At 43.0% G+C, this 57,671-nt stretch carries 47 protein-coding genes and 6 tRNA genes; 41 read left to right on the forward strand and 12 right to left on the reverse strand.

Translation table 11 applies throughout. From position 1 onward, the window contains the following. From rtxA to rtxH, 3 genes are all read right to left on the reverse strand, one after another. Positions 1 to 2,820, reverse strand: a 2,820-nt coding sequence (rtxA, locus tag SLS51_RS13830) for an MARTX multifunctional-autoprocessing repeats-in-toxin holotoxin RtxA (RefSeq protein WP_323839378.1), incomplete at its 3' end; no start/stop codon positions are given. Positions 2,821 to 3,011: 191 nt separating this feature from the next. Continuing rightward, the gene (rtxC, locus tag SLS51_RS13835; protein WP_323839329.1) at positions 3,012 to 3,473 is read right to left on the reverse strand and encodes an RTX toxin-activating lysine-acyltransferase RtxC; all 462 of its coding nucleotides are present in this window, start codon (positions 3,471 to 3,473) and stop codon (positions 3,012 to 3,014) included. A 21-nt stretch (positions 3,474 to 3,494) separates the two neighbouring features. Then, a complete protein-coding gene (rtxH, locus tag SLS51_RS13840) occupies positions 3,495 to 3,845 on the reverse strand; it encodes a protein RtxH (RefSeq protein ID WP_323839330.1) in 351 nt (116 codons plus the stop codon). Positions 3,846 to 4,167: 322 nt separating this feature from the next. Here rtxH and SLS51_RS13845 point away from each other — a divergent pair, with 322 nt between their 5' ends. From SLS51_RS13845 to fur, 7 genes are all read left to right on the forward strand, one after another. Further along, the gene (locus SLS51_RS13845) at positions 4,168 to 6,273 is read left to right on the forward strand and encodes a peptidase domain-containing ABC transporter (protein WP_323839331.1); all 2,106 of its coding nucleotides are present in this window, start codon (positions 4,168 to 4,170) and stop codon (positions 6,271 to 6,273) included. Continuing rightward, the gene (locus SLS51_RS13850) at positions 6,266 to 7,621 is read left to right on the forward strand and encodes an HlyD family type I secretion periplasmic adaptor subunit (protein ID WP_323839332.1); all 1,356 of its coding nucleotides are present in this window, start codon (positions 6,266 to 6,268) and stop codon (positions 7,619 to 7,621) included. Before SLS51_RS13845 ends, SLS51_RS13850 begins: the two co-directional genes overlap by 8 nt. 2 nt (positions 7,622 to 7,623) lie before the next feature. Continuing rightward, positions 7,624 to 9,774 (forward strand): type I secretion system permease/ATPase, encoded by a 2,151-nt coding sequence (locus SLS51_RS13855; RefSeq protein WP_323839333.1) that lies wholly within the window; start codon positions 7,624 to 7,626, stop codon positions 9,772 to 9,774. A gap of 187 nt (positions 9,775 to 9,961) precedes the next feature. Further along, positions 9,962 to 10,930: a GlxA family transcriptional regulator gene (locus SLS51_RS13860; protein WP_323839334.1), complete on the forward strand. Its 969-nt coding sequence runs from the start codon at positions 9,962 to 9,964 to the stop codon at positions 10,928 to 10,930. Between the two features lie 138 nt (positions 10,931 to 11,068). Then, positions 11,069 to 11,356: a LexA regulated protein gene (gene ybfE, locus SLS51_RS13865; RefSeq protein WP_011145652.1), complete on the forward strand. Its 288-nt coding sequence runs from the start codon at positions 11,069 to 11,071 to the stop codon at positions 11,354 to 11,356. A 174-nt stretch (positions 11,357 to 11,530) separates the two neighbouring features. After that, positions 11,531 to 12,061, forward strand: a complete 531-nt coding sequence (gene fldA, locus SLS51_RS13870) for a flavodoxin FldA (protein WP_323839335.1) — start codon at positions 11,531 to 11,533, stop codon at positions 12,059 to 12,061. Between the two features lie 365 nt (positions 12,062 to 12,426). Continuing rightward, positions 12,427 to 12,873: a ferric iron uptake transcriptional regulator gene (gene fur, locus SLS51_RS13875; RefSeq protein WP_011145650.1), complete on the forward strand. Its 447-nt coding sequence runs from the start codon at positions 12,427 to 12,429 to the stop codon at positions 12,871 to 12,873. Between the two features lie 68 nt (positions 12,874 to 12,941). Here fur and SLS51_RS13880 read toward each other — a convergent pair whose 3' ends face one another. The 5 genes from SLS51_RS13880 to SLS51_RS13900 form a co-directional block, all read right to left on the reverse strand. Beyond that, a complete protein-coding gene (locus tag SLS51_RS13880) occupies positions 12,942 to 15,617 on the reverse strand; it encodes a beta-N-acetylhexosaminidase (protein WP_323839336.1) in 2,676 nt (891 codons plus the stop codon). Positions 15,618 to 16,437: 820 nt separating this feature from the next. Beyond that, positions 16,438 to 16,887, reverse strand: a complete 450-nt coding sequence (locus SLS51_RS13885; RefSeq protein WP_112878097.1) for a cupin domain-containing protein — start codon at positions 16,885 to 16,887, stop codon at positions 16,438 to 16,440. A 491-nt stretch (positions 16,888 to 17,378) separates the two neighbouring features. Continuing rightward, entirely contained in the window at positions 17,379 to 19,046 is a 1,668-nt protein-coding gene (locus tag SLS51_RS13890; RefSeq protein ID WP_323839337.1) for an FAD-dependent oxidoreductase, read from the reverse strand. Positions 19,047 to 19,582: 536 nt separating this feature from the next. Then, the gene (locus tag SLS51_RS13895; protein ID WP_323839338.1) at positions 19,583 to 19,849 is read right to left on the reverse strand and encodes a hypothetical protein; all 267 of its coding nucleotides are present in this window, start codon (positions 19,847 to 19,849) and stop codon (positions 19,583 to 19,585) included. A 539-nt stretch (positions 19,850 to 20,388) separates the two neighbouring features. Then, positions 20,389 to 21,153: an iron-containing redox enzyme family protein gene (locus tag SLS51_RS13900; RefSeq protein WP_323839339.1), complete on the reverse strand. Its 765-nt coding sequence runs from the start codon at positions 21,151 to 21,153 to the stop codon at positions 20,389 to 20,391. 437 nt (positions 21,154 to 21,590) lie between these two features. Between SLS51_RS13900 and SLS51_RS13905 the strand changes: the two genes are divergently transcribed. Beyond that, positions 21,591 to 22,484, forward strand: coding sequence for a LysR family transcriptional regulator (locus SLS51_RS13905; RefSeq protein ID WP_323839340.1), 894 nt, complete (start codon positions 21,591 to 21,593; stop codon positions 22,482 to 22,484). A gap of 168 nt (positions 22,485 to 22,652) precedes the next feature. Here SLS51_RS13905 and glnS read toward each other — a convergent pair whose 3' ends face one another. Further along, a complete protein-coding gene (gene glnS, locus SLS51_RS13910) occupies positions 22,653 to 24,320 on the reverse strand; it encodes a glutamine--tRNA ligase (protein ID WP_323839341.1) in 1,668 nt (555 codons plus the stop codon). 1,394 nt (positions 24,321 to 25,714) lie between these two features. Between glnS and nagE the strand changes: the two genes are divergently transcribed. The 10 genes from nagE to SLS51_RS13960 all read left to right on the forward strand — a co-directional run bounded on the left by nagE (position 25,715) and on the right by SLS51_RS13960 (position 31,578). Next, positions 25,715 to 27,244 (forward strand): N-acetylglucosamine-specific PTS transporter subunit IIBC, encoded by a 1,530-nt coding sequence (nagE, locus tag SLS51_RS13915; protein WP_323839342.1) that lies wholly within the window; start codon positions 25,715 to 25,717, stop codon positions 27,242 to 27,244. 278 nt (positions 27,245 to 27,522) lie between these two features. After that, positions 27,523 to 28,335, forward strand: a complete 813-nt coding sequence (gene nagB, locus SLS51_RS13920; RefSeq protein ID WP_323839343.1) for a glucosamine-6-phosphate deaminase — start codon at positions 27,523 to 27,525, stop codon at positions 28,333 to 28,335. A gap of 84 nt (positions 28,336 to 28,419) precedes the next feature. After that, the gene (gene nagA, locus SLS51_RS13925; protein WP_323839344.1) at positions 28,420 to 29,580 is read left to right on the forward strand and encodes an N-acetylglucosamine-6-phosphate deacetylase; all 1,161 of its coding nucleotides are present in this window, start codon (positions 28,420 to 28,422) and stop codon (positions 29,578 to 29,580) included. Between the two features lie 15 nt (positions 29,581 to 29,595). After that, positions 29,596 to 30,819, forward strand: coding sequence for a DNA-binding transcriptional regulator NagC (nagC, locus tag SLS51_RS13930; RefSeq protein WP_323839345.1), 1,224 nt, complete (start codon positions 29,596 to 29,598; stop codon positions 30,817 to 30,819). A gap of 151 nt (positions 30,820 to 30,970) precedes the next feature. Beyond that, a tRNA-Met gene (locus tag SLS51_RS13935) sits at positions 30,971 to 31,047 on the forward strand. Positions 31,048 to 31,052: 5 nt separating this feature from the next. Further along, positions 31,053 to 31,137 (forward strand) — tRNA-Leu (locus SLS51_RS13940). Positions 31,138 to 31,165: 28 nt separating this feature from the next. Beyond that, a tRNA-Gln gene (locus SLS51_RS13945) sits at positions 31,166 to 31,240 on the forward strand. A 52-nt stretch (positions 31,241 to 31,292) separates the two neighbouring features. Beyond that, positions 31,293 to 31,367: transfer RNA gene (locus SLS51_RS13950), tRNA-Gln, on the forward strand. A gap of 54 nt (positions 31,368 to 31,421) precedes the next feature. Beyond that, positions 31,422 to 31,498, forward strand: a tRNA-Met gene (locus SLS51_RS13955). 5 nt (positions 31,499 to 31,503) lie between these two features. Next, positions 31,504 to 31,578, forward strand: a tRNA-Gln gene (locus SLS51_RS13960). Between the two features lie 345 nt (positions 31,579 to 31,923). Here the strand turns inward: SLS51_RS13960 and ubiF are convergent. Then, entirely contained in the window at positions 31,924 to 33,114 is a 1,191-nt protein-coding gene (gene ubiF, locus SLS51_RS13965; RefSeq protein ID WP_439126884.1) for a 3-demethoxyubiquinol 3-hydroxylase, read from the reverse strand. Between the two features lie 189 nt (positions 33,115 to 33,303). Here ubiF and miaB point away from each other — a divergent pair, with 189 nt between their 5' ends. The 23 genes from miaB to crcB all read left to right on the forward strand — a co-directional run bounded on the left by miaB (position 33,304) and on the right by crcB (position 56,595). Further along, on the forward strand, positions 33,304 to 34,734 hold the full coding sequence (gene miaB, locus SLS51_RS13970) for a tRNA (N6-isopentenyl adenosine(37)-C2)-methylthiotransferase MiaB (protein ID WP_323839380.1): 1,431 nt from the start codon (positions 33,304 to 33,306) through the stop codon (positions 34,732 to 34,734). 87 nt (positions 34,735 to 34,821) lie between these two features. Next, positions 34,822 to 35,799, forward strand: coding sequence for a PhoH family protein (locus SLS51_RS13975; protein WP_439126886.1), 978 nt, complete (start codon positions 34,822 to 34,824; stop codon positions 35,797 to 35,799). After that, positions 35,796 to 36,263, forward strand: coding sequence for an rRNA maturation RNase YbeY (ybeY, locus tag SLS51_RS13980; RefSeq protein WP_323839347.1), 468 nt, complete (start codon positions 35,796 to 35,798; stop codon positions 36,261 to 36,263). Before SLS51_RS13975 ends, ybeY begins: the two co-directional genes overlap by 4 nt. Positions 36,264 to 36,335: 72 nt before the next feature. Then, complete coding sequence (gene corC, locus SLS51_RS13985) at positions 36,336 to 37,217, forward strand: CNNM family magnesium/cobalt transport protein CorC (RefSeq protein ID WP_036776710.1); 882 nt, start codon at positions 36,336 to 36,338, stop codon at positions 37,215 to 37,217. Between the two features lie 7 nt (positions 37,218 to 37,224). Further along, positions 37,225 to 38,754, forward strand: a complete 1,530-nt coding sequence (gene lnt / locus SLS51_RS13990) for an apolipoprotein N-acyltransferase (protein ID WP_323839348.1) — start codon at positions 37,225 to 37,227, stop codon at positions 38,752 to 38,754. A gap of 545 nt (positions 38,755 to 39,299) precedes the next feature. Next, the gene (locus tag SLS51_RS13995) at positions 39,300 to 40,193 is read left to right on the forward strand and encodes an amino acid ABC transporter substrate-binding protein (protein ID WP_323839349.1); all 894 of its coding nucleotides are present in this window, start codon (positions 39,300 to 39,302) and stop codon (positions 40,191 to 40,193) included. A gap of 132 nt (positions 40,194 to 40,325) precedes the next feature. Continuing rightward, positions 40,326 to 41,066 (forward strand): amino acid ABC transporter permease, encoded by a 741-nt coding sequence (locus tag SLS51_RS14000; protein WP_323839350.1) that lies wholly within the window; start codon positions 40,326 to 40,328, stop codon positions 41,064 to 41,066. Further along, positions 41,067 to 41,741 carry a glutamate/aspartate ABC transporter permease GltK gene (gltK, locus tag SLS51_RS14005; RefSeq protein ID WP_323839351.1) on the forward strand — a complete coding sequence of 225 codons (675 nt, stop codon included), beginning with the start codon at positions 41,067 to 41,069 and terminating at the stop codon, positions 41,739 to 41,741. Next, on the forward strand, positions 41,741 to 42,466 hold the full coding sequence (locus tag SLS51_RS14010) for an amino acid ABC transporter ATP-binding protein (RefSeq protein ID WP_323839352.1): 726 nt from the start codon (positions 41,741 to 41,743) through the stop codon (positions 42,464 to 42,466). Before gltK ends, SLS51_RS14010 begins: the two co-directional genes overlap by 1 nt. A gap of 162 nt (positions 42,467 to 42,628) precedes the next feature. Then, complete coding sequence (leuS, locus tag SLS51_RS14015) at positions 42,629 to 45,211, forward strand: leucine--tRNA ligase (protein WP_323839353.1); 2,583 nt, start codon at positions 42,629 to 42,631, stop codon at positions 45,209 to 45,211. A 13-nt stretch (positions 45,212 to 45,224) separates the two neighbouring features. After that, the gene (gene lptE, locus SLS51_RS14020) at positions 45,225 to 45,773 is read left to right on the forward strand and encodes an LPS assembly lipoprotein LptE (protein ID WP_323839354.1); all 549 of its coding nucleotides are present in this window, start codon (positions 45,225 to 45,227) and stop codon (positions 45,771 to 45,773) included. Then, positions 45,770 to 46,810, forward strand: a complete 1,041-nt coding sequence (gene holA / locus SLS51_RS14025; protein WP_323839355.1) for a DNA polymerase III subunit delta — start codon at positions 45,770 to 45,772, stop codon at positions 46,808 to 46,810. Before lptE ends, holA begins: the two co-directional genes overlap by 4 nt. Then, entirely contained in the window at positions 46,794 to 47,471 is a 678-nt protein-coding gene (nadD, locus tag SLS51_RS14030; RefSeq protein ID WP_323839356.1) for a nicotinate-nucleotide adenylyltransferase, read from the forward strand. The genes holA and nadD overlap by 17 nt, the downstream gene beginning before the upstream one ends. A 98-nt stretch (positions 47,472 to 47,569) precedes the next feature. After that, the gene (gene rsfS / locus SLS51_RS14035) at positions 47,570 to 47,896 is read left to right on the forward strand and encodes a ribosome silencing factor (protein ID WP_191214694.1); all 327 of its coding nucleotides are present in this window, start codon (positions 47,570 to 47,572) and stop codon (positions 47,894 to 47,896) included. A 2-nt stretch (positions 47,897 to 47,898) separates the two neighbouring features. After that, positions 47,899 to 48,369: a 23S rRNA (pseudouridine(1915)-N(3))-methyltransferase RlmH gene (gene rlmH, locus SLS51_RS14040; RefSeq protein ID WP_323839357.1), complete on the forward strand. Its 471-nt coding sequence runs from the start codon at positions 47,899 to 47,901 to the stop codon at positions 48,367 to 48,369. 39 nt (positions 48,370 to 48,408) lie between these two features. Beyond that, a complete protein-coding gene (gene mrdA / locus SLS51_RS14045) occupies positions 48,409 to 50,304 on the forward strand; it encodes a peptidoglycan DD-transpeptidase MrdA (protein ID WP_323839358.1) in 1,896 nt (631 codons plus the stop codon). Positions 50,305 to 50,312: 8 nt separating this feature from the next. Then, a complete protein-coding gene (mrdB, locus tag SLS51_RS14050; RefSeq protein ID WP_323839359.1) occupies positions 50,313 to 51,425 on the forward strand; it encodes a peptidoglycan glycosyltransferase MrdB in 1,113 nt (370 codons plus the stop codon). 13 nt (positions 51,426 to 51,438) lie between these two features. Further along, positions 51,439 to 52,437, forward strand: a complete 999-nt coding sequence (rlpA, locus tag SLS51_RS14055) for an endolytic peptidoglycan transglycosylase RlpA (protein WP_323839360.1) — start codon at positions 51,439 to 51,441, stop codon at positions 52,435 to 52,437. A 162-nt stretch (positions 52,438 to 52,599) separates the two neighbouring features. Further along, positions 52,600 to 53,811, forward strand: a complete 1,212-nt coding sequence (gene dacA / locus SLS51_RS14060; RefSeq protein ID WP_323839361.1) for a D-alanyl-D-alanine carboxypeptidase DacA — start codon at positions 52,600 to 52,602, stop codon at positions 53,809 to 53,811. A gap of 157 nt (positions 53,812 to 53,968) precedes the next feature. Continuing rightward, the gene (ybeD, locus tag SLS51_RS14065; protein WP_323839362.1) at positions 53,969 to 54,232 is read left to right on the forward strand and encodes a DUF493 family protein YbeD; all 264 of its coding nucleotides are present in this window, start codon (positions 53,969 to 53,971) and stop codon (positions 54,230 to 54,232) included. A gap of 131 nt (positions 54,233 to 54,363) precedes the next feature. Continuing rightward, complete coding sequence (lipB, locus tag SLS51_RS14070) at positions 54,364 to 55,005, forward strand: lipoyl(octanoyl) transferase LipB (protein ID WP_323839363.1); 642 nt, start codon at positions 54,364 to 54,366, stop codon at positions 55,003 to 55,005. 110 nt (positions 55,006 to 55,115) lie between these two features. Next, positions 55,116 to 56,081 (forward strand): lipoyl synthase, encoded by a 966-nt coding sequence (gene lipA, locus SLS51_RS14075; protein WP_011145615.1) that lies wholly within the window; start codon positions 55,116 to 55,118, stop codon positions 56,079 to 56,081. Positions 56,082 to 56,220: 139 nt separating this feature from the next. Next, on the forward strand, positions 56,221 to 56,595 hold the full coding sequence (gene crcB, locus SLS51_RS14080; protein WP_323839381.1) for a fluoride efflux transporter CrcB: 375 nt from the start codon (positions 56,221 to 56,223) through the stop codon (positions 56,593 to 56,595). Between the two features lie 76 nt (positions 56,596 to 56,671). On the opposite strand, the gene cspE is transcribed toward crcB, so the two are convergent. Continuing rightward, positions 56,672 to 56,881 (reverse strand): transcription antiterminator/RNA stability regulator CspE, encoded by a 210-nt coding sequence (gene cspE, locus SLS51_RS14085; protein WP_041379980.1) that lies wholly within the window; start codon positions 56,879 to 56,881, stop codon positions 56,672 to 56,674. A 218-nt stretch (positions 56,882 to 57,099) separates the two neighbouring features. Then, the gene (locus SLS51_RS14090; RefSeq protein ID WP_011145612.1) at positions 57,100 to 57,561 is read right to left on the reverse strand and encodes a methylated-DNA--[protein]-cysteine S-methyltransferase; all 462 of its coding nucleotides are present in this window, start codon (positions 57,559 to 57,561) and stop codon (positions 57,100 to 57,102) included. Positions 57,562 to 57,671: the final 110 nt, after the last annotated feature.

A 57,671-nucleotide genomic window follows, 5' to 3' on the forward strand; every position in this document is an offset into this window, starting at 1 on the left:
GCCCTCCCCGATATGGGTAAAGAGATTCGCTTTGCCGATCATCGCCGCCAACGTCATGCCATCACCCACTTTCGTGGCGATATTGCCTTTTGCCAGCATCAGCGCAACACTTATGCCATCCCCAATATGCGTAAACACATTGCCCGCCGCGACCATCAATGCCAGTGCATCACCGTCACCCACTTTGGTAAAGACATTCACTGCACCGCCCATTAGCGCCCAGTCATCCCCTTTGCCGATATGGGTAAACAAGTTGCCGGCGCCAATCAGGGCCGCAATCGCTGTCCCCTCACCGACTTTGGTGAAGATATTACCTGCCGCAGCCATCACACCCAGTGTCAAACCATCGCCGACATGGGTCAACACGTTGCCCATGCCGAACATGATGCCGGTCGTGTCGCCCTTTCCGACTTTGGTCAAGATATTCGCACCACCCAGCATAACGCCCGTGGTCTTGTCGTCACCGATATGCGTAAAGACGTTCTTACCGCCGCCCATGACTGCCCACGCATGGCCTTTCCCTTTCTTGGTAAAAATGTTAGCGCCGCCCAACGCAATAACAGTGCTGTTGGCGGTTTCAATCTCCTCACTGAGATGGCTGATAATATTGGCACCGCCAAGCATACCGGCAACCAGACTGCCCGCCCCGAGTTTAGTGAGTGCGTTAGCCCCACCTAACAGTACAGAGAAGATGCTCCCTTTTCCCGCTTGAGTGATGACGTTAAAACCGCCCTGCCCGGACCAGTTCCCATCACCATTACCTATCTGAGTATGCGTGTTATATCCGCCCAGCATCCGCACCCGGCTGTTACCATTGCCTTTGTGGATTGAGATATTGCCATAAGCCAGAAGATGAGCCAGGTATTGCCCATCCCCGATCCGCACAAGAACATTTACCGCGCCACCGGCGTAAACATCCATTTTTCCGCTCCTGCCTTGGTGAACCAAGACATTGGCTAAACCGGCACCACGGAATGTCAGATCGCCCTTTTCACCTTTTTTTACAATGACGTTGGCAGCACCCGCACCATTAAAATGCGTATCACCGAACTTTGAGTCGTGCAAAATAACGTTCGCCGCCCCCGCCCCTGTGAAATTAATATCTCCCCGCGTGACATCAGATTTAATAACGTTTCCACCACCCGCACCGTTAAAATTAATGTCACTACTGCTTGCAGATAATTTCACAAGGTCTTGATGATGATACTCTTTGCTATGCACTAATCGATGGGAGGTACGGCGCACTGTATTGATGTCATATTGAAGCTGGCTTAACGTGTAACCGGGGTAGACAGAGGTATACCCGTTAGCATAGGAAAACTCTTCATTGGCTAAATCACCCGTATGATCGCCTGCTTTAGACCATGATGTTGCGATGTATTTGAGGTGCTTTGTTTCGGGATCATTGGCCAACTGAACTTCAACCACTTTGGTATAGGGTCCCAATACTTTGGCATACACATAAGTATTGGGTTTTCGGTTCGATTTGACTGCGGAAACATCGACTTTTCCATCATCAGAAAAGACGGCATACCCCTCCATTTTGGCATCGCCTAGCGAGATATCCTCCGCTTTAACCATCACGCCACCCGCATAGGTTACCCACTGATCTGACAACAAGTTTTCCCCGATAGCATGGATCGTAACGGGTTGCAGACGCTCAACGATTAAACCGGAGAGATGATAAGCGCCATCAACGTTTACCTCGATAAATCCATTGCCTGAAGAAATCTCTTTCGCAGCAAGATTTTCAAGGTGATTGCCCGCTTTATACCAGGAAGTGGCATAATAACCGAGTTTGCCCGTAATGGGATTATTTTGCAGCCGAACTTTGCTGATTTTAGTGTACATTTTGTCAGCAAAGGCAAAAAGATAGGTATTCGGTTCGGCAGTTGATTTCATCCCTGTGACTTGCTGGGACTCTTGGATCCCGCTTCCTCCCATCGTTGCCGTCGTCAATACGATCTCTTCGGCTTTAGCAAATTCCAGTACCTCACCATCGAAATCGCTATTCTCGTCTATTCTGGTGATTTCATTGTAAGCCCCCGCACCAGAGAAATTAATATTGCCATGCGCGACATCAGAATAGAGTGTGTTATACCCCCCCGCACCTTCAAAAGTAATATCACCACGGGTCTGTTCATACTCGTCTTTATTTTGACGTACACGCTCAATGCGATTCGATGCCCCCGCACCACGTAAGATAATATTACCTTCTTTACCCATACGTACGATGTGATTATCAGCACCGGCCCCGTTGAATGTAACGTTACCTCGTTCTACCCGCGAATTGATACTGTTTGCAGCGCCGGCGCCATTAAACGTCACATTTCCCTGTGAATCTTGATAACGGTTAAACCAGGTACGGTCAATGTCATTGCCTGCCCCTGCGCCGGCAAAATCTAAATTTCCCCGGTTAGTTTCATGCCATAACTGATTGTATCCACCGGCCCCTCTAAAACGAGTATCACCAGACAACCCTCTACGGACCAGTTGATTATAACCGGCCGCACCCGAATAATTTAAATTTCCCTTTTCACCCGTGTGATCAATAACAGCCACACCGGCAGCCCCCGCAAATGACAGCTCGCCATTTCCCGTTTTACGAATACCGGTATAACCTGACACTCCTTTTACCGCAAGGTCGCCATCTGTATGGTATACATCGACTTTAAATGAACCAACGGTAACATCATCATTTCCGCCATAAGCATAAACTTCACCACCAACCCCAATAGCAGTAATACTATTACCGTCATTATCGTCGTAATATCTTCCTGTAAAAAAGTACTCTGCACTTCTATTCGATGCTTTCCCCATCCAAAATCCCTTTAAATCATACAAGAGGGTATCTCCCCGCCCTCTGGCTACGCCAGCCGCTATGCGGTTACGGCGGGACATCCACTTAGCGTCAAAAAATTCGGAGTGTTTAACGTCGAATTTGCACACTCCGATAACTACGTATCCCCTCCCCTACCTGAAGGAAAGGGCCTGCGCTCAGTGCTATTTGATCAAACAAAAAACCACTGTACCTGACGAATACAGCGGTTATTTTGAACATCCAGCTTCCCGCGGACAGTACAAGCCTTCTGGCCTTTCCACGGCAAAAAGACACGGCGGCGCAAATCCCTGGCAACTTCACGCCCATGACCAAAAGGAGCAATCATTTCAGGAAAAAAGATATGTGGACCTGAGCGCCAGTCTGTGTGGATAAGCTCTCTTTCTCCGGAAAGAATCTCTTCCCGATTTTGTTCAGATAAAAAAGCCCAATTACAAAAAGCAATTGGGCGCCCTTGTCCATCTGCATAGTAGCAAAACTGATTCAGTTCAAACGCAGGCAAGATACGCTGTTGCCACTCGGACACCAGGTATCTTCGATGCAGAGGAGAATACTGGCTCAGCAGCATCACTCCTCCGATCATTGCCTGAATTTCTGCGGTATTCAGTTTAGCTGGTTGATGTATAATCGCCATACGCTAATCAACCATGAGATCTTATTTTATATTTTTAGATGGGCGTTTCTTAGAATTAGCAGGTTCTTCCACCATAGCTTCCGACACAGTTTGCTCTTCTGTAACTTGCGGAGCGGGTAAAAACCCTGCCGCGACCAGTTTGTCAAACTCAGCCGCCATGCGTGGATCTTCCAACATATTTTTAACCATAGAAACCATATACATGAATCCCGATGCAGGCATATGGATGACTTGCTTTAATTCAAGTTCATTATCATTTTCTGCCATTATTCCATTCGCCATCCGGTTTTGTTCCTGACCAACGAAATAAAGAGAAAAAACGCCTTTGTTATAATTGACGCTAGAGATAGTTTGTACGAATTTTTCAGACATATTTTTATTTACCAAAAATAAACAATTTATTAATGAAGTTATACAATGTTTACAACAAAGAATACATTTGATTCACGGATATCTTGAATTTTTATATCTATAAATACATTAAGAGTAAAAAAATCAGTGAAATAATATAGAGAAAAAACTCAAAATCAACATTTACACACAAAAAGTCCTTTTACCCCACATATATAGTCCCATTTACCCACATCGATAATGGCAATAAATATAAGATAATAAGCAACACTTAAATTCCACACAAAATTAATATAACCAATTGTTTTAATTCTTATTTTGTGAATTTTAAAGATATTTTTTCATGAATGAAATTGAGAAATTGACCATAGCATCATTAAAATTAATATTGATGATATATAATAGAAAAGAAAACATCACTGACATTGATAACTTAAAAAAATCTAATTGTTATTATTCATATATAAGTAATATAGAGGAAAAATTTAATTTATCGATTTCAAGTAAAAATTCCGTAAGCAAAAAGCACCATAATATACTTTTACCCGCAATCTTGTTTGATAATAATGGCTTACCCTTTGTTTTAGCCAAATCGAATAAAGAAAGCTCACTAATACAGAGGGTTGATAAAGAAAACCCTGAAATATGGTCCGAAGAAAGGCTGATAAAAGAGTGGAATGGAAAATGGATTAAAATAAAACAGAAACAAGCTAAATTTAACATCCGTTGGTTTATTCCAGAATTTCTGGCACAAAAGAAAAATCTATGTGAGATACTGTTATTTTCCTTTGTGTTACAGATTCTTGCGCTAATTTCTCCCTTAGTTATTCAGGTGGTAATGGATAAGGTCTTAATCCATCAAACGCTATCAACACTTGATGTATTAGTCTTTGGCTTAATCATCGCCGGCATCATCGAGGTGATTTTGCGTGGATTACGAGAATACCAATACGCTCACACCGCAAACCGCATTGATATCAAACTGGGATTAAAACTAGTCCGGCATCTGTTCGGGCTACCTTTACTCTTTTTTAAATCCCGCCAAGTGGGAGCTATTGTTACTCGGGTGCGTGAACTGGATACCGTTAGAGAGTTCCTGACCGGCTCAATGTTCACCTTATCTGTCGATGTTCTATTTATGTTTATTTTCATCTACGTGATGAGCCTGTTATCCGGCCTACTAACTTGGATTTTTCTCGCAACCTTCCCTTTTTATGCCATTTTGGCATGGTGGGTGACGCCTCGTATGGAAAAAGCCGTTGAACAACAATTCACCCATGCAGCAATAAATACCTCTTTTCTGACTGAAACGGTTTCTGGTGCTGAAACCCTGAAAAGTCTGGCGGTAGAGCCCAAATTCGTTCGCCGTTGGGATAGCCAGACTGAGAAGATGGTCGATACTAGTTATGCAGTACAGCAACTGGGTAATCGCTCAAACCATATTGTTATGCTACTGCAAAAAGTGACCAATGCGGCAATTCTCTGGTTAGGCGCATCAGAGGTTTTATCACTGCAAATGACCATCGGTCAGTTGATCGCCTTCAATATGATGGTAAATCACACAGCCCAACCATTAGCCAGATTAGTAGAACTATGGGGACAATTTATCAGAACGCGGGTAGCCGTCGATAAGTTAGGAGATATGTTAAACCTGCCAACCGAACAACAATCCGGCCAGAAGCAAATCACACTGCAAGGAGCAGTCTCATTTAACCATGTTGTTTTTCGCTATCAACCCGATATTCCACCAACGATTAAAGGATTGACGCTCGATATCAGAGCCGGAGAAACCATTGGTATTATCGGTGCCTCTGGTTCAGGAAAGAGTACATTGGCTCGTTTATTACTCCGCCTTTATACCCCAGAAATAGGCGCAATTACCTTAGATGGAATCCCATTACAAAATTTCAATATTGAAACACTCAGACAGCAAGTCGGTGTGGTTCTACAAGAAAATTTCTTATTTAACAAAACGGTATATGAAAATATTGCCCAGTCAAAACCTGACGCCAACCTGGAAGCCGTGATTAAAGCCGCTAAGCTGGCAGGTGCTCATGAATTTATTCTCAAGCTGCCGATGGGATATGACACAACTATCGCAGAAGGCGGACAATCTTTATCCGGCGGTCAACGTCAGCGGCTAGCTATTGCCCGAACTCTCCTGACTAACCCCAAAATTCTCATTCTTGATGAAGCAACCAGTGCGCTTGATGATGAATCACAATCACGCATTCAATCCAATATGGCAGAAATTGCCCAAGGCAGAACCGTTATCACAATCGCACACCGCCTTTCAACTGTACGTCATTGTGATCGCATCATTGTGCTTAATCAGGGGGAAATTATCGAACAAGGCTCTCATGAACAGCTACTTAACCACGGTAGACAGTACCGGAAGCTCTGGCAGTTACAACAAGAATTAAAACAGGAGGTACCTTGTCATGATTAAAGCTTTTAAGAATAAAATTAAAACCCGGTTGCGCCCTTGTCCGCAGCACTATGACTTTTTACCGACACATTTAGCATTGTCACAACGACCACCGTCACCTTTTGCCCGTTACACCGCAATAACGCTCAGTATCGGCATTATCATAGCCTTACTCTGGGCCTATCTGGGTAAGTTAGATGTTCAGGCAACCGCAACCGGTCGCCTGATTGTCTCTGGCCGTTCTCAGATAATTCAAGCATACGAACAGAGCCGGGTGACCGCTATCCATGTTCAGAATGGGCAGCGGGTAGAGAAAGACGCCCCACTTCTGACACTCAATACACTCGGTGTTAACCAAGATATCATCCGGTTATTAAAGCAGATCGAATATCAAACCCACGAAAAAATCCGTTATCAGGCTTTGACAGAAGAGCAGGAACCGACAGAACAGGAACTGTTTCAGGCTTTGCCGACATCTCAACAAGCACAAGTTGCTGAAAACTATTCCCGGGAGAAAAGAGAATACGAAGCTGTTGTAACAAATCTGAAAGCAGAGATGAACGTCAATCTCTCTTCTCAACAATCACGAAAAAGCGATATCAATGCACTCACTAAGCTCCGGCAAAATATCAGCCAGCGTTTAAAAGCACGTCAAACCTTAAGTCAAAAACAAGTGATCAGTAAAGTTGAATACCTTGAACAGGAAAAAGAGTTTCTGGAAACAGAACGCCTGATTGCCCAACAAAATGCGGAGCTTCATGTTCTGCAATCGCAATATATTAGCCTGGCAGAACGCTTAAACAGCCTGAAAACACAAAAAGAGCGCGAATGGTTTGATAAAAGAAAACAGGCCGAAGTTCAATTGGTCGTTTTAGAGCAAGAGCTGGCAAAAGCTCAGGTACGGGAGCAACTTGAAGTCATTCGCTCCCCCGTCACAGGAACAGTTCAACAACTCAGCGTCCATACATTAGGCGCGGTACTGCAACCGGCACAAAACTTGATGGTGATCGTTCCTGATGACAATGTGCAGTTGGCGGAAGTGCAAATTTTAAACAAAGATGCCGGATTTGTTTATTCTGGGCAACAAGTCACCATTAAGATCGATGCCTTCCCATATACGCGTTATGGCACTATCGACGGTGAACTGCTGAGCATATCCAGAGACTCAACCACCGATGAACAGTTAGGATTGGTCTTTCCTGCTCAAGTGAGCCTTAAACGTAATAGCATTGCCATAGACGATACCCAGGTTGAAATTACCCCAGGTATGTCAATCGTCGCTGAAATCAAAACCGACCAACGCCGTGTTATCGATTATCTCCTGAGTCCTATCAGAGAGTATCAATCTGAAGCATTGAGGGAGAAATAATCGTGAACCTATTACCTTTTTCTGCTACTGATTCCAGTAACTACACTCATAATCAGGCGCTGAATTGCATCGTCTATGTGGGGAAACAATTTCATAAGTCAGCTACTGTCGATCAACTTCAACACAGCCTGGGTTTTGACTCCTTATATCTGAGTGACTTACAGCTGCGTGAAGCCGCCAACGCTATTGGGCTACACAGTAAAATTGAGCGATTAACTGTCAACACAGGGCCAACATTACCCTTACCGGCATTGATCGAACTGGAACAACAGTGGTGGGTACTCATTAAAATCGAGAATGACAATATTACCATCCTCGATCCTGTGACTGAACAAACGCAATCGCTTTCCTTATCTACATCTACGGGTAATAAAGAGAATGCATATAAGATTCTTTTAATCGCAGATCAGGAATTAACTAAAAAACATGTCAAATTCGGCCTGAGCTGGTTTTATCCCTCCATTTTCCGCCAGAAAAGTCAGATAAGAGATCTGTTTTTGTTTGCCATAGTTCTCCAGTTATTTGCACTGGCCAGTCCGATCTTGTTTGAAAACATCATCGATAAGGTATTAGTAGGACGAAGTTTATCTAGCCTGCATGTATTAGGTATGGCTATGCTCGCTATCGCCCTTGCCGAACCCTTGTATAGCTTTATGCGCAACACCGTGTTTGGGCACATGGCAAGCCAGATAAATTCTGAGCTCTCTGGGCGACTGTATCGTCATCTGGCAGGATTGCCACTGCAATATTTTAAGCAACGGCAAACAGGGCAGATCATTGCCAGAGTCAGAGAAATGTCTCAAATCCGCCAGTTTCTGACAGGCTCTACCCTGATGCTGATGCTGGATTTAATTTTCGTCATCATGTTTATTGGCATCATGTTTTATTATGCCTGGATACTAACCTGGATTGTTATTGGCTCACTTTTTGTTTACTTCATATTCTGGGTAGTCGCCGGGCCGGTTATTCGCCGCAAAGTAGAAGCAGAATATGAAACCGATGCAAATGCAACAAGCTTTCTGACTGAAGCCGTCACAGGGATTGAAACCATCAAAACCACCGCGACTGAAAACCGTTTCTTACATCAGTGGCAACGTATTCTCAGCCAGCAGTTGACTAAAAGCTTCGCGGCACAAAAAAGCGGTTTAATCGCAGGACAGGGAATCGATTTTGTCCAGAAATTTACTGCCGCGATCCTCCTATGGTGGGGGGTGACAGAAGTCTTACGCGGTGAACTGACTCCGGGGCAACTTATCGCCTTCAATATGCTGGCCGGACACGTCACGCAACCTATCCTCCGGCTCGCACAGGTTTGGCAGGATTTTCAGCATACGTTAATCGCCTTGAAACGTGTGGGGGATATTCTTGATGAGCCAATGGAAAACAGTAAACAGGGATTGGCTTCTGTACCTGAGCTGGAAGGCCAAATTGAATTCAAAAATATTCGCTTCCGCTACCATGACGACACGCCGGAAGTTCTGGCTAACCTGTCGTTATTGATAAAATCGGGTCAATTTATTGGTATAACTGGACCGTCCGGTTCAGGTAAAAGTACTCTCACCCGTTTGCTACAAAGGTTATACGTACCTCAACATGGACAAGTTTTGATTGATGGCATGGATTTAGCGATTGCTGATCCCGTCTCTTTACGCCGCAATATGAGTGTTGTGCTCCAGGAAAGTATCCTGTTTTCTGGCAGCATCACCGATAACATTCGGCTGTGTAAGCCCAACGCAACAGATGCAGAAGTCTATCGTGCCGCTGAGTTAGCCGGGGCCATTGAATTTATTCAATCCCTTCCTCACGGTTTTGCGCATCCAGTTGGGGAGAAAGGAGTCAATCTTTCAGGTGGTCAAAGACAGAGAATCGCATTAGCAAGAGCGCTCTTGGTCAACCCAACCATCCTGATCCTTGATGAAGCTACCTCAGCATTGGACTATGAATCTGAAGCGGCAATCATGGCAAATATGGACGAAATATGCCGTAACCGAACAGTGATCAGTATTGCTCACAGGCTCAATACAATTCGCCACGCGGATAAAATCTGTGTGTTAGATCAGGGGCAAATTATCGAATTTGGCTCACATGACCAATTGCTCCAGCAAGGCGGCTTATACGCGCATCTGTGGCATCAACAAATTGGCGAAAACTAAATGGCAATTCAGCCAACTCTTAACAAAGACGGAATAAGTTTTGGCTGAAATTATTTTTTATTTTACTTGTTTGTTCAAAAAAAATAACTCAATGTAATTAAATTATTCAAATTGTTACAATAAGTTATTAAGATGTTAGATAATGAAATATCTTGATACATCTTAATTTTTAAGTTGGAGAATTCTTATGGACAGGAATCCAGTTTCTTTAAGCGTGTTAGTATTTTCAGGAGGATCTCTGACTTCTATCACTGGCCCAATAGAAATTTTAACCACTGCCGCTCGTTTAGCCGGAGCGCCGGAGCCAGAAATCAATATTGTCACACAGGATAATCAGGATGCTGTCGGGATGGGTGGTGTCCGGCTAAAACCCAATAAACTCATAGGAGAAATAAAACAAACAGATATTGTCCTGGTGGGTTCAATTGGGGCCCCTTATTGCGATTTCGATCTTTGTACTCAAGAAACCTTAGATTGGCTCCAGATGATGGAAGAAAAAAATGTTCCTATCGTCTCCGTTTGTACAGGTTCTTTTGTACTGGCTAAAGCTAATTTACTCAATAACCGAAAAGCCACCACACACTGGCTATTTACCAGCTTATTCAAGGACATGTTTCCGCAAGTACAGTTACATTCAGAAATAAAAGTCACCAGCGATAACAATATTTTTTGCACTTCCGGCACCTATGAATACAACGATGTCATGATGCATATTATTGAACAGATATATGGTCAAAATACCAGGGAAACCTGTAGTCAGTTCATATTTGGTAATATGGAAGGCCTTCCCTCTCATACTCTCGCAAGTTTTGTACCCTATCGCCAACATTCAGATACATTAATCCACAAACTACAAGACTGGATGCATTCTGCTCCATCAGACAGATTATCGGTTGGCAATTTGGCCGATAAAATTCATCTGTGTGAAAGACAGATGAAGCGGCGCTTTAAGACTGCAACCGGCCAGACACCTATTCAATATATCCAACAGATTCGCCTATCTCTGGCGAAATGCCGGTTAGAAAAATCGAATAAGACCATAGAAGAAATCAGCCATGAAGTTGGCTATGAAGATACTCGCTATTTCAGAGAGTTATTCAAGAAACTTAATGGGTTAACACCAATAGAGTACCGTAGAAAATACCAGCACCGCTAAAACGGAAGCTCAACCACAATCCTTTACAGATAAGCAATGACGCCGCTTTTATCTTTGTCAGGCAGTAGCGATACACTAGAAGCTGGGGTATCATGGCGTGCTATATTTTATGGTATACGCCCTTTACTAATTGAATTTATGGCAAAAGAACAAATGGATCGCACCACTCTGGATTTGTTCGCAAATGAACGCAGACCGGGGCGCCCAAAAACCAACCCACTTTCCAGGGATGAACAACTCAGAGTCAACAAGCGTAACCAACTTCGCCGTGATAAAGTGCGTGGTCTGCGTCGTGTGGAGCTGAAAATAAATGCTGATGCAGTAGATGCACTTAACTTTCTTGCACAACAACGCAATATCAGCCGCAGTGAACTTATTGAGCAAATTTTGCTGGCCCAGTTAGCAGAAAGTAACACCACGACTTGATAGCATTGAAGGCACGAAATCACACAAATTTGACAGAATTGTCCTGACTGTTTAGTCAGAATAGGATTTTGCTTTTTTATTTATACAATCAGAACCTTTTTTACTGATTTTTAACATTTTATACGTATATCTCATACAGAAATACACAAATAAAACAAGAGGTTATATTATCCTATGGCAATTATAGGTATATTTTTTGGCAGCGATACCGGCAACACAGAAAATATTGCCAAAAAGATCCAAAAAATTCTGGGTTCCGATATTGCAGAAGTTCATGATATTGCCAAGAGCAGCAAGGAAGATATCGAACAGTTCGATATTCTGCTGCTCGGCATCCCTACCTGGTACTACGGTGAAGCACAGTGCGACTGGGATGATTTCTTCCCTACTCTGGAAGAGATCGATTTTGAAGGGAAATTGGTCGCCCTTTTTGGTTGTGGTGATCAGGAAGATTACGCGGAATATTTCTGTGATGCTATGGGAACTATCCGTGACATTATTGAACCCCGCGGTGCCATTATTGTTGGTCATTGGCCAATCGAGGGCTATCACTTCGAAGAATCAAAAGGTCTGGCTGATGATAGCCATTTTATCGGGCTTGCTATTGATGAAGACCGCCAACCAGAATTAACAGAAGAGCGTGTTAATGCCTGGACTAAACAGATCTACGAAGAGCTGAGTTTGTCAGAAATTCTTGCAGGATAGCGGCCTATCCCAGTAAACGTAATTGGTGCAGGTCATTTCTTATCAATAGTGAACCCACGGTAGGTGAGAAGTGACTCGCTTCACTCACCCTGAGGGATCGCATTCAAAGGCTATTACTTTTGTCAAAACACGGCTTAGATCCGCTTTTTATTACGAAAAATGACAAAAAATAGCCTAAACATGATAAATAGTAAGGTTATTCCTGCGTTTTATAAACGATTATCCTGGCAAAATGTATAATGAAAGTTAAGGTTAACGTGGTTTTCATTTTCATTAGCCATGCCTATAATCATAATCTGATAACTCACTGGTACTTTTTGAAGTATCACTAAGTTCACTTTACTAAGTAACAGGACTGAATCCGCATGACCGACAACAATAAGGCATTAAAAGATGCTGGACTTAAAGTTACACTTCCTCGTCTGAAAATATTGGAAGTGTTACAGGAGCCTGAATACCACCATGTCAGTGCGGAAGATCTCTACAAAAAACTGATTGATAACGGTGAAGAGATTGGACTTGCTACTGTCTACCGCGTGTTGAATCAGTTTGATGATGCCGGTATTGTCACCCGTCATAACTTTGAGGGTGGCAAATCGGTTTTTGAACTCACTCAACAACACCACCACGACCATTTAATCTGTCTGGACTGTGGTAGAGTCATTGAATTCAGTGACAAATATATCGAAAGACGCCAGAAGAACATTGCTGAGCGTTATGGGATTAAGCTTTCAAACCACAGTCTTTATTTATATGGTCACTGCTCTGCCGGTAATTGCCGCGAAGATAGTAGTGCACATGACGAGAAGTAATTCACGCCTGAGTTTTTATCCACCTAGAGAGGGGAACCCGCCAGGGTTCCCCTCTTGCTACAACATTATCATGCCTTTACATTATCAATTCGACTGTAACGTTTACCGTCCGGGCTGACAGAACGGATCAACACATCACCTTTCACTCTTGGACGTTTATGGTTGTTATAAACTTCCCAGTTATGACCGCCATCCGTCGAATACTGGATTACCAACCCAGGCAAAGCAACATTAGCCCGCAAAATGCCACGTTTTACCTTAGCCCCCGGAACCGGTAGACGGTAAGCAATGCCCGCTTTATCCAGTTTACTAAGCTCACGTTGCCCCATCAGGTTAGCGAACCGAGCCCAGTCACGATTAAGCGCATCTATATCGACTTTATACGTTTCTCCACGCTTATATACCTGGCCCGGAATATAATCCAACTCCCAACCGGCCCGGTGCCATGCCCGTTCTGCTAGCGGCAACAAGCGCGGATAAATCATATATTCCATCTGCTCATCAGTCCGAACCGTTTCACTCCATCCTTGACCTGAAAGCCCATAGGCACCCGGCCACGGTTTATCACTTTTCGCACTGAATGCATTACCATCACGGTCAACGGAAGTTTCAGCATTTTGCGGTATGTTATTGGGCGCAAAACTAAAGATCTTAGCTTCATCGTTAAAGCGAGCCGCCCAATAATAGCCACGTTCTTGTGGATGAACTTCATATGGCATATCCAGATAAATATAATCCGGGCTAGATATCACCACGTCATAGCCCTTATTCGCCCAATCATTGACTGAATCAAAGCCGCCATCGTAGAGAGTGTCCCAGAAATTCACCCCAACGCGTTGGGTGGCAAAATCTTTAGCACTGCCAGCATGTTTTAAACCATCCTGCCATGCCTGCATCCTCTCAATACCATTAGCATTCACAATTTTGCTGACTTCAATTGCAAAATAACTGGCAATATGATCAATGTCTTTCACAACACCCTGTTCTATCAACTTCTGACAAATCTGAGACTTAGCCCACGGCTTATCTTCCGCACTTTTATCAATGATGCCCTTACCCGGTACGATAGGACCATTTTTATCCTGGAATCCGTCCCCCAAACGGATATTCTTCGCTTCATCTCCCCCAAAATGCCAAGTCTCCAATGGTGAACCTGCTGCTTTATGCATAGCAGCAATTTCACCTATAACTTTCTCAACAAACCGCTTTGAAGAATCCATACACGGGTTCAAATAACTGCGACGATCATAGAGCTGAACCGATGTTGCTCTGGTGGTATCCGTTGGATCGAGCAAACGATATTCATTCGCCCCTTTCACATTCCCCTGAGCGATTAATTTCTTATAGCGGGCTTCCATAGAAACAACGGCGGCACGAGCATGGGCTGGCATATCAATTTCAGGAATAACGTCGATATAACGGGCTTTGGCATATTTCAGAATATCAATGTAATCTTGACGGCTGAAATATCCGCTACCCATGTTGTTATTATCAGGGCCTGAACCCAGCTGTGGTAATAAACATTGAGTTTCACTTAAATCATGACACCGCTGGCTGCCAACTTCCGTCAACTCAGGTAATCCAGGAATTTCCAAACGCCAACCTTCATCATCAGACAGATGAATATGGAATTTATTCAGCTTGTAACTTGCCATTTGGTCAAGCAAACGCAAAACAGCCTGTTTACTGTGGAAATTACGCCCTACATCAAGGAGTGCCCCACGATATTCAAAGCGGGGCGCATCTTTTGCCGTCAAAGTAGCAATCTTCCTATCGCCATCAACAGGAATTAATGACAACAGAGATTGAAGACCATAAAACACCCCTGATTGGTCAAAAGCAACAATTTGTGCCCCATTCTGGGTAACATTCAGACGGTAAGCCCCTTTAACCTGCCAATCGCCAGGAAACTCTGAAGAGACAATCTGAGTCGCCACTGAATAACCACTATCCTCTAATTTAATGCCTTGATCAGTAAAACGTTTTCTGACAAGAATAACTGCCTCGTCATTTAAACCACCCAATTCCAGTCTCACCCCGCCAGATAAATCAGCATCCTCGGGAAAAATCTGAACCTCTTTTGGTGTCGGGATAATTTGCCCACGCAACTTCTCTGATCCAACCTTTTTGACCTGCAAATTTTTCATATAACGATTTTCAGGCGTCATCAAAATATTGTTATCTGTCTGTGTGCGTTTCCATTGATCATCGGTGAAAGCAGATAAGAATTGACTTAGATCTTCTGTATCCGTACTAACAAGCACCTTAGGCTTCGCATCACCCGACGTTGCATACCAGCGAGGTAGAAAATCAGTGCTGTAAATCTGCCAGTATTCTCCAATAAACGGCAGTTTTACCTGCTCATTAGCTTTAATACCGGTGAATTTTTCGGTTGGTTCCAGTCTATGTAAATCGCCCGTAATACGCGTGATTTTGAACTGTTCATTATCCACGCTCAGGACCTGGCGAATACTGTGGAAATAAATCGCCCAGTCAACAGAATCAATCGCCTGATTACCATTGGTTAAAGTAATATCCACTCGATTACATTTAGCCCAATCTGCCCCCAGTACCGCACAGTTAACGCCGTGATCTCCTGCCTGATTATCAACAACCTTATAATTAACTTTTAATTGACTCAGTGCATCAACCACTTGCTGCGCTGTTTGGGAAGCATATGCAGAACTCATAAGTCCAACAGTTGCAGTCAGTGCTGCTAATGTATGCAATTTAAATTTCTTCATTATTACCTCTTTCAAACACAAAAGTTATGTAAGGTAAGCCACTGCTCATAGGCACTAAGAGCAGCAACAACGAGCCATGAGAAGACAATAAACGGCATGATGACGTTAAATTTAATCGCTTTCTCGTTTTGGAAAAAAATGCCAATCTTTACGCCATATGTAACCATAAAATTACTGCAAAAAATGTAAATCGATTTATAAAATAAAAAACATTACATTAAGAAATAAAATTAAAATCATCTAATCAACATCTATAAAGATTATTTTTCGCATCACGAATTATCAATAGTAAAAAAAGGATTTTTTGTAAAACATGACAGAGAACACATTAAAAAGGAACGAGATAAAAGTTATATATCTCATTGATATAAAAATAGAAAATAATAAAAAAACGAAAGATTAACAATATAAAAAACATACTAGAAAATAGATCGATTAATACAAATACTTTCCAACTAAAATAGATATAAAATTATTTACCGATGATAATATTTAAAAAAATAAACTACCAATTGTGATTTGTTTTTCTATTATAGAAAATCATTAAATGATCAGAGTTTAACTGGATAATAAATTCAATAATTGAGATGCAATTAATATATATAAACCCTATGGATTTCAAGATGCATCGCGGCGGCAAGGGAGCGAATCCCTGGGAGCATAGCAAACTATGTGACCGGGGTGAGTGAGTGCAGCCAACAAAGAGGCAACTTGAAAGATGACGGGTATAAACCACCGGGATACTGCTAATAAACCTCTACCCCGGTGAAATCATTATCTGTTTTTAAATACAATCTATAAAACCTATACTTACTTAAATTCAAAGCTCTTCACGAACAGCAAGACCTAAGTTTTGCAACATTGGCGCATTCTCACATGCAATATAGAATACTTCATCAATAGCACCACTATTGACATGTTGATGCCATGCCCATACAGGAACATATATCGCATCACCGGCTTTCCATGAAATATGTTGTTCGCCAATGAGTGAATATCCCTCCCCATTAACGATATATATTATAGTTTCATAACTATGTCTGTGTTTACGGGTCGATTGCCCAGGTTGTAACCCTCCCAGAGTCATACTGAGAACTTTACTGGGTAAATTAACCATAGCCACTTTATGGCGCCTTTCATTTGAGAAATTCAAATCTTGACTCACTTCAGAGTTCAATACATTTTCATGAATCAATTGAGTCGGCTTATCTTCAATTAATTCTCCGGGAACTTTGCCAAAGTCTCCAGATGAGAAAAACGTTTTTTTCACTATAATTACCTCTAATATTGTAGTTTATTGTAAAATTTGTATTTTTTAACTATATTGAAATAATACTCAATATATTTTATCTTAGTTATCATTTCTGCCTATCTTCTCTAATTATCCTAGCAATACCATGTCATATGTCCGTGATTTCTGACAAACGCATAAGAAGTGCCATCAAAATTACCGATAAGTTTTTTTATAATATTAACTGCATCATTCTGCGTAATAATAGTGGTAGTTGAACTATATTATCGTTCTATACCCGTCATCTTTCAAGTTGCCTCTTTGTTGGCTGCACTCACTCACCCCGGTCACATAGTTTGCTATGCTCCCAGGGATTCGCTCCCTTGCCGTCGCGATGCATCTTGAAATCCATAGGGTATAGGTATTACCAGAAGGGCTGTACCTGCCATAAAAACATCCGCCTTAACCATCATATTGTGAGCCCTATTTCATTAGCGTTAATATCTTCATCCCAGAAAATCATCCCTTACTTACCTACCGACAATTTTATCCAATATTGAACCTATGTTGTCAGGAACTCTATCACCTCTCCAGGCAATATATTGGTCAGGACGCACCAAAAGGAGCCTGGTTTGATATAATTGCCAAGCATCATGACCGGGAAGATCAATAATCTTGACCGGAATTTTACGTTGAGATGCCTGAGCTAATAATTCAGATATATCGGGAAAATGAGATCCTACCCGAAGCAAACTAAACCCGGTGCCTAAAATATCGAACAGAGATACTCTGGTGCCAGAAATAGGTGTGAGCCATAAATGCGGCAATCTCCCTCCGGGTACACCACTTGGTTTATAATTAAGCCAATCATCATCCGGTACGGGATCGCTATTAATAATATGAGGAGAACTATCATATCGGGCACCAAGTTCCACACCGATAGAAGTAAATTGACAGCGAAAATGACTTAGCTCAGTATTAATTTTTTCACGCGCCAGATCACCTGCATAATCCGCATCTTCCAAATTTGCAGGCACATATAGTGATGCTGTCTGCCGGGTATAAGAACGTGCAGCGGCAGTATTCCTCCATGCAATTGGACGACGCTCGCTTTCATAAGAATCCATTAACGCATTACCTGCCCAACCATTTATAGACGCAACAATTTTCCAAGCTAAATTGCTAGCATCGTCGATCCCTGTATGCATGCCAAAACCACCGGTGGGAGCAAATAAGTGAATAGAATCTCCTGTTAAATATACCCTACCCTCAGAATATTTATCAGCAACGAGAGCAACACCGCCTTTCCATATCGTATTGCCAAGGACTAATACCTCAACATCTGAACCTATTCCTGCCTGCGCTATGCGAACAACTTCCAAATCGTCGATAACTTTTCCATCTTTACTCTGGGTCACAAATAAAAAATCATCTTCACCGTCCAGGCAGATAAATAACATCTTTTCCCTAGGGGAGACAATATTGTATATCCAAGATTTTTTTTCTCGTAATAATCCCTGGTGAATTCCAGGAACACGAATATAACTGGAAACCATTCCACCCGTTAGAAAACCTGCCTTAGCTTCAACGGTTCCTTCGTAAACGATACCAAGCTTAGATCGAACAAAGCTCTGTCCGCCATCACACCCAACCATATATGCTGCTTGCCAGACTTCATCAGCATACTTTCCATCAATATGCTCCGCATAAAGTTTTACTTCATCTTTATACTGGACAAAATCTTTAACGCGCCAGCCATATCTTATTATGATATTTGGACGACTCTTTGCATGTTGTAGTAGAAACCTTTCAACATACATTTGATTTGCACGTATTATTGGTTCTGGAACGGGATCTGTCGAAGCCGCATTTTCGCGCATAGACATTTTCTCCATTTCCGACGGTAACGTAATCCGTGCAAGCTCCCATCCATTAAACTTGGTAAAATATGATACATCCAAAGGGAACTCTTTTGGCACGCCTAATGACCGAATAGGCTGAGATATACCTACACGACGAAAATGCTCCATAATACGGGCACTATGGGTACTGCCTTTAGGCTGCCATCGGGTCTCTTCCTCCAAATTAAAGATAACGGAACGAACACCATATAAATCCAGGAATAAAGCCAACATTAGACCAACGGGTCCACCACCAACGATGGCAACGGGTGATACAGAAATATTTTCCGAAGTCAAAATATACTCTCCTTAATAATGATTAATGGCAATAAATATTTCAGGCCAAATATACCCGTTATCTTTCAAGTTGCCTCTTTGTTGGCGGCACTCTCTCACCCCAGTCACATAGTTCTCTATGCTCCCGGGGATTCGCTCCCTTGCCGTCGCGATACATCTTGAAATCCATAGGGTATATATTAATTAAAAAATTTATATATCTGTGAATTATCTCCTTTTCCTATCTCCTCATATAAAACAAAATAGTTATACCCGTTATCTTTCAAGTTGCTTCTTTGTTGGCTGCACTCGCTCACCCCGGTCACATAGTTTGCTATGCTCCCGGGGATTCACTCCCTTGCCGCCGCGATGCATCTTGAAATCCATAGGGTATATACCCGTCATCTTTCAAGAATAAATAAAAATTAGAATTCAAAAAAATAACATCAAAATTTTCACTATTTTTTAACATTTAAAATAAATCGCCATATTCAACAGAAACGAATTTATTCACTTTATATCACACTATACTAAACAAGGTATTCTTTATCGTTTCCTTAATATAATAAACAATAACCTGACAATCCCCTTCTCATGCTGTCATAACAACAATAACTCTGACTCTGTAGCTTAATTACAAAAAAGAGGTATCCTAAATTCTTAGTAAAAATACCGGTGGACTGAAAGTGAGTTGGTGGGAACACATCTTTGTGAATGTTAAATAACCACTCCATACGTTCAAACTCAGAGACATCGGGAGATTCAGCAAGAATCAATCTTTTTACAGCTGCAATAACCGTCTTTTCATAAAAACCTCCATTCACAATATTTTACCTTCGCCATAATCAACTCTAATTACTGGATTTATACCCGTCATCTCTCAAGTTGCTTCTTGAAATCCATAAGGTATATAATTAACAATTTTTAAAATCCCATCTGGAAATTCTTTATTTCTTTCATATTTATCAAGAATTTTAGAAGAAATATCCCTTACTTAGGTTTCAGAACTTTACCTATTGCCATCGGGGAAATTTGATCGAAACTATTCACAACAATGACATGTTCTATAATATAGTATTTCTTTTCGACCTTTTCCAATATTAGCTGAATAATTTATTGTCCAACAATATTTACATCTAAATTTAACTCTCCATTCAATAGAGTCAATAATTACTAATTTCGTTTTTTTATTTTTTACATTATACGAGTTCAATCCAATAATTATTACATTATATATAATTACAATTGTTTATATTGCTTATTTTGCCAAAAATATACCCACCAACACTCTATGCTGATATTTCATCACTAGAAACTATATCAAGTACCTTTACTGTACATGTCATTATGTGCGCAAAATATCTCAATCACACTCGGATAAAAGCGTCGTTACATCTGTATTTATCCTGATATTACTTTGATATAGTTCATTAAGCATCCCAATGCGAAAACGCACCATTTCTTCACCAACCGCAATAACATCCCCCCTTCGGTAAGGTCTCTCTTCAATCATTCGATCAATAATTTTTCTCATCGCAATTGCATGATCTTCATCCTCTTCAACATGGATTCTAAAGAAATGTAATGCATCATCAGGTGCCTTTATTAATTGCAAAGCATCTAAAATTGGGCCATAAACTAAAGGTACGATCGCCTCAGCACCTAAACACAGTGCCGCAAGCCCTCTTAGAGAATCATCACTGCGACAGTGGCGAAACATGGCATCAATCAGTTGTTGAGTACTATTAAGAATCGAATCACTTTTAGGAACAGCGTTAATAGCCGCCATCGCTTTTTTATATAACTCTGCATGAGATATCTTTGCTGCATCGGTTCCTGTTAGCTCTTCCAACAGATTATGAGAAAGCAGCATAAAATCTTTTTGATCTGCTAAACCTCCCATCAATGAACACAGATAACGAGTGAAATATTGTGAATAGTAATGGTGCTGGATCATAAACTTTCTTAATAAATTCTGGTCCACCTGGCCAGAGCGGCAAGCGACCAAAAATATATTCGAATTAAGCTCCTCCAATAACACTTTAGAGAAAACGTCTTCCCATAATGGAGATAAAAAATAACCGGTCTCTTCTTTAAGCTCGTTTTGAGTATTGATAGTGAGTTCCATAATAAACCCTTTTAGTAGCATTCAACCGATGAAATAGATGATATACAAGCTCTTCTCAAGCCAAAAATATTAGTTCTATGTTTATGCAACCCTATCAATCTCTTAACAGAGATTGCTGTAAAGCCGTAGGTAAGTTAATGACCCAACTCAGTTCTACTGTGCACTGTATTCAAAGGGATAAACGCGGCAACAAGACCAGCAGTCAGGACAAGTGAAACTTTATTTACACTCGATCCTATGTCTATTTTAGTTTTCATAGCCATTTCAATTTTCTTTCAGCCTTGAATCTGTGTGGCTTTCCGCTATATAGCAGCCAATAAAGATAAATTTTATTTCATACTACAGATTAGCTAATAGTGGATAAATAGACCTAAAATCACTTCTGAAGTGACTTTCTTGTCACCAATAGTGACCTAAAAAAATCCCAGGAGGCCCAAATGAATAATTTGAGTGGATTCATGATCTTCATCCATGTCGCCGAAGCTCGTAGTTTTGCAACCGCAGCCCGGCAACTCGGACTCTCTCCTTCGTCCGTTAGCAAAAGCATATCCCGATTAGAGGATAAATTAGGTGTCCGCCTGCTCCAACGTAGCACCCGTAGCGTCAGTTTGACGGCTGAAGGCACACTGTTCCTTGAGCGCTGCAAACGCATCCTCGACGAGATTTCCACTGCGGAAAATGAACTATTAAGCTCTATCTCTGCCCCTCAAGGCCGCCTGCGAGTGAGTTTGCCATTGCTCAGTAACCTGATGTTACCCGTATTATCTGCTTTTGCGACTTGTTACCCACAGATAGAGCTGGAACTGGATTTTAGTGATCGATTAGTTGATGTTATCGATGAAGGCTTCGACGCCGTGATTCGCACTGGAGAACTCAACGATTCACGACTGATGAACAAACGTATAGGCTCTAGCCATTTCGTCTATGTTGGTGCTCCAAGCTACTTTGCACAACATGGTAAGCCATCACACCCCGGAGAGTTACTACACCACGCCTGCTTGATGCATCGTTTTCCCACTACCGGCCTTCTAGAGAAATGGCCGCTGTGCTTAGGAAGATCCGAAATAGACATACATCTTCAGGCAAAAATAACCAGCAATCATGTCGAAACACTGCTACACATGGCGATTCAAGGCCACGGCATAGCCTGTTTGCCTGATTTTACCGTTAAACAAGCATTAGCTAGCGGTACATTGTTAACAATCTTGGATAAGTGGGCGGGTACTTCAAGCACCTTCCGTGTTCTCTGGCCATCTAACCGTTGGGTACTACCTAAAGTCAGAGCTTTTGTCGATTTCATGGCAGATAATTTATTCCCAAAGGAGAAATGAAAATGCCCATAAATGACATAATGAATCTCTTTGACTTTATTCTGTAATTCTGACACCCCGTTTATCCATGACTCAATCCTCTCTAGTAATGACAAATTTAGCCATAAAAAACTGCACCTCAATGCTGGATTAAGTGTCCAACTTGTGAGGTACAGTTCATTATCTCAATTAATCCTGAGAAATTTTTGCCCAAGTATCACGCAGGCCAACGGTACGGTTAAATACCAAATTTTCTGCACTGGAGTGACAACTATCAGCACAGAAATAACCTTCACGCTCAAACTGATAAGTTTGTTCTGATTTAGCATCAGATAAACTTGGCTCAACAAAACCCCGACGGATCACCAGTGACTCTGGGTTGATTGTCGCCAGAAAATCATCCTCCGCACCTGGATTCGGCACGCAGAACAGACGATCATACAGACGGAATTCAGCAGCAACCGCATGAACCGTACTGACCCAATGAATAACACCTTTCACTTTCCGACCATCCGCTGGATCTTTATTCAACGTTTGATCATCGTAGCTGCAATAGATTGTCGTGATATTATCGTCAGCATCTTTCTCAACGCGCTCTGCTTTAATGATATAAGCATTACGCAGACGAACTTCTTTACCCAATACCAAACGCTTATATTGACGGTTCGCTTCTTCACGGAAATCTGCTCGGTCAATATAGATCTCACGACTAAATGGCACTTCACGGCTACCCATCTCCGGCTTGTTCGGATGATTAGGCATACTCAAAATCTGCTCCCCTTCTGGCATGTTTTCGATCACTAATCTGACCGGATCAAGAACAGCCATTGCACGAGGCGCATTTTCGTTCAGATCATCACGGATACAAGATTCCAATGCCGCTATTTCCACATTATTATCCTGCTTGGTGACACCAATACGACAACAAAATTCACGAATAGACGCGGCAGTATAACCACGACGACGCAAGCCTGAGATCGTTGGCATACGTGGGTCATCCCAACCTTCAACAATCTTATCTGCCACCAGCAGATTCAACTTACGCTTAGACATAACCGTATATTCAAGGTTCAAGCGCGAGAATTCATATTGGCGTGGACGACAATCAATGGTGATGTTTTCCAGCACCCAGTCGTACAGGCGGCGGTTATCCTGGAACTCCAGCGTACACAGCGAATGTGTAATACCTTCAAGCGCATCAGAAATACAGTGAGTAAAATCGTACATTGGGTAGATGCACCATTTGTTACCACACTGATGATGTTCTGCAAATTTAATCCGGTACAAAACCGGATCACGCATCACAATAAAAGGGGATGCCATATCAATTTTAGCACGCAGACAAGCTTTACCTTCGTCAAATTCACCGGCACGCATTTTTTCGAACAACACCAAGTTTTCTTCAATAGTGCGGTCACGATATGGGCTATTTTTACCCGGCTCTTTTAACGTGCCGCGATATTCACGGATCTCTTCTGGACTCAATTCATCAACATAAGCCAGACCTTTGTTGATCAATTCAATAGCATACTGATACAGCGTATCGAAATAATTAGAAGAGTAGCGAATATCGCCGCTCCACTCAAAACCTAACCACTGAACATCATTTTTAATAGAATCGACGTATTCAACATCTTCCTTTACTGGGTTGGTATCATCAAAACGCAGATTACACTGCCCCTGATAGTCCTTTGCAACACCGAAGTTCAAACAGATAGATTTTGCATGACCAATATGCAGATAACCATTGGGTTCAGGCGGGAAACGAGTATGTACCGATGTATGTTTACCAGTTGCCAAATCTTCGTCAATTATCTGACGAATAAAGTTTGTCGGGCGGGCGTCTGCCTCACTCATTGTTTTATACCTCAATAATGCCAAAAACGCGTCACGTAACCGCCTATAATCCAACAAGCAGTGCCGAGAAACAACCATTTGTTCGTGTAAAATAGCGATTCAGTACAAAGTTGGAGCGAAAAAACACTCAACAGTAGCACATGTCCACAATACAGCTCGCTTTATTATACTTATCCGTGAAAACAAAGGAGCATTGAGGAAGTTATAATAATGAAATAACCAGTGAGACGGTTTTTAACCCATATTTCATTCAACCATAACAAATATTACTGAATAACAACCATCCCATTTTAAAGAGTAAATAATTGACACTATACCCGTCATCTTTCAAGCTGCCTCTTTGTTGGCTGCTCTCGCTCACCCCGGTCACATAGTTACCTATGCTCCCGGGGATTCACTCCCTTGCCGTCGCGATGCATCTTGAAATCCATAGGGTATATACCTATTAACAATGACTATTTGATAAAATCAAAATAAGTCTATAATTTAAATTTCTAAATTATCTATTGATTGATACTTTTACTCTGTAAATATAAACAAACAATTATATATATCAAATTTATTATTGAAACACTATTAATGATGCTCTAAATTAAAATTTTTATATACAAAAATCTAAAATAACAATGAGTTAATTTTAGAATCAATTCAATAATTCAGCCATTTCACTACCGGATTTTATCTAAATTACACCATTAGAGGCTACATTAAATGGCGTATGCACAATCGTACCCAATTTAAATTTAATTGAAGTATATTCTTATTTTCCTTAAAAGTATAAATTCACATATAATATAGATTCTCTTACTGAGAAGATAATATACCCGTTATCTTTCAAGTTACCTCTTTGTTGGCTGCACTCACTCACCCCGGTCACATCGTTATCTATACTCCCGGGGATTCGCTCCCTTGCCGTCGCAATGCATCTTGAAATCCAAGGGGTATATCAATATCCTAAAAAATCTATTTACCACTAATTAGCAGTTACAATATATAAGCTCTTTAATTTCAAAAGCATGTTTTGAAGATAGTATGGGAAAAGCCGAGCCTGGGAAGAAGTTTCAATAAGTTATATGACAAAAAACCGTTTCTGAGTGTCTATCATAACACTTCAACTATTCACCAAATCAATGGGGTACATACAAATGCCCATTTACAAAATTCCTGGCAACATCTTCCCGCGATTAACTCATTAAGTTAATTCAATTAAAAATTTAAACCCGTTTACTACAGATGACTCAATTTATGCAATTTTAAACAATATCGCTACAGTGATCACAATTACTCACTTATGTGTAGCTTTTTATTATTTTTCAACTAAAAATAAGTTGTATTGCTGTTGTTAATAGCGAGCTATTTTTTCAATAAAATTTCCTACAACTAAGGTAAGCATTATGGGTATATTCAATTACTTGCAACGATTGGGAAAAGCATTAATGCTTCCCATTGCCACGCTTCCCGTAGCAGCGCTTTTGCTACGTTTCGGCCAACCCGACGTATTTAATATTCCTTTCATCGCCAGCGCTGGCGGGGGTATTTTTGAAAACCTTCCGCTGCTATTTGCATTAGGTATCGCGATAGGCTTGGCAAAAGATAATGCTGGCGCTGCCGCGCTGGCAGGTGTCGTCGGTTTTTTAGTACTCACTAAAGCCACGTCAGTCATAGACTCGACTATCAATATGTCTTTTTTCGCAGGTATTATCGCAGGTATTGTTGCCGGTCATTGTTATAACCGTTTTTCAGATACACGCTTGCCAGAGTTTCTTGCTTTCTTCGCCGGTAAGCGATTAGTCCCTATCATGACCGGCATTATTTGTCTGTTCATTGCATGGATATGTGGCTATGTATGGCCATATGTCCAGCACGGTATTGATACTTTCAGCCTTTTAGTATCAAAGAGCGGCATGGCCGGATGGTTTACTTATGGTGTGCTTAACCGCTCTCTCATTCCATTTGGTTTGCACTATATCCTGCATTCTGTTTTCTGGTTTAGTCTGGGTGACTGTCTAAAAATTACTTATGACTTAGCCAGTTCTGTACATAATATCTGCCTGGCGCCGGATGTTGTCCGTTCTCTGACCATCGGCGCAGCGGTTCCAGGTATTGACGGCTCTACTATTACCCAAATAGCCACCGATATGAGCCGCGGCGACTTGAACCGTTTCTTCGCCGGTGATCCACATGCCGGAATCTATATGGCCTGGGCTTATCCTATCTTTATGGGCGGTTTGCCCGGCGCTGCATTGGCAATATATCTTGCAGCACCAAAGGAACGTCGTCCTCAGATTGGCGGAATGCTATTATCCGTCGCTTTGACAGCATTCTTAACCGGTATAACTGAACCAATAGAATTCTCATTCCTATTCCTGGCTCCAGCTTTATATGTTCTGCATGCAATATTGGCTGGTGTTAGCATGGTTATCGTCAATTCATTGGGTATTCTGCATGGCTTTGGATTCTCTGCCGGATTAATTGACCTTGTATTGAGCTGGGGTCTGGCAACCAAGCCTTGGTTGTTAATCCCATTAATCGCCTTGTTCTTTGTGCTGTATTTTGTTTGCTTCACCCTCATGATTCGTATTTTCAATTTACGTACGCCAGGCCGCGAAATTGGAGAAACAACTCAAGCGACTTCCGCCTCCCAAGACAACGAAACAATTCAACATTACATTACCGCTCTTGGTGGCGCACAAAATATTCATACCGTAGACGCCTGCATTACCCGTCTTCGCTTAACCGTTGAAGACAACACGCAATTGGATGAACACCGGTTAAAACAATTAGGTGCAAAAGGCGTCCTGAAAATAGGTAAACAGAGTGTTCAAGTGGTATTGGGACCCCAGGCAGAAAGTATTGCCGGGCAGATACGTACTCAACTCCCCTCAGATCGACCAGACAAAAGGTCGCCAAATAAAAGGTGGTAGTTAAAAAACACTTCGAACTTAAAAGGGAACTCATCTCTCGTTCCCTTTTATTTTTCTTGCAAAAATAAGATCACTTAATAAGTGACAAAAACAGTAAAATCCATCATTCCTCCTATTAATTTTCTGGCTATTTTTTGTATCTTATTTTAATATAAAAAATATCTTTGAAGTACAGTATATCTCTGCTCATAAAAATGATTTAGTATTCACGCGATAAAAAGATTAGTTAATCAACTAATTTATCCAACTACTATAATTTCTTGTTTTAAGAGGCAATTATGAGGCTGATCCCCCTAACGAATGCAAGTGACGTTGGTAAATGGTCCGCACACTATATCGTTAGCAAAATCAATGCATTTAATCCCACCGCCGAGCACCCTTTTATTTTAGGGTTGCCAACCGGCAGTACACCACTGGCAACTTATAAAGAATTAATTGCTCTGCATAAAGCAGGGAAAGTCAGCTTTAGACATGTCGTGACATTCAATATGGATGAATATGTCGGTATTGCCGAAAATCATCCACAAAGCTATCACCATTTCATGCACCAGAATTTCCTTGATCATATTGATATTAAAAAGGAAAATATCAATCTGCTCAATGGTAATGCCTCTGATGTCGAAACAGAATGTCAACGTTATGAAGACAAAATTAAATCTTACGGTAAAATTCATCTATTTATGGGGGGCGTCGGTAATGATGGTCATATTGCTTTCAATGAACCCGCATCATCCCTGACTTCCCGTACACGCATTAAAACACTTACCGTAGAAACCCGCACGGCTAACTCCCGCTTCTTCGATAATGATATTAATCAGGTGCCTAAATACGCCCTGACCGTAGGTGTAGGCACGTTAATGGATGCAGAAGAAATTATGATCCTTGCAACGGGTCTAAATAAGGCCCAAGCCATTCAGGCGGCAATTGAAGGCAATGTTAACCATATGTGGACAATAAGCTGTCTGCAAATGCATCCTAAATCCATCATTATTTGTGACGAACCAGCAACAATGGAATTGAAGGTAAAAACAGTCAAATACTTCCATCAACTGGAAGCAGATATTATCGGCGAATTCGCCAGCAAAAAATAAGAATCTACGCAGCCTGATGCCTCTCTCAGGCTGATTACCGTCATTATCTTCAATCATCATCTCCCGATCCCATAGGAGGCTAAGATGTATGCTTTAACCAACTGCACTATATATACCGGTCACAACAGACTAGATGAGCATGCCGTTATCATTGCAGACGGCTTAATTAAACGAATTTGCCTAACACAAGAGTTACCCGAACATATTGAAAAACGGGATCTAAATGGTGCAATTCTTTCCCCCGGCTTTATTGATCTGCAAGTAAATGGTTGTGGTGGTGTTCAGTTCAACGATCAGTTGGAAAACATTTCAGAAAAAACGCTGGATATCATGCAAAGAACCAATGAACGCTCTGGCTGTACCAGTTACTTACCAACTCTAATTACCAGCACAGACGAATTGATGATGGCCTCTGTTGAGGTAATGCGCACTTATCTTAAACATAATCAGCATCAGGCTTTAGGTTTGCATCTGGAAGGACCTTATCTCAACCCAGCAAAGAAAGGCACTCATAATCCAGAGCTTATCCGTAAGCCTACATCTGAAATGATAAATTTCCTATGCGATAACGCTGATGTCATCACTAAGTTGACCCTCGCACCGGAAATGGTTGAGCAAAAATATATTCAGCAGTTGGTAGAAGCCGGTATTGTTGTTTCTGCCGGTCATTCAAATGCCAGTTATGAAGAGGCCCGACAGGGATTCCAAAACGGAATTACTATCTCAACCCACCTTTATAATGCCATGCCAGCTATTTCGGGACGCCAACCCGGCTTGATTGGCGCTATCTTTGATACACCTGAAATCTATGCTGGAATCATTGCTGATGGTTTGCACGTTTCATGGCCAAATATTCGTAATACTAAGCGTTTGAAAAATGATAAATTAATTTTGGTAACGGATGCGACCGTCCCAGCAGGGCTTGATCCTGCCATCAGTAAAATGGAACATTTCACCTTTGCAGGTAAGGCCATATACTATCGCAACGGATTATGTGTTGATCAAAACGGCGTTCTAAGTGGCTCCTCTCTCACTATGATAAATGCCGTTAAAAATAGCGTTGAACATGTTGGTATTGCACTGGATGAAGCACTGAGGATGGCAACTCTTTACCCTGCCCGCGCAATTGGTGTTGATAAATATCTTGGCACTGTTGAAACCGGGAAAATCGCTAACCTCTGTGTTTTCAGTCACGACTTTAAAATCTGCAAGACCATCATTAACGGAAAAGAAACTGAACTTTGACGGACGAAATAACTGATGAATTATAACAACACACAAAATCAAATTGGTAATATTGACCTTGTAAAGCAACTGAACGGGGCCGTGGTATATCGGTTGATTGATCAACAAGGGCCAATTTCTCGCATTCAAATTGCTGAGCAAAGTCAACTTGCGCCAGCCAGTGTGACTAAAATTACTCGTCAGTTACTTGAACGTGGCTTGATTAAAGAAATCGATCAACAAGCCTCTACCGGAGGCCGCCGCGCCATTTCCATTGTTACAGAAAGTCGTCACTTCCATACTGTTGGTGTCCGCCTTGGCCGCCATGATGCTACTCTTGCTCTTTATGATATGAGTGGCAAGGCATTGGTTGAAGAACATTATCCACTGCCTGAAGCAACTCAGCAAAAAGTTGAAAACCAGCTTATCAACGCAATAGAAAATTTTATCCAGCAAAATCAACACAGAATCCGCGAACTCATCGCTATTTCAGTTATCCTGCCCGGTTTAGTTGACCCAGATACTGGCATCGTTCGTTATATGCCTCATATCAAAGTAACCAACTGGACTCTGGTCGATAACCTGAAAAAACATTTCAACATTAGCTGTTTTGTTGGTCATGATATCCGCAGCTTGGCATTGGCTGAACACTATTTCGGTGCCACCCGTGATTGTGAAGACTCAATACTGGTACGTATCCATCGGGGTACCGGTGCCGGGGTGATTATCAATAGCCAAATACTTCTCAATAATAGAGGAAACTTAGGTGAAATTGGTCATATTCAAATTGATCCACTCGGTGAACGTTGTCACTGTGGCAATTTTGGCTGTCTGGAAACTATCGCCGCTAACTCAGCAATAGAAGCGCGAGTTCAGCATCAATTAAAGCAAGGCTTTCCAAGCCAGCTAACATTGAATAACTGCAATATCAGAGCTATCTGCCAAGCCGCTAATCAAAATGACCCATTAGCATCTGAAGTCATAAAAAGTGTCGGCCATTTCCTCGGCAAAACTATTTCTATTGCGATTAATTTATTTAATCCACAGAAAGTTGTTCTGGCGGGAGAAATTACTGAAGCTCAGAAAGTACTCTTACCCGCTATTCAAAGTTGTATCAACTCTCAGGTCCTGAAAGAATTTCGTCAAGATCTGCCAATTGTTGTTTCTGAATTAGTCCACTGTTCTGCTATTGGCGCCTTTGCTCTGACTAAACGTGCTATGCTTAATGGTGTTCTGTTACAACACTTACTCGAAAGGTAATGTTATTTTTTGTTGATTTTGTCAGCAAAATGCTTATATGCCAAACAAACAAGCGACTTTAAACAGATTTCGAGAAAAAAGCAGTTGACGCATTTAGCTGATATACGCATAATGCGCCCCGCAACGCCGATGAAGGTAATGCAAAAAAGATGGCTACGTAGCTCAGCTGGTTAGAGCACAGCACTCATAATGCTGGGGTCACAGGTTCGATTCCCGTCGTAGCCACCATCTTTGCGGGAGTGGCGAAATTGGTAGACGCACCAGATTTAGGTTCTGGCGCCGCAAGGTGTGCGAGTTCAAGTCTCGCCTCCCGCACCATTCATTCATCGAGTTGTCGTTATTCAGATGGGGTATCGCCAAGCGGTAAGGCACCAGGTTTTGATCCTGGCATACCCAGGTTCGAATCCTGGTACCCCAGCCATAATTCTGATAACACAATTCTGACAACATGTTGTGCAGTGACCACTTTCAGTTGGGGTATCGCCAAGCGGTAAGGCACCAGGTTTTGATCCTGGCATACCCAGGTTCGAATCCTGGTACCCCAGCCATTGGCTGGATGTCGCTCACTGGTATTTTTTAATAGACTTTCTCACATCAAAAAAGGCTACGTAGCTCAGCTGGTTAGAGCACAGCACTCATAATGCTGGGGTCACAGGTTCGATTCCCGTCGTAGCCACCATTTATTGGGGTATCGCCAAGCGGTAAGGCACCGGATTCTGATTCCGGCATTCCCAGGTTCGAATCCTGGTACCCCAGCCATATTTATCAATGTGTTACGTAAAGTGACGTGTTGAAAAAACACACAGAAAGAATAGAAAAAGAATATACAGGTAGAATATCTTTTGGTGTAGAGCGCCACCGAGAGGTGTTTTTTGCTTTCCTGCTTGCTTGTTAATTGCTGCATATACCCTATGGATTTCAAGATGCATCGCGGCGGCAAGGGAACGAATCCCCGGGAGCATAGCAAACTATGTGACCGGGGTGAGCGAATGCAGCCAACAAAGAGGCAACTTGAAAGATGACGGGTATATAAAGAAAAGCAAATTATCCACGCCATAATATAAACTTACGACGTGCTTGTAATCTTCACTACCAGTCTATACGCTACAATCCCAACGCGTACTTAAGCACCGCTTTTTTCATTACGCTAGCCCGTTGAGCTGCCATCAGCGCCAGATTACGAGCAACTTTCAGCCCTGGTAATTCATTACTGAACACGGTGTAAAATAGATCCATTCCAGCTTGCATCATTAGGTTATCCGGCATTCTACGGCGCTGATAACGCATCAATACTTCCAATGAATCCCACTGTTCTGTTAATTCTCTCGCCTTCACCAAAACATCAAGCAGAGTATTCACATCCCGATAACCAAGATTTACTCCTTGCCCGGCCAGTGGATTAATGGTATGAGCTGCATCCCCCAACAATACTAATCCTTCACGCACATAACTGTTAGCATGATGACGAGCCAAAGGAAATGAACCGGCGGCAACGGGAGTCACTTGACCTAGCCGTACAGGAAATGCCTGGAAAATCTCCTGTTCAAGTTGAGCCATTGACATTGCCTGTAATTGTCGTATGCGTGCCGGTTTGTCGTACCACACCAGCGAAGCCCATTGATCAAACAGTGGAAGAAACGCTCTCGGACCAGAAGGAAAAAACTGCTGCCAAGTCATATCCTGCTGTGGCTGTTCTGTTTTTACTGTGATCAACATGCAAGACTGTCTGTACTGCCAGCCACGACTGCCAATTCCTGCCATTTGCCGAACCTGAGAACGAGCACCATCAGCCCCAACAATCAAACGAGCAGCCATCTCCGTTCCATCAACCAGAGTCACTAACCAGCCCACTTTCTGCCACTGCATTGATTGCAATACTGCCGGGCATAGCAAAGTCAAATTGGGATATTTTTCAAACTGCTGCCACAGAGCCAGTTGCAAAATACGGTTTTCAGCCATATAGCCCAACTCAGGCAGACCTAAACTTTGTGCATCAAACACCAAATTAGAATCATTCTGTTCCCAGGTCTCTAATGTACGATACGGCGCACTGCGCATCTGTAATACCGCATCCCATGCGCCAAGTTGTTTGAGCAAATCTACAGAAGCACAACTGATCGCTGATACACGTACATCAGGCTGACTCTGTGCATCATAAGATTGTGGTGGTTGATGATCCAATAAAGCAACTGTCCAACCTTCCTGTGCCAATCCCAATGCTGTTGCAGCGCCGATCATGCCAGCACCGACCACCACTACATCAAAAATCTGTTGTGAATTATTCATATCAACCATGCTATTAACCCATTGATTAGTACAGTGTACCGAATTTTTAATTCTCCGGTAGAGAATATCCTGTTTAACAGTCTGGTCACTGCTCCTGCAAATGACTACAATATCCGACAACTTTATGCCTAATACACAATTGCTTTTGCCGTGTAATAACATTTTTCAACGCGGTAGAAAGCTCGGATGCACAAGAAAATGTCGACGATAAAAAAACTGTATATTAAAACTTGGGGCTGTCAGATGAATGAATATGATTCATCTAAAATGGCCGACCTGCTGGAAAGTACTCACGGTTATCAGTTAACCGATGTCGCCGAAGAAGCAGACATTTTGCTATTGAATACCTGTTCAATCCGCGAAAAAGCACAGGAAAAGGTTTTCCATCAATTAGGCCGCTGGAAAAACCTAAAAGATACTAATCCAGATCTCATCATTGGAGTCGGTGGCTGTGTGGCCTCTCAGGAAGGAGATTTCATCCGTCAGCGTGCTCAATGTGTAGATATTATTTTCGGGCCGCAAACATTGCACCGTTTACCTGAAATGATCAACCAGGTGAAAGGCACCCGAAGCCCGGTTGTTGATATCAGCTTCCCGGAAATCGAGAAATTTGACCGCCTACCAGAGCCACGTGCTGAAGGCCCGTCTGCATTCGTTTCTATCATGGAAGGTTGCAACAAATACTGTACTTTCTGTGTCGTACCTTATACCCGCGGAGAAGAAGTTAGCCGCCCATGTGATGATGTTCTGTTTGAAATCGCGCAACTTGCCGCTCAAGGCGTACGTGAAGTCAACCTTCTCGGTCAGAATGTGAACGCCTATCGTGGCGCCACTTATGATGGTGATATCTGCTCTTTCGCTGAGTTAATTCGTTTGGTCGCGGCTATAGATGGTATTGATCGCATTCGCTTTACGACTAGCCACCCAATTGAATTTACAGACGATATTATTGCCGTTTACGAAGATACACCGGAATTGGTTAGCTTCCTGCATCTACCGGTGCAAAGTGGCTCGGACCGTATTCTCACGTTGATGAAACGCGCACATACAGCCCTTGAGTATAAAAGCATTATCCGCAAACTGCGTAAAGCACGTCCGAATATCTTGATAAGTTCTGACTTCATTGTCGGATTCCCAGGTGAAACCCAAGATGACTTTGAGAAAACCATGAAACTGATCGCTGATGTCAATTTCGACATGAGCTACAGCTTCATCTATTCTGCTCGTCCGGGAACACCGGCAGCCGATCTGCCTGATGACGTCAGTGAAGAAGAGAAAAAACAGCGCCTTTACCTGTTACAACAACGTATCAACCAACAAGCTATGAGCTACAGCCGTGCTCTGTTGGGCAGTGTACAACGTATTCTGGTTGAAGGAACTTCCCGTAAGAATGTGATGGAACTTTCTGGCCGTACCGAAAACAATCGGGTTGTCAACTTTGAAGGCCAGCCTGATATGATTGGCAAATTCGTTGATGTTGAAATTGTTGATGTCTACGCCAACTCACTACGCGGTAAAGTTATCCGTACCGAAGATCAAATGGATCTTCGTATACACGAATCACCTGAGTCCGTTATAGCCCGTACCCGTAAAGAAGACGAAATCGGGGTCGGCACTTATCAGCCCTAAATATAGAGATAATCAGTGACTCAACAAATTCATTCACAAATAGCAACTCAGGAAATCTTCCTCGAACCTGCCGACAATCAGCGCCTAATGAGCCTATGTGGCCCGTTTGATGATAATTTGAAGCAGCTTGAACGCCGGCTAGGTATTGAAATTAACCGTCGGGATAACCGTTTTAAACTGATGGGCAAACTGCTGTGCGTTAGCGCAGCCACCAATATCCTACGGCATTTATATGCGGAAACTTCCCCTGTCCGTGGCGTGATCCCTGATATCAAGCCAGAACAGATTCATCTGGCAATTACCGCGAGCCGGGTTCTGGAGCAAACCGCCGAGAGCATACCCGAATACGGTAAATCCGTTAATATTCGCACCAAACGCGGCATGGTGAAACCACGCACGCCCAATCAGGCACAATATATTGCCAATATTCTTAGCCACGACATTACGTTCGGAATTGGCCCTGCCGGCACAGGAAAAACTTACCTAGCCGTTGCTGCTGCGGTTGATGCACTAGAACGACAAGAGATTCGCCGTATCCTGCTAACCCGTCCGGCTGTCGAAGCAGGCGAAAAATTGGGTTTCCTACCGGGTGACCTGAGCCAAAAAGTGGATCCGTACTTGCGCCCACTCTACGACGCTTTGTTTGAAATGCTCGGTTTTGAAAAAGTTGAAAAGCTGATCGAACGTAACGTTATTGAAGTTGCCCCATTAGCTTATATGCGAGGACGAACCCTGAACGACGCTTTTATTATTCTGGATGAGAGCCAGAATACAACCATCGAACAGATGAAGATGTTCCTGACTCGTATCGGCTTCAACTCCAAAGCAGTTGTTACCGGTGACGTTACGCAGATTGACCTGCCTCGTGGGCAAAAATCCGGCCTACGCCATGCCATTGAAGTTCTATCAGGCGTTGGTGAGCTGAGTTTCAATTTTTTCCACAGTGATGATGTTGTCCGTCACCCGGTGGTTGCCAAAGTCGTCATTGCCTATGAAGAGTGGGAAGCAACCGAGCAAAAACGCAAACAGGCACTCAATGAACAACGCAAGCAGGAAGCACAATGAGTTCAGTAATACTTGATTTACAAATTGCCTGTGAACATTCACAAGGTCTTCCTGAAGAAACCCTATTCCAGCACTGGCTGGATGGGGTTTTACCTCAATTTCAATCTGAAAGTGAAGTCACTATCCGCATTGTTGATGAGTCAGAAAGCCACGATTTAAATCTGACCTACCGTGGGAAAGATAAGCCAACAAATGTGTTATCTTTCCCATTTGAAGCACCACCAGAGGTTGACTTACCCCTGCTTGGCGATTTAATTATCTGTCGTCAGGTCGTTGAAAAAGAAGCGGAGGAGCAACAAAAAACAGTAGAAGAACATTGGGCGCATATGGTGGTCCACGGCTGCCTACATCTGCTGGGCTATGACCATATCGAAGATGATGAAGCTGAAGAAATGGAATCTTTGGAAACAGAAATTATGCAAAAGTTAGGTTATGCTGACCCCTATCTTGCAGAAAAAAAGTAACCATTCGTACCATTTTTATGCTAAAAAATACCAACAATAACTTATTTAATGGGAAATTTTCATTAAAACGCCATGAGCGACGACCATCCTTCAAGTAACGACAACCCTGGCCCTAAGAAAGGGTTTTTCACTCTTCTTCTTAACCAACTTTTTCACGGTGAGCCAAAAAGCCGTGATGAACTGGTGGAACTGATCCGTGACTCTGAACAAAATGATCTGATTGATCCTGATACCCGCGATATGCTCGAAGGGGTAATGGATATTTCCGATCAGCGTGTTCGGGATATCATGATCCCCCGTTCTCAAATCGTTACCTTAAAACGTAATCAAACCCTAGACGAATGTCTGGATGTGATTATCGATTCGGCTCACTCTCGTTTCCCTGTGATCAGTGAAGACAAAGATCATATTGAAGGGATTTTAATGGCAAAAGACCTATTGCCATTTATGCGCACCGATGCCCCACCATTCAGCATAGATAAGGTTCTGCGTCAGGCTGTCGTTGTACCTGAAAGTAAACGGGTTGACCGCATGCTGAAAGAGTTCCGTTCTCAACGTTATCATATGGCCATCGTCATTGATGAGTTTGGTGGTGTATCGGGCCTAGTCACTATCGAAGATATTCTTGAATTGATCGTCGGTGAAATTGAAGACGAATACGATGAAGAAGAAGATGTCGATATTCGTGCCTTGAGCCGTCATACCTATACGGTACGAGCACTGACTCAGATTGAAGACTTTAATGAAGCCTTTAGCACCCAATTCAGTGATGAAGAAGTGGATACTATTGGCGGTCTGGTTATGCAGGCATTCGGTCATTTACCCGCCAGAGGAGAGTCCGTTGATATCAACGGCTATCTCTTTAAAGTTGCTATGGCCGACAGCCGAAGGATTATTCAAGTTTATGTTACGATACCGGACGATGCGCCAATACCTAACCTTGAAGAAGAATAAAATCTGAATGAACAAAGCTTCATTATTAAATTGCCAGCGGCTGCGCGCCTTACTGGCACTGTTTTTTGGAGCCAGTGGAACACTGGCTTTTTCACCCTTTGACTTCTGGCCCGCCGCGATTATCTCCCTGTTTGGACTACAACTTCTGACTTTAAACAGAACACCCCGACAAGCGGCATTTATTGCTTTTTGTTGGGGATTCGGTCTGTTCGGCAGTGGTACAAACTGGGTGTATGTCAGTATTGCTAATTTCGGTGGCATGCCAACCACGGTCAATATTCTGCTAGTCATATTACTTGCCGCCTATCTCTCGCTCTATCCTGCTTTATTCGCTGGCTTGCTCAACCGTTTCTTCGCAAAAACGAACGGGTTGAGGCTGGCTGTAGCAGCACCTGCATTATGGCAACTTACCGAATTCCTACGAGGCTGGATTCTAACCGGTTTCCCTTGGCTACAATTCGGCTACAGTCAATTAGATGGTCCAATGAAAGCTATTGCACCAATTTTGGGTGTTGAGGCCATCACTTTCCTGTTAATGGCTCTCAGCGGGTTATTCGTTCTGGCCGTCATACATCGGAAAATAGTCGCTGGTATTATCGCTATCGCCATTCTGCTATTACCGTGGCCAATGCGCCATTATCAGTGGTACAAACTACTGCCTGAAAAAACAGTTGATGTCGCGCTAGTTCAAGGAAATATCCCACAATCCCTGAAATGGGCCCCTAACATGCTCAACGAAACTATGGACATCTACATGGGCAACAGCCTGCCATACATCGGCAAAATACCGATAATCATCTGGCCGGAATCTGCCATTCCTTCATTGGAAAGTTATCAACGCCACTTTCTAACAAAATTGGATGAACTGTTACGCAATCAACATACCAGCCTTATTACCGGTATTGTCGATGAAAGAGCCGTTGGCGACAGTGATAAGATCTATAACAGCGTGATTGTCCTCGGCGATAAAAGACCTTATCAATATCCAGCAGCTATTCGCTACGATAAATATCATCTGGTACCATTCGGCGAATTTGTTCCGCTGGAATCCCTACTCCGGCCTCTGGCGCCATTCTTCAACTTACCCATGTCTTCATTCAGCCGTGGCAACTACATTCAACCACAGCTTTCTGTTGCAGGATATAACCTGACGGCTGCTATTTGTTATGAAATTATACTGGGTGAACAGGTTCGTGCGAATTTCAAACCAGATACTGAATTCTTACTCACTGTTTCCAATGATGCTTGGTTTGGTGGTTCAATCGGCCCTTGGCAACATTTCCAAATGGCGCGCATGCGTTCCCTTGAATTAGGACGCCCGTTACTACGTGGTACTAATAACGGCATTACAGCCGTTATCCGCCCGGACGGAGAAGTGCAAGCAGCACTCCCACAATTTACCCGTAATGTTTTGGCCGCTAAAGTGACACCCGCAACCGGGATAACACCCTATGCTCGCTGGGGTAACTGGCCGGTATGGATAATTACCGTATTGTTTGCCCTGTTTGCCTTAACATATAACCGCCGTAAAACTTGATCCAAATATCCATATAAGCAAAAGGGAGTGAAACTGCTCCCTTGAGATTGTCGATTGAACATTATTAATCGACCTTATCAACCTATGGAATCGTCTGGCAATTGGAATGAAATATACCCTGCCCAATTCTGCCATTGACCCATGCTAGCCCTCAATAACTGATACCACTCTATGTTATACAAATAACCTACTTAAACAACTTATTGGTATTAATTTTACCCTTCTTTATTATTTTGGCATGCTAATTGCTACTATCCCTATGAATGAAAAGGAAAATAGCTGTTTCACTAACCAAAAATGGGAACATGCACCAAAAAAATGATAATCACGTATCTTTATTGTGCAAGCTAAACAACATTGTTCATTTATAGTGCGAGACAGCTCCCGAAATAGAAACAATTCATTTTCATTATCTAACCCTTTTGTACTATTTTTTAACACTATATACACATACAACAGCAAATGATCCTAGATTAAAAACAAATCACAGAGAGACTTTTGCAAACACAACATCGCAAACGATAGCCACATTAAAGGAGTTATATATGCGTATGCGTAACCTAGTATTAACCATGATGTTACTTGGCATGGCGGGGGCTGTTCAAGCCGAAGAATTAACGGGAACACTGAAAAAGGTTAAAGATGATGGTGTGATCATTGTGGGACATCGTGAATCCTCCGTACCTTTTGCTTACTACGATAACCATCAAAAAGTCGTCGGCTACTCTCAGGATTATTCTAATCTGATTGTTGAAGCAGTGAAGAAGAAACTGGACATGCCAAATCTGCAAGTAAAATTGATACCCGTGACTTCGCAAAATCGCATCCCATTGCTACAAAATGGCACTTATGATTTCGAATGCGGTTCCACTTCCAATAACCTTGAACGTCAGAAACAAGTCACTTTCTCTAACAGCATCTTTATTATTACGACGCGTTTGCTGACTAAAAAAGGTTCCGGTATAAAAGATTTCCCAGATTTGGCGGGTAAAAATGTCGTTGTCTCAGCAGGTACGACTTCTGAAATCTTGCTGAATAAACTCAACGATGAGAAAAGCATGAAAATGCGCATCATCAGTGCAAAAGATCATGGTGACTCATTCCGTACTTTGGAATCTGGCCGGGCAATCGCCTTTATGGTGGATGATGCACTACTAGCAGGTGAACGCGCCAAAGCGAAAAAACCTGATCAGTGGGAAATTGTTGGTACACCTCAGTCTAGAGAAGCCTATGGTTGCATATCACGCAAAGACGATCCTCAATTCAAGAAGCTGATCGATGAGACCATTGTTCAGGCGCAAACCTCTGGAGTGGCAGAGAAATCATTTGAGCGCTGGTTCAAACACCCGATTCCACCCAAGAACCTGAATTTGAATTTCTCTTTGTCTGATGAAATGAAAGCACTATTTAAATCGCCAAATGATAAGGCGCTTGACTAGAAATATAATTAAAAAAATGACTATTTGATTGGCATCACAGGGTGCGAGGTGGTCGTTCCCTACCTCGCTTTTTTTCTCAGCCAATCAATCGTTTTCAGGGGATCAAGCTACACCCTAACAGGGAGTATTATTATGTCAATCAATTGGAATTGGGGCATCTTTTTGCAAGCTGCCCCTTTCGGCAATACGACTTATCTAGGCTGGTTGATAGCTGGATTTCAGGTGACGATTGCCTTGTCTATCTGCGCCTGGATTATCGCTTTCATTGTCGGCTCACTATTCGGCATCTTACGCACTGTTCCCAATAAAATATTATCTGGGATAGGTACCTGTTATGTTGAGCTCTTTCGTAACGTACCACTGATAGTTCAATTTTTTATCTGGTATCTGGTTGTACCTGAGCTACTACCAGAAAAAATCGGTATGTGGTTTAAAACTGAACTGGACCCTAATATCCAATTTTTTCTCTCATCCACTGCCTGTTTAGGTCTTTTCACTGCTGCTCGGATATGTGAGCAGGTTCGTGCCGCCATACAATCACTACCACGTGGTCAAAAAGCGGCAGGGCTGGCAATGGGGCTAACTCTGCCACAAACCTATCGCTATGTCCTATTACCCAATGCCTATCGAGTGATCATTCCCCCCATGACATCAGAAATAATGAATCTGGTGAAAAACTCTGCCATTGCCTCCACTATTGGTCTGGTAGATATGGCAGCACAAGCAGGTAAGTTACTTGATTACTCAGCACATGCTTATGAAACATTTACGGCGATTACACTAGCTTATATCGGAATCAATCTGGTGATTATGCTTGCCATGCACTTGCTTGAGAAAAAAGTGCGTTTACCGGGTAATATTGGAGGTCAATAAATGTACGAGTTTGACTGGAGTTCGATTATCCCCAGTATCCCGTTTCTGCTACAAGGCTTAGTCATTACAGCAAAAATCACGATTATTGCTGTTGTTGTCGGTATTCTCTGGGGAACCGTACTGGCCGTTATGCGGCTCTCTTCGGTAAAAGTACTGAGCTGGTTTGCCACTTTATATGTCAATCTGTTCCGTTCTGTACCACTAGTTATGGTACTGTTATGGTTCTACCTGATTGTGCCTAGCCTAGTGCAGAACGTTCTAGGGATTTCTCCGAAAACAGATATTCGTTTAATTTCAGCTATGGTTGCATTTGCCTTTTTCGAAGCTGCTTATTATTCAGAAATTATCCGGGCGGGAATTCAGAGTATCTCCCGCGGGCAATCTTCGGCAGCACTGGCATTGGGTATGACACCAATGCAAAGTATGAGACTGGTTATCCTGCCTCAGGCATTCCGTGCGATGACCCCGCTGTTACTGACACAGGGTATCGTACTGTTTCAAGACACCTCATTGGTGTATGTGCTCAGTCTAGCGGACTTTTTCCGTACTGCGGCAAATATCGGTGAGCGTGATGGCACTCAGGTCGAAATGATCCTATTTGCTGGTTTGATTTATTTTATTATTAGTATTGCCGCATCTATGCTGGTTAACTATTTGAAGAAAAGGACTGTTTGATGATCTCCCTGAAAAATGTATCCAAGTGGTATGACCAATTTCAGGTTCTCTCCGACTGCTCAACTGAAGTTAAAAAAGGTGAAGTCGTTGTGGTCTGTGGCCCATCTGGCTCAGGCAAATCCACCCTGATAAAAACGGTCAATGGCCTGGAATCCATCCAACAGGGTGAAATTCTGGTTAATGACATTAAAGTTAATGATAAAAACACCAATCTGGCACAACTACGCTCTAAAGTCGGCATGGTGTTCCAGCATTTTGAGCTGTTCCCCCATCTATCCATCATTGAGAATTTAACTCTAGCGCAGATTAAAGTGCTTAATCGTGATAAAAAAGCGGCGGAAGAAAAGGGGTTGAAATTACTTGAACGCGTTGGACTAGCCAGTCAAGCGAATAAATTCCCGTCTCAACTTTCCGGTGGTCAACAGCAACGTGTAGCAATCGCCCGTGCCCTTTGTATGGACCCGATTGCCATGCTATTTGACGAACCTACCTCTGCCCTCGACCCTGAAATGATCAATGAAGTGCTCGATGTCATGGTTAAACTGGCAGATGAAGGGATGACCATGATGGTTGTTACTCACGAAATGGGCTTCGCCCGTAAAGTAGCCAACCGAGTTATCTTTATGGATGAAGGCAAAATTGTTGAAGATAGCCAAAAAGAAGATTTCTTTGCGAATCCAAAATCAGATCGCGCCAAAGAATTTCTAGCTAAAATTCTTCACTAACCTCATTTCATCCCCGGTGGTGACTCCTGTCGCCATCGGATTTTCCCTCAGAACCTCTGTTTCTTATATATCAAATCAGATATGCTATGCCGACCTCATATTTTACCAACTAAATGATTGCTACAAACGTAGCTTTTTACTCACCATAGGATCATCGGTGCCATGCAAGAACAATACCGTCCAGAAGATATAGAGCCGCAAGTTCAGCTTCACTGGCAAGAGAAGCAAACTTTCAAAGTGACAGAAGACAACAGCAAAGAAAAATATTACTGCCTGTCCATGCTACCTTACCCTTCTGGTCGACTACACATGGGCCATGTACGTAACTACACTATTGGTGATGTTATCTCCCGCTATCAACGTATGCTCGGCAAAAATGTCCTGCAACCTATCGGTTGGGATGCATTTGGCCTGCCCGCAGAAGGTGCCGCAGTAAAAAACAATACCGCACCTGCTCCGTGGACCTACGCCAACATCGAATATATGAAAGGTCAATTGAAAACACTGGGCTTCGGTTACGACTGGGATCGTGAAGTCACAACCTGTACCCCGGAATATTACCGTTGGGAACAGTGGTTCTTCACCAAATTGTATGAAAAGGGCTTGGTTTATAAAAAAACCTCCGCAGTTAACTGGTGTCCCCACGATCTGACTGTTCTGGCTAATGAACAAGTGGTCGATGGCTGCTGCTGGCGCTGTGATAGCAAAGTTGAACGTAAAGAAATTCCACAATGGTTTATCAAAATCACTGATTATGCCGAAGAGTTGTTAAACGATCTGGAGACGCTGGAAGAGTGGCCGGAGCAGGTCAAAACCATGCAGCGCAATTGGATTGGCCGCTCCGAGGGAGTAGAGATTACTTTTGATGTGGCTGATCGTCAGGAGAAGCTGACTGTCTATACCACTCGTCCTGATACGTTTCTAGGCGCCACTTATGTTGCGGTTGCCGCAGGTCATCCTCTAGCAAAACAAGCAGCAGAAAATAACCTTGAACTGGTTGCTTTCATTGATGAGTGCCGTAATACCAAAGTTGCAGAAGCAGATATGGCAACAATGGAGAAAAAAGGCATGGCAACCGGTATGTTTGCTATTCATCCATTGACCAAAGAGAAAGTGGCAATCTGGGTTGCAAACTTCGTCCTGATGGAATACGGCACCGGTGCTGTCATGGCAGTTCCCGGCCACGATCAACGCGATTGGGAATTTGCGACAAAATATAACCTGCCAATAAAAGCCGTTATTCTGGATAGTGAAGGCAATGAACCGAACGTCCATGAAGCCCCTGTAACAGATAAGAATATCCTGTTTAATTCCGGTGAATTTAGCGGTCTGAATCACGAAGCTGGTTTCAATGCTATTGCTGATAAACTGGTGGAAATGGGCGTAGGTAAGCGCAAAGTTAACTATCGTCTACGTGACTGGGGCGTTTCTCGTCAACGTTACTGGGGCGCTCCTATTCCAATGGCAACGCTGGAAGATGGCACGGTTGTTCCGGTTCCTGCCGACCAACTGCCTGTTATTCTGCCAGAAGATGTCACAATGGATGGCATCACCAGCCCAATTAAAGCTGATCCTGAATGGGCGAAAACCACTATCAACGGCCAGCCGGCGCTGCGTGAAACAGATACCTTCGATACTTTTATGGAATCTTCATGGTACTACGCTCGCTACACCTGTCCAGATTATGACAAGGGCCTGCTCGATCCAGCAGCAGCTAACTATTGGCTGCCAGTTGATCAATATATCGGTGGTATCGAACATGCCATCATGCACCTGATGTATTTCCGTTTCTTCCACAAACTAATGCGTGATGCAGGTCTGGTCAATTCCAATGAACCCGCTAAGCGCCTGTTATGTCAGGGCATGGTTCTGGCCGATGCTTTTTATTACATCGGTAAAGATGGCGAAAAAATCTGGGTTTCCCCAGCTGATACTATTGTTGAGCGTGATGATAAAAGCCGTATCGTTAAAGCGACGGATAAAGAAGGCCATGAACTGGTTTATACCGGCATGAGCAAAATGTCTAAATCCAAAAACAACGGTATTGACCCACAATTGATGGTAGAAAAATATGGGGCTGATACCGTTCGCCTGTTTATGATGTTCGCGGCTCCACCAGAGCTAACGCTAGAATGGCAAGAATCCAGTGTTGAAGGGGCAAATCGCTTCCTGAAACGTGTATGGCGCCTAGTTTATGAACATAGCAGCAAAGGGGCAACTCAACCGCTAGACATCACAAACCTGACAATGGAACAAAAAGATCTATTCCGAGATTTGCACAAAACCATTGCTAAAGTCACAGATGATGTCGGTCGCCGCCAAGCATTCAATACTGCTATCGCTGCCGTAATGGAATTGATGAATAAACTGGCCCGTGCACCACAGGAAACTGAGCAGGATCGCGCTCTGCTGCAAGAGGCTCTGCTAGCAGTTGTCCGTATGTTGTCACCAATAACTCCCCATGCTTGCTTTATTATGTGGCAAGCTCTGGGAGGTGAAAGTGATATTGATACGGCTGATTGGCCACAAGCTGATGCACAGGCAATGGTTGACGATACCAAGTTAGTCGTCATTCAAGTTAACGGTAAAGTGCGTGGTCGTGTTACTGTGCCAGCAGAGGCGACTAAAGAATATGTTCATGATATGGCAGCAAAAGAGTATGGTGTGACGAAATACCTTGAAGGCGTCACTATTCGCAAAGTCATTTATGTACCAGGCAAACTGCTGAATCTGGTCGTCGGCTGATAAAGGAGGCAATGTGCGACATCGTATTTTAACGTTGTTGCTGGGGTTAGCGGTGCTGGTCACCGCTGGCTGCGGTTTTCATCTGCGCGGTACCACCCAGGTGCCACCAGAACTCAAAAAGCTGCAATTAACAAGCAGTGACCCATATGGGCCACTGGCCCGTTCCGTTCGCCAACAGCTTCGTCTGAATAACGTCACTATCCTTGAGGATGGTAGCGCTGATGTTCCTGTTTTGAAGTTAATTAGCTCTTCTGAAAATAAAGATACTGTCTCTGTTTTCCAAGACGGTAAGGCAGCTGAACGCCAATTGACACTGAATGTCGATGCTCAGGTTATTATGCCAGACGGTAGCATATACCCGCTGCGATCCAGGGTTGATCGCTCTTTTTTCGACAACCCATTAGAGGCCCTGGCGAAAGATGCTGAAAACGAGATAATCAATCAGGAAATGCGTGAACAAGCTGCTCGCCGGTTAGTTCGCCAGTTATTGACCGTTCACAACGCAGAAAAGCAGAAAGCCAGAGAAAAACAGGTAGGACAGCAAGCTGCACAAGCACAATGATCAAACTCTATCCCGAACAACTGATTTCGCAGCTCAATGAGGGGCTGCGAAACTGTTATCTGATATGGGGTAATGAACCCCTACTATTACAGGAAAGTCAGGATCATATTCGCAAGGCTGCTGAAAAACACGCCTTCACTGAACACTTCACCTATACGCTGGATAATCACACCGAGTGGGATGAGATATTCAATATTTGTCAGTCATTAAGTCTGTTTGCTAGCCGTCAAACACTCACTTTACTACTGCCGGAAAATGGCCCTAACACAACCATAGCCGAACAACTGGTGAAACTGGCAGGACTACTTCACCCAGATATACTGCTAATACTACGTGGTTTGAAATTGACCAAGGCTCAGGAGAACAGTCACTGGTTCAAAATACTAGGAAAAAACGGTGTTTATGTCAGTTGTCAGACACCCGAACAGAACCGTCTGCCGCAATGGGTTGCACAACGGGCCAAAGCCATGAAATTGGCGCTGGAAGAACAAGCCAATCAACTACTGTGTTATTGTTATGAAGGAAATTTACTGGCGTTAGCTCAGGCACTTGAGCGACTTTCCCTGCTATACCCAGACGGTAAACTGACCTTACATCGTGTCGAAAATGCGGTGAATGACGCGGCTCACTTTACACCTTATCACTGGGTAGACTCGCTATTATCAGGTAAAGCAAAACGCGCCTGGCATATTCTGAAACAGTTAAAACAGGAAGATTGCGAAGCTGTTATTCTATTACGTACCGTACAGCGTGAATTACTGCTGCTACTCACACTGAAACGCCAAAGTACCACAATCCCGATGAAAACACTGTTAGATCAACATCGGGTATGGCAAAACCGCCGTCCATTGCTGACAAGCGCACTGCAACGTCTCACTCAACATGATTTACAGCGAGCAATTCATTTACTTGTACAGATGGAACGCCAGATCAAACAGGATTACGGCCAGTCTATTTGGTCAGATTTAGAAACTCTTTCCATGCTGTTATGTGGAAAAACCTTACCTGAGAGCTTTCTTAATGCCTCATACCATTGATTCTACTTGCCCGAAACAACCCGCTATTAAAGCATTATTTGGTGGAACATTCGATCCCATCCATTACGGGCACTTGCAGCCAGTTGAAACCCTGGCATATCAAACTGGCCTGAAGCAAGTGATTTTACTGCCAAATCACGTCCCTCCACACCGCCCACAACCGGAAGCCACTGCACAACAGCGGCTTGAAATGGTACAACTGGCAGTACAGGATAGCCCACTGTTTACCGTCGATAAGCGTGAACTGGAGCGCACTATCCCCTCTTACACAATTGATACGCTAGAGTCATTCCGTCAGGAACTTGGTAACAAACAACCACTAGCATTTATAATCGGCCAAGATGCTTTGTTATCACTGCACACTTGGCATCGTTGGCAAGAACTACTGAGTTTCTGCCATTTGCTAGTTTGTGCTCGTCCTGGTTATCAAACTCAATTTTCCACAACTGAAATGCAACAATGGCTTACAAAACATCAAATCTACGATCCAAGCCAACTTGGCAGTAAACCTAACGGTTATATCTATCTGGCAGATACACCTCTGCTGTCGATCTCAGCAACAGACATCCGTCAACGCCACCAGCAAGGGTTAAGTTGTGACGATTTACTCCCCCTTTCAGTACAAAAATATATAGATTCACAGGGGTTATATCGCCAATAGCGGAATCTGCCTCGATTAGTCGCTTAGTTGACTTACCCTTAAGTGACCTGACATGCTATTATTCCGCACTATTTAATCAATTGTGATAAAAAATAAGGATGAGCCTTTTGCAAGGTAAAGAACTCCAACAGTTTGTTATTGATAAGCTGGAAAACTCCAAAGCACAAGATATTGTTTCCCTTGATGTCCAAGGGAAATCAAGTATTACCGATTGCATGATTGTCTGCACCGGAACTTCCAACCGCCATCTGATGTCTGTCGCAGATAATCTGGTTGATGACTGTCGTGCGAGCGGCCTGATCCCACTTGGCGTTGAAGGACAAGGCGTATCTGACTGGATTGTCGTAGACCTCGGTGAAGTTATCGTACATGTCATGCAAGAAGAGAGCCGCCGCATGTACGAACTCGAAAAGCTCTGGAGCTGAGTTTGAAGCTGCAATTAATCGCTGTAGGTACAAAAATGCCGGACTGGATACAGGCCGGCTTTACAGATTATTTGCGTCGTTTTCCCAAAGACATGCCATTTGATCTGATAGAAATTCCGGCTGGCAAACGGGGCAAAAATGCGGATATTAAACGCATTCTGGAAAAAGAAGGCGAACAGATGCTGGCCGCTGTCGGCAAAGGCAGCCGTATTGTCACCCTGGACATTCCGGGTTCCCGTTGGGAAACGCCTCAATTGGCGCAACAGCTTGAATATTGGAAACGGGATGGTAGAGATGTCAGTTTGTTGATAGGTGGGCCCGAAGGTCTTGCTCCGGCATGTAAAGCTGCCGCAGAACAAAGCTGGTCACTGTCACCGCTGACCTTACCCCATCCTCTGGTCCGAGTTTTGGTTGCGGAAAGCCTGTACCGGGCATGGAGTATTACGACCAATCATCCCTATCATCGGGAATAATTTGGTTATCAACGGATAAAAGCGAATTCTGGCAATGGGATGAAGAATAAACGTACCCCTTTTCGTGATTATACGGCTGAATCAGCCCTATTTGCTCGCCGCGCATTGGTGGCGTTTATTATCATCCTGGTACTGACTGGTATCCTGATGGCCAATCTTTACCATTTACAAATCACCCGCCATGAAGACTATCAAACCCGTTCAAACGAAAACCGTATTAAACTGGTTCCAATTGCGCCAAGTCGCGGTATCATCTATGACCGAAACGGCACGCCATTGGCACTTAATCGAACTATCTATCAGTTGGAAATCATACCTGAAAAGGTAGAGCACCTTGAGCAAACGCTGAATGATTTACGTAATGTTATCGATCTGACTGATGAAGATATTGCCAACTTTGAAAAAGAGCGTAAACGCTCGCGCCGCTTTACCTCTATTCCATTGAAAACTTCACTTGATAATATTCAAGTAGCACGCTTTGCCGTTAACCAATATCGTTTCCCTGGTTTTGAAATAAAAGGCTACCAACGCCGCTTCTACCCTTATGGTTCAGCACTGACACATATCATCGGCTATGTTGCTAAAATTAATGATAAAGATGTAGAACGATTGGATAAAGAAGGTATTTTACCTAATTACGCCGCTACCCATGATATCGGCAAACTGGGTATTGAACGCTATTATGAAACTGTTTTACACGGCAAAACGGGTTATGAAGAAGTCGAAGTGAATAACCGAGGCCGGGTGATACGCCAATTACATGAACAACCACCACAGGCCGGACAAGATATTTACCTAACTATCGATCTCGAATTGCAAATTTACATTGAGAAACTCCTGACAACCAGCCGTGCTGCGGTCGTTGTCAGTGATCCACGTAATGGGGAAATTCTGGCACTGGTATCTAACCCAAGCTATGATCCAAACCTATTCGTAAATGGTATCTCCAATAAAAACTACCAGGAGCTATTAAACAATCCTGATAGGCCGCTTATTAATCGTGCTACTCAAGGAATCTATCCTCCAGCTTCAACAGTGAAACCTTTTATTACCGTCGCAGCACTAAGCACAGGCGTTATCAATAAAAATACCACCATTTTTGATCCGGGTTGGTGGCAATTACCGGGTTCAGAAAAACGCTACCGTGACTGGAAACGTTGGGGGCACGGTAGTCTCAATGCACATAGAGCCATTGTAGAATCGGCAGATACTTTCTTCTATCAAGTGGCCTATGATATGGGAATTGATCGTCTATCTGAGTGGATGACCAAGTTTGGCTATGGCGAATATACTGGGATCGACCTAGCCGAAGAACGCACCGGTATCATGCCTACCCGCGAATGGAAACAAAGAAAATATAAAAAACCTTGGTATCAAGGAGATACCATTCCTGTGGGTATCGGCCAGGGATATTGGACAGCAACTCCCATTCAAATGGTAAAAGCGCTGACAACCTTAATTAACGACGGTAATGTAAAAACACCACATCTTCTGCTAAGCAAGAAGCTGAAAGGTGAGATGATCGCTTATCAACAAGTAGAAAATATTCAGATCGGTGATATCCATTCAGGATATTGGGAATTAGCAAAAAACGGTATGTACGGTGTTGCTAACCTACCAAACGGTACCGGCCACAAGAGTTTTATCGGCACGCCTTATAAAGCAGCAGCCAAATCGGGAACAGCACAGGTCTACAGTTATGAAACCTACAATGCCAGTAAAATTGCTGAGCATTTACGGGATCATAAGCTGATGATCGCTTTCGCTCCTTATGAAAATCCGACAGTAGCCCTTTCCATTATTTTAGAGAATGGTGGTGCAGGTCCAGCAGTGGGCACCCTTGTTCGCCAAATCCTCGACCATGTACTATTAGGGGATAACAACACAACATTGCCGAATACTGTCCCTATACCTCCCGGAACAGAAAGTGACTGATTAACACCATGACAGAAAACCAAAAAAGGGTTCCTCTCTGGACCAGATTACATATCGACCTACCGTTACTCCTGTGCATTTTGGCATTGCTGATATACAGCGCTTTTGTTATGTGGAGTGCCAGCGGTCAAGATATGGGTATGATGGAGCGCAAAATTGGCCAAATTGGTGCTGGACTGGTTGTCATGCTCATCATGGCGCAAATTCCACCAAGAGTTTATGAAAGCTGGGCGCCCCATCTCTATATTGTTTGTGTCATTTTACTGATTTTTGTCGATGCTTTCGGGCAAATCAGTAAAGGCGCCCAACGCTGGCTGGACTTAGGGATCATCCGCTTCCAACCTTCAGAGATTGCCAAGATAGCCGTACCCCTGATGATCGCACGCTTTATGAACCGCGACTTATGCCCCCCATCACTGAAAAATACCACCATCGCTCTGATGCTCATTTTTCTGCCTACTTTACTGGTTGCCGCTCAGCCAGACCTAGGGACTTCAATCCTGATCGCGGCTTCTGGTCTGTTTGTCTTGTTTCTTTCGGGCATGAGTTGGCGGTTGATCGGTATCGCAACTCTACTATTAGCCTGTTTTATCCCCATCTTGTGGTTCTTCCTAATGCATGGCTATCAGCGCGATCGCGTCATGATGCTACTTGATCCAGAAAGCGATCCACTAGGTAAGGGTTACCATATTATTCAATCAAAAATCGCGATTGGCTCCGGTGGTTTATCCGGTAAAGGCTGGCTATTAGGAACACAATCTCAATTGGAATTTCTGCCAGAACGTCACACAGATTTCATATTTGCCGTACTATCGGAAGAACTTGGTCTGATTGGCGTACTACTGTTATTAACATTATATATGTTATTAATTACGCGCGGGTTGGTTATCGCAACCAGAGCACAGAACACTTTTGGCCGGGTTATGGTTGGCGGCCTAATGTTAATTCTATTTGTTTATATCTTCGTCAATATTGGCATGGTGAGTGGTATCCTGCCTGTAGTCGGCGTTCCTTTGCCATTTGTCAGTTATGGCGGCTCTGCGTTAATCGTCTTAATGGCGGGTTTCGGCATTATCATGTCGATTCACACACACAGAAAATTGTTGTCCAAAAGTTTATAGAGAAGAGGTTTCAATGCGTCAACACTGGCTTATACTCGGCATGATTGCAGCCCTGCTATCTGGCTGTACTACTCCTGACAAACAAAAACCTACCCCGTTACCCGCGGTACCAACGCAGGATGTTCTGGGTGCAGAACCTCGTTATGAACCTTATCATCCTAGCGCCAATGATGATTATCAGATGAACGGACATACTTATCACATTGTGCAAGCCCCCTCTCAGTTTAGTGAGACAGGTTATGCTAGTTGGTACGGTGAAGAATCTAGCGGCAAAATGACCGCAATTGGTGAACGTTTTAATCCCTATGCGCTGACAGCCGCCCATCCTACCCTGCCAATTCCAAGTTATGTCCGTGTGACTAACTTAAGCAATGGCCGCATGATGATTGTTAGAGTCAATGACCGTGGTCCTTATACACCAGGGCGAATTATCGATCTATCGAGGGCTTCCGCTGAACGGTTAAACCTGACTCAAAGTACCAAAGTTAAGGTTGATTTTATTGAGGTTGCCCAAGACGGTTCTGTATCCGGTCCCGGTACCATTGGCAGCCAGATAGTTAAACAGAGTTATGCTCTACCGGGTAGACCAACGCTGACAGCCAATCCATTAGGAACACCAACAATGGAGAATATCCCTGATCAGACTAACAGCCAGCCCTTAACAAATCAGCCGATGAAACTGACGATACAACCGGAAGCGACTGAACAACTCCCCGCAATGAAGCTGCAACCACCGAAGCCTGTTACAAACAGTACTCCAATAGTCACAACGCCAACAGCCGCCTCAGCAAATGGTTTTATGGTTCAGGTTGGTGCTGTTAGCAGTGAGCAACGAGCAAAAGAGTGGCAACAAACACTGGCGCAACGCTTTAATGTTCAAGGACGCGTAACTCAATATAGTAACGTTTATCGTGTACAGTTAGGGCCATTCAACAATCGCCAGCAAGCTGCCGATTTGCAACAAAAACTGGCTGACCAGATACAGCAATCTTCTTTTATCGTCAGTCCCTAATCGTTCTCTTACTGATATCTCACTTTGATTCAGATATCAGTAAGAGGAGTAAAAAAAATGTAAACCTGAGTCTTGTCAAAATTTGGCAATGTCACTATTTTTTTCATTTGCTATGATGTGGCTCGATATCAACCTTTTCTCACGGATGTTGTCAAACTAACCATGAAATATACAACCACTTCTCGTTTTATAAAAAGCGCCACCTTGGGTATTGCGCTGGCAATAAGTGCTTCTGCCTTTGCCAATGGGAATGATGTCAACCTGAAAACGATGATCCCAGGTGTGCCTCAGATTGATGCGGAAGCTTATATCCTCATCGACTATAACTCAGGCAAAGTGCTGGCTGAGATGAATGCAGATGCACGCCGTGATCCTGCCAGTCTGACAAAAATGATGACCAGCTATGTTATTGGTCAAGCAATCAAATCAGGCAAAATCCACCCAAATGATATGGTCACTGTTGGCACTGACGCATGGGCAACCGGTAATCCGGTATTTAAAGGCTCTTCCCTGATGTTCCTCAAGCCAGGCGATCAGGTCTCGGTTTCTATGTTATCCCGCGGTATAAACTTGCAATCCGGTAACGATGCTTGTGTTGCAATGGCAGATTATGTTGCCGGTAGCCAAGAGTCTTTCGTTAATTTAATGAATGGTTATGTGAAATCGCTTGGATTGAAGAATACGAATTTCAAAACCGCTCATGGCCTGGATGCAGAAGGCCAATACAGCTCTGCCCGTGACATGGCATTGATTGGTCAAGCGCTGATCCGTGATGTCCCTGAAGAGTACACCATCTATAAAGAGAAAGAGTTTACCTACAACAATATCCGCCAGACAAACCGTAATGGCTTATTGTGGGATAAGAGCCTGAATGTCGATGGTATTAAAACCGGTCACACTAGCGCAGCGGGCTATAACCTAGTCGCTTCTGCAACGGAAGGCGATATGCGCCTGATTTCTGCGGTATTAGGCGGCCACACTTATAAAGGCCGTGAAACAGAAAGTAAGAAACTGCTGACCTGGGGTTTCCGTTTCTTTGAAACTGTTGCTCCTCTGAAAGCAAGCAAAGAATTCGCTTCTGAACCAGTCTGGTTTGGAGATAACGATAGGGTTCAGTTAGGTGTTGATAAAGATGTTTATCTGACTATTCCCCGTGGTCGTCTGAAAGATCTGAAAGCCAGCTATGTCATGAATAATAGTGAATTACATGCACCACTGGCGAAAAATCAAATCGTAGGTACTATCAACTTTCAACTTGATGGCAAGACTATTGAACAGCAGCCTTTAGTCGTGATGAATGAAGTAAAAGAAGGCAGCATCTTCGGCCGCTTTATCGATTACATCAAGCTACTATTTCATCATTGGTTTGGCTAATTCTTGAGATAATTAAGCGATAAACAGAGCCCATCAAAGCGAATCGGGCTACCGCCCGATCGCAATAAGCATCTCCGCGTTTTAAAGCGGAGGAAAGTATCAAATTTTACAGAAGAAACTGACCGTACGTATCACGGAAAGCAAAACAGGAGCGCCCATGAAAACGAAATTAAATGAACTGCTTGAGTTCCCTTGTTCATTCACTTACAAAGTGATGGGCTTGGCGGAACCAGGGCTAGTCAATCAGGTCGTTGAAGTGGTTCAACGTCATGCGCCGGGCGATTACTCTCCACAAGTGAAGCCAAGCAGCAAAGGTAACTACCACTCAGTATCCATTACTATCAATGCGACTCATATTGAACAAGTAGAAACGCTGTATGAAGAGTTAGGTAACCTTGAATTGGTACGAGTAGTATTGTAATACACACTAGAGAAATCCCCTACAATTTCAAAGGGGATTCTTTATCTATCAGGAATACTACAGTTTCAGGTGCACTAAACTGGTGAGAACCTCTTCTGAGGGTTATACTGACCAAATCTTATAGCTATCAAATGAAGTTTCAATTGCAACATAAAACGATTTTCTTACGTCAATTAGGAATACAACCCTACGAGCCGATTTCTGATGCAATGCACTTGTTTACTGAGCAGCGAGATACTAATACACCTGATGAAATCTGGCTGGTACAGCATCCAAAAGTCTTTACTCAAGGACAAGCAGGTAAAGCTGAGCATTTGCTGTCCCTCGGTGATATTCCGGTTATTCAATCTGATCGTGGTGGACAAGTCACCTATCATGGCCCTGGTCAGCAGGTTATGTATGTCATGATTGACATTAAACGCGCCAAAATTGGTGTACGGCAACTGGTTACGGCGATAGAGGATACTGTCATTAAAACCCTTTCTCACTTTGGTGTGAAAGCCTATGCCCGCCCGGATGCCCCTGGTGTCTACGTCAATGAAGCAAAAATTTGCTCTCTTGGATTACGGATACGTAAAGGTTGTTCTTTCCACGGGTTAGCTCTCAATATCGCAATGGATTTAGAACCCTTCCTGCGTATTAACCCTTGTGGCTATGCCGGCATGAAAATGATTCAACTCAGTGAGTTAGTTCCTGGAATTACTGTTGGACAAGTACAACCTGTTTTGGTAGAGAAATTTTGCCAGCAGTTAGGATTTAAACTGAACAGTTAAAGATGCTATAATTTTTTAACATTTTTCAAAAATTTTTTAATTGTTTATCATACAGTAGACTGAATGATAAATTTCAACCTGATGAATTTAACACTGGAACCAGCACGATTATGAGTAAACCAATTCAGATGGAACGCGGAGTTAAGTACCGCGACGCAGACAAAATGGCGCTGATCCCTGTCAAAACAGTGATGACCGAACGTACAGAAATCTTGCGTAAACCTGAGTGGATGAAAATCAAACTTCCTGCGGATTCCAGCCGCATTCAGGGCATCAAATCTGCCATGCGCAAAAATGGTTTGCATTCCGTTTGTGAAGAAGCGTCTTGCCCTAACCTGGCAGAATGCTTCAATCACGGTACAGCAACCTTTATGATCCTTGGCGCAATTTGCACCCGCCGTTGCCCTTTCTGTGATGTTGCGCACGGCCGCCCAATGGCACCTGACACCAACGAACCGGTAAAACTGGCACAAACCATTAAAGATATGGCGCTGCGCTACGTTGTCATCACCTCCGTTGACCGTGATGATCTGCGTGACGGTGGTGCTCAACACTTTGCTGACTGCATCTCTGCTATTCGTGAAAAAAATCCATCCATTAAGATTGAAACCTTAGTTCCTGACTTCCGTGGACGTATGGATCGCGCACTTGAAATATTGACAGCGACACCGCCCGATGTCTTTAACCATAACCTGGAAAACGTACCCCGGGTTTACCGTCAGGTGCGCCCTGGTGCAAACTATGAGTGGTCACTAAAATTACTTGAAAAGTTTAAAGAAGCCCATCCTGATATTCCAACCAAATCGGGTCTGATGGTCGGTCTTGGTGAAACCAACGAAGAAATTCTTGATGTTATGCGTGATCTGCGCCGCCACGGTGTGACTATGCTGACTCTGGGACAATATCTACAACCTAGTCGTCATCATTTACCGGTACAGCGCTACGTCAGCCCACAGGAATTTGATGAAATGAAAGAAGAAGCATTAGCTATGGGGTTCACCCATGCCGCCTGTGGTCCATTTGTCCGTTCTTCTTATCATGCTGACTTGCAAGCCAAAGGTGAAGAGGTCAAATAACCCAGTATCTTACACCCTATAGATTTCAAGATGCATCGCGACGGCAAGGGAGCGAATCCCCGGGAGCATAGAGAACTATGTGACTGGGGTGAGTGAGTGCGGCCAACAAAGAGGCAGCTTGAAAGATGACGGGTATATTATGATTAATATTATTCTGGCTATATTTATCGGAGGTGGCTTAGGCAGCGTATTACGCTGGTTTATCAGCCTCCGTCTTAATAATATTTCTTCTAATATCGCAATTGGCACCCTTACCGTTAACTGTATTGGCGCATTAATTATCGGGCTAGGGTTAGCCTATTTTAATAAATCTACACATCTTGATCCGGCTTGGAAATTGATGTTGACCACCGGTTTTTGCGGAGGTTTAACAACCTTTTCCACATTCTCTGTTGAAGTTGTTTATTTGTTACTGGACGGGAAACTAGGATGGGCACTGGGAACAGTTTTGCTTAATCTTTCTGGATCATTACTGATGACCATGTTAGCTTTCGTATTGATGCATGAACTTTAAATTAAAATTACTTACATATCATACAAGCCAAAAAAAACCCGTTGAAATAACGGGTTTTCGAAATACGGAGTTAAAATCAGATAGCGACAACGTTTACAGCAGATGGACCTTTAGCGCCGTCAGTGATTTCAAACTCTACTTTTTGACCTTCTGCCAAAGTTTTAAATCCGGTAATCTGAATAGCAGAGAAATGCACGAATACGTCTTTGCTACCATCTTCTGGAGTGATAAACCCGAATCCTTTAGATTCATTAAACCACTTAACGTTACCTTTAATTTTTGACATCAAACTTACCTTTAACGTGAAAATTAAGACACAAAATCTGCGTCGCATACAGTACAACAAATAAGTTGGCTCACTGTCTACAACCAAGATCACGAAAAGCATAATAAAATACGATAGACGTTATCTTTATTTAGTTTTACTACTAAATAATACACATATATAAATATCTATAACCTTCCTTGGTCTTTTATCACACAAGTTACCTAACAAACAAATGACTAGGTTTTTTCATGTTCTAATAGCCAACTTTTAATATTCAGGCCACCGGTATATCCCACCAATTTACCATCATGTCCAATAACACGATGACAAGGCACAATTAATGAGATCGGATTACGAGAATTAGCCATTCCTACCGCACGACAATAATTAACTGAACCTAATGCTAATGAAAGTTGCTTATAACTCCACACTTCTCCAAACGGGATCTTACATAACTGTAACCATACACGCTGCTGGAATTCAGTTCCTGCCGGGTTGAGTGGAACAGAAAACTCAGTACGCTTACCCGCAAAATATCCCCGTAACTCTTTCACGCACTGCTTAGTAATATCATTTTTCACTTCAGGCGCTGTTTTTTCATCAACAAAATATAAACTGGTCACTCCCTTATCATCCGCAGTGATATGAATATACGGTTTAGGAAATCCTTTGGGTGTATCAAAATAGTGATGATACATAACCACCTCCATTGAAAAAAATATCAATCATTATAGGGATTAGAGTAAATCGTCTTTTCGACAAATTGCAATGATGAATTCAGTTGCTCCCTTACCACCGACTAGAAAAC

Source organism: Photorhabdus africana (assembly GCF_035181445.1).
GTDB classification, from domain to species: domain Bacteria; phylum Pseudomonadota; class Gammaproteobacteria; order Enterobacterales; family Enterobacteriaceae; genus Photorhabdus; species Photorhabdus laumondii.

Bases quoted from the DNA above. Each gene is read 5' to 3' on its own strand.
- rtxC (WP_323839329.1), bottom strand. From the start codon at position 3,473: ATGGCGATTATACATCAACCAGCTAAACTGAATACCGCAGAAATTCAG.
- rtxH (WP_323839330.1), bottom strand. From the start codon at position 3,845: ATGTCTGAAAAATTCGTACAAACTATCTCTAGCGTCAATTATAACAAA.
- SLS51_RS13845 (WP_323839331.1), top strand. From the start codon at position 4,168: ATGAATGAAATTGAGAAATTGACCATAGCATCATTAAAATTAATATTG.
- SLS51_RS13850 (WP_323839332.1), top strand. From the start codon at position 6,266: ATGATTAAAGCTTTTAAGAATAAAATTAAAACCCGGTTGCGCCCTTGT.
- SLS51_RS13860 (WP_323839334.1), top strand. From the start codon at position 9,962: ATGGACAGGAATCCAGTTTCTTTAAGCGTGTTAGTATTTTCAGGAGGA.
- ybfE (WP_011145652.1), top strand. From the start codon at position 11,069: ATGGCAAAAGAACAAATGGATCGCACCACTCTGGATTTGTTCGCAAAT.
- fldA (WP_323839335.1), top strand. From the start codon at position 11,531: ATGGCAATTATAGGTATATTTTTTGGCAGCGATACCGGCAACACAGAA.
- fur (WP_011145650.1), top strand. From the start codon at position 12,427: ATGACCGACAACAATAAGGCATTAAAAGATGCTGGACTTAAAGTTACA.
- SLS51_RS13880 (WP_323839336.1), bottom strand. From the start codon at position 15,617: ATGAAGAAATTTAAATTGCATACATTAGCAGCACTGACTGCAACTGTT.
- SLS51_RS13900 (WP_323839339.1), bottom strand. From the start codon at position 21,153: ATGGAACTCACTATCAATACTCAAAACGAGCTTAAAGAAGAGACCGGT.
- SLS51_RS13905 (WP_323839340.1), top strand. From the start codon at position 21,591: ATGAATAATTTGAGTGGATTCATGATCTTCATCCATGTCGCCGAAGCT.
- glnS (WP_323839341.1), bottom strand. From the start codon at position 24,320: ATGAGTGAGGCAGACGCCCGCCCGACAAACTTTATTCGTCAGATAATT.
- nagE (WP_323839342.1), top strand. From the start codon at position 25,715: ATGGGTATATTCAATTACTTGCAACGATTGGGAAAAGCATTAATGCTT.
- nagB (WP_323839343.1), top strand. From the start codon at position 27,523: ATGAGGCTGATCCCCCTAACGAATGCAAGTGACGTTGGTAAATGGTCC.
- nagA (WP_323839344.1), top strand. From the start codon at position 28,420: ATGTATGCTTTAACCAACTGCACTATATATACCGGTCACAACAGACTA.
- nagC (WP_323839345.1), top strand. From the start codon at position 29,596: ATGAATTATAACAACACACAAAATCAAATTGGTAATATTGACCTTGTA.
- ubiF (WP_439126884.1), bottom strand. From the start codon at position 33,114: ATGGTTGATATGAATAATTCACAACAGATTTTTGATGTAGTGGTGGTC.
- miaB (WP_323839380.1), top strand. From the start codon at position 33,304: ATGTCGACGATAAAAAAACTGTATATTAAAACTTGGGGCTGTCAGATG.
- SLS51_RS13975 (WP_439126886.1), top strand. From the start codon at position 34,822: ATGAGCCTATGTGGCCCGTTTGATGATAATTTGAAGCAGCTTGAACGC.
- ybeY (WP_323839347.1), top strand. From the start codon at position 35,796: ATGAGTTCAGTAATACTTGATTTACAAATTGCCTGTGAACATTCACAA.
- corC (WP_036776710.1), top strand. From the start codon at position 36,336: ATGAGCGACGACCATCCTTCAAGTAACGACAACCCTGGCCCTAAGAAA.
- lnt (WP_323839348.1), top strand. From the start codon at position 37,225: ATGAACAAAGCTTCATTATTAAATTGCCAGCGGCTGCGCGCCTTACTG.
- SLS51_RS13995 (WP_323839349.1), top strand. From the start codon at position 39,300: ATGCGTATGCGTAACCTAGTATTAACCATGATGTTACTTGGCATGGCG.
- SLS51_RS14000 (WP_323839350.1), top strand. From the start codon at position 40,326: ATGTCAATCAATTGGAATTGGGGCATCTTTTTGCAAGCTGCCCCTTTC.
- gltK (WP_323839351.1), top strand. From the start codon at position 41,067: ATGTACGAGTTTGACTGGAGTTCGATTATCCCCAGTATCCCGTTTCTG.
- SLS51_RS14010 (WP_323839352.1), top strand. From the start codon at position 41,741: ATGATCTCCCTGAAAAATGTATCCAAGTGGTATGACCAATTTCAGGTT.
- leuS (WP_323839353.1), top strand. From the start codon at position 42,629: ATGCAAGAACAATACCGTCCAGAAGATATAGAGCCGCAAGTTCAGCTT.
- holA (WP_323839355.1), top strand. From the start codon at position 45,770: ATGATCAAACTCTATCCCGAACAACTGATTTCGCAGCTCAATGAGGGG.
- nadD (WP_323839356.1), top strand. From the start codon at position 46,794: ATGCCTCATACCATTGATTCTACTTGCCCGAAACAACCCGCTATTAAA.
- rsfS (WP_191214694.1), top strand. From the start codon at position 47,570: ATGAGCCTTTTGCAAGGTAAAGAACTCCAACAGTTTGTTATTGATAAG.
- mrdA (WP_323839358.1), top strand. From the start codon at position 48,409: ATGAAGAATAAACGTACCCCTTTTCGTGATTATACGGCTGAATCAGCC.
- mrdB (WP_323839359.1), top strand. From the start codon at position 50,313: ATGACAGAAAACCAAAAAAGGGTTCCTCTCTGGACCAGATTACATATC.
- rlpA (WP_323839360.1), top strand. From the start codon at position 51,439: ATGCGTCAACACTGGCTTATACTCGGCATGATTGCAGCCCTGCTATCT.
- dacA (WP_323839361.1), top strand. From the start codon at position 52,600: ATGAAATATACAACCACTTCTCGTTTTATAAAAAGCGCCACCTTGGGT.
- ybeD (WP_323839362.1), top strand. From the start codon at position 53,969: ATGAAAACGAAATTAAATGAACTGCTTGAGTTCCCTTGTTCATTCACT.
- lipB (WP_323839363.1), top strand. From the start codon at position 54,364: ATGAAGTTTCAATTGCAACATAAAACGATTTTCTTACGTCAATTAGGA.
- lipA (WP_011145615.1), top strand. From the start codon at position 55,116: ATGAGTAAACCAATTCAGATGGAACGCGGAGTTAAGTACCGCGACGCA.
- crcB (WP_323839381.1), top strand. From the start codon at position 56,221: ATGATTAATATTATTCTGGCTATATTTATCGGAGGTGGCTTAGGCAGC.
- cspE (WP_041379980.1), bottom strand. From the start codon at position 56,881: ATGTCAAAAATTAAAGGTAACGTTAAGTGGTTTAATGAATCTAAAGGA.
- SLS51_RS14090 (WP_011145612.1), bottom strand. From the start codon at position 57,561: ATGTATCATCACTATTTTGATACACCCAAAGGATTTCCTAAACCGTAT.